The following is a 56,391-nucleotide window of genomic DNA, read 5'->3' as shown; positions in this document are numbered from 1 at the left end:
CGAGTTCGAAGCTCGCCATGGAGGCGCTGGTCTCGACCACGACCACGACCCCGCTCGGCCTGTCCTACATCCGGGAATACCGCTTCATCAGCGACCTGTGCCGCAGCATCCGCTCGATCGCGGAGATATCCGCGCTCCTGGGTGTCCCCCTCGGCGTCACCCGCGTCCTGGTCTCCGACATGGAGTCCGAGGGCCTGGTGCGGATCCACCATCCCCGGGTCACCGCGGCGGGCCCCGGGCCCGACCTGCTCGAACGCGTCCTCAACCACCTCAGGGGCTAGGCTCGGCCAACCCGGTGGGGGTTGGTGGCGCGCTCGTTGACGGGACCTCCGGCCGGACGGGGAACAGGCCGGGGCCGGTCTCCCGGCGGGCGGCGCGGCTTCCCGAGCCCGGATGTGAGGTCAACGGGCTGCCGGAGCCGGAAAGGCCGCCTTCCTCGGTGGCAAGGCCGGTGTCTAGAGACGCACGTGTTCCGCCGATCCGATGGGCAGCCAGTGGAACCGGCTGCCGACCTGCCCCGGCGCCCGCAGCAGATCCTGCTCGATGCCGTCGCGGCCCTGCCGGAAGTGCTGCCAGCCCTCGTAGTGGACCGGCAGGATCGTGTGCGGAGTGATGGCCTCGCACAGCCGTACGGCCTGGCGGGCGGTCATGGTGTAGCGCAGCGGCCCGGTGAGGGGGAAGCCGACGCCGCCCAGGTGGAGCAGGACCGTACCCGGCCGTATCCGGGCGGCGGCCTGGCGGAGCGCACGGTGGTAGACCGTGTCGCCGGTGATCCAGAGCGAGCCGTGGGTCTGGCCGGGCCAGGTCAGGGCGAAGCCGATGACGTCACCGACGATGGGACGGCTGAGCGGCGGCCCGTGCCGGCAGGGAGTGGCGGTGACCTCGATCGGCGGCCGGCCGGGTGCCTCCAGCCGGGTGCTCTGCCCGGGCCTGAGCCCGCGGGCGGTCCCGCCCAGGCGGAGGGCGCCCGAGGAGGTGGTGATCGTGGTTCTGGTGGTGGCCAGCAGAACGCGCCCGGCGTCGTCGAGATTGTCGCCGTGGTGGTCGTGGGTGAGCAGGACGGCGTCCGGCGGCGGCAGCGCGTCCGGCGGGAGGGCGGGGCCGGTGAGCTTGCGGGAGGAGGTCCCCCAGCCGAACGCGTAGGTCCGGCCGGGGGTGTCGAAGGTCGGGTCCGTCAGCAGTCGCCAGCCTTCGAACTCGATGAGGACGGTGGGGCCGCCGATGTGGGTGAACCTGACTTCCGTCATGCGCTGATCCTTCGGAGTGCCCGGGGGGACGGCCGGGTGGTGGTCCCCCCGGGGAGTCGATGTCAGGAGTGGTCGAGGGCCCAGGTGAGGGCGTAGTCGGCGATCTCCTCCCAGCCCTGCTCGGCGGGCATCAGGTGGGAACGGCCGGGATACTCGACCACCTCGGTGACGGTGGCGGACTTGTAGTGCCTGGCGTTGGAACGCTGGATCTTGGGCGGCATCAGGTGGTCGTTCTCGCCCGCGATGAACAGCAGCGGCCTGCGGTCGTCGTTGTGGTAGTCGACGTAGTTGTCGTCCTTGCCGGGGTGGATGTTGGCCAGCGCGCTGCCCCAGAAGATGTTGCCGGAGGCGGGGATGTGGTAGCGCTCGTAGGTCGCCCGCGCCTGGTCCTCGGGGAAGGTGTTGGTGAAGGCGTACTTCCACTGCTCGTAGGTGAACCCGACCGCCTTGTGCCGGTTGGCGGGGTTCTTCAACACCGGGAAGGTGGCGCGGATCTGCGACAGCGGGACCACCTGCACCCCCTCGGTGGGCGCGGAGTTGATCGCCACCCCGGCGGCGCCGTAGCCGTGGTCGAGCAGGATCTGGGTGAACACGCCGCCTGCGGAGTGGCCCATCAGGATGGGCGGCGTCTCCAGGCCTCCGATCAGGGTTTCCAGGCTCTCGATGATCTGCGGGACGGTCACCTTCTCGATCGGGGTGGGGTCGGCGTTGAGCGCCTCCACCTCCACCTCGAAACCCGGATAGGCCGGGGCCAGCACTCGAAATCCCTGAGCCTCGTAGCGGGCGACCCAGTGCTCCCAGCTACGCGGGGTGACCCAGAAGCCGTGGATCAAGACGATCGTGTCGGGTCTCATGTCGGTTCCCCCTGCTATCGGGTGGCGGCGTAGGCGGACAGGACCACCGCGGTGGCGGCGGCGGGGTGGGACGTCATCACGACGTGCGAGGAGTCGATCTCGCGGACCTTGCTGCCGGCGCGTCCGGCCATGAAGCGCTGGGCGGCGGGCGGGATGACGTTGTCCCGGGTGGGGATCAGATACCAGGACGGGATGGTTTTCCAGGCCGGCGCGCCGCTGCCGTCGGACAGGCCGGTGACGCTGCCGGGCCGCTGGGTGGCCGCCATCTGCCGGGTCTTGGCGGCGGGCAGGTCGGCGGCGAAGACCTCACGGAACCTGTCGGCGGTGATGTAGCCGTCGACGCCGTCCATGGTGCCGTCGGGCAGCGGGTAGTGCCGGGGCAGCAGCGCCTCGCCCAGTTTGCTGCCGGGGAACCGGCCGGCGAGCTGCAGGGCGCTCTCCCCCTGGTCGGGCGCGAACGCGCCCAGGTAGACCAGGGCCTTGACGTTGTCGTGGCCGCGGGCGGCGTTGGTGATGACGATGCCGCCGTAGGAGTGGCCGGCGAGGATGATCGGGCCGGGGATGGTGTCCAGGACGCTGGAGATGTACGCGGCGTCACCGGCGACGTCGCGCAGCGGGTTGGCCGGTGCGATCACCGGGAATCCGGCCCGCTGCAGCAGGGTGATCATGTCGTTGAAGCCGGAGGCGTCGGCGAACGCGCCGTGAACGAGTACCACGGTCGGCTTCGCGGTCGCGGTCGCGGTTGCGGTGCCGGTCGCGGTGGCGGGTGCGGCGGGCAGGCCGAGGGCCAGGAGACAACCGGCGACGAGGATGCCCAGCAGGCGACGCGGAGAAGTCATGGGGGTGCTCCTTCAGGCGTTCAGAAAGGCGAGCAGGTCGGCGTTGAATTCGCGCTCGAAGGCACCGGCCAGGCCGTGCGGGGCGCCCTCGTAGATCTTGAGTGTGGAGCCCTTGACCAGCCTGGAGCTCTCCAGCGCCGAGGCGACGACGGGCACGATCTGGTCGTCGTCGCCGTGCGCGATCAGGGTGGGGACGTCGAAGCGCTTGAGGTCCTCGGCGAAGTCGGTCTCGGAGAAGGCCCTGATGCAGTCGAGCGCGCCCTTGAGGCCGACCTGCATGCTCCACAGCCAGAACGCGTCGATGACGCCCTGCGACACCTGGGCGCCGGGCCGGTTGTAGCCGTAGAAGGGCATGGCCAGTTCCTTGTAGAACCGCGAGCGGTCGGCCTCGACGCCACCCCGGATGGTGTCGAACACCTCGATCGGCAACCCGGCGGGGTTGGCCTCGGTCCTGAGCATCAGCGGCGGCACCGCGCCCAGCAACACGGCCTTGCTCACCCGGGAGGTGCCGTGGCGGCCGATGTAGCGGGTCACCTCCCCGCCCCCGGTGGAGTGCCCGACCAGGATCGCGTCGCGCAGGTCGAGCGTGTCCAGGAGGGCGGACAGGTCGTCGGCGTAGGTGTCCATGTCGTTGCCGTTCCAGGGCTGGCCGGAGCGGCCGTGGCCGCGGCGGTCGTGCGCCACGGCGCGGAAGCCGTGGGAGGCGGCCAGGCGGAGCTGGTCGTCCCAGGCGTCGGCGTTCAGCGGCCAGCCGTGGCTGAAGACGACGGGCTGACCACTGCCCCAGTCCTTGTAGAAGATCTGCGTACCGTCGGCGGTGCTCACGTAGGGCATCTCGCGGCCTTTCTGATCGGTGTCGGCGGGCTCGACGCTAGATCCGCGGCCCTCGGCGGCCATCCGTCAGATGACTGCACCTGTGCGGATCGCCGGTTCGCTCACGGCTTCGTTCAGGCTCCGGTGGCGGGTTTCCGGGGCGAACAGGACCGCGGTGAAGGCGAGCGCCGAGCAGGCCACCACCAGCAGGGCGATGGGCCAGGACACGCCACCGGCGCCCGCGACCAGGCCTGCCGCCACGAGCGGAGCGGGGCCGCTGGTCAGCGCGGCCGTCCACTCGCGGGCGATCGCGACGCCGCTGTAGCGATGGCGGGTGTCGAACAGCTCGGTCAGCAGCGAGGCCAGCACGGCGAACATCCCGGCGACGCAGACGCCGTACCCCAGCACGACCGCGAGGATCACCAGCTCGGGGCGGCCGGTGTCGATCAGCCAGAACATCGGGAAGGCGAACACGGCGAGCAGAAGCGCCGTACCGAGGAAGACGGGACGGCGGCCGACGCGGTCGGCCAGCATCCCGAACAGCGGCGTGACCGCGATCGCCACCGCGGCGGAGAGCAGTTTGGCGACCAGGCCCACCGTGGCCGGCAGACCGAGCGTCCTGGTCACGTACGACAACACGAAAACACTGAAGACGTAGGCGATCGCACCGAAGGGGGCGTTGGCCGCGAAGGCGATCAGCAGGATCCGCGGCTGCCTTCTGACGACCTCCAGCGCAGGGAAACGGCTCAGGCCCCGCGCCCGCTCGCGCTCGAAGAGCTCCGACTCCGGCACCCGGAACCTGAGGAACAGCCCCACGCCCACGCCCACGAGGCTGAGCAGGAACGGTAACCGCCACCCCCAGGTCTCGAACGACGGCAGCGCCGTGACCGCGGTGAAGACCAGCGTGGCGGTCAGGATTCCGATCTGGACGCCCGCCCCGGGGAGCGAGGCCCACAGACCCCGCCGGCGGGGGGCACTGGTCTCGGCCACCAGGACCAGGGCGCCCGCGTACTCGGCTCCCGCGCCGAAACCCTGCGCCAGCCGGAGCAGCACGAGCAGGACGGGCGCCGCCAGGCCCACCTGCTCGTAGGTGGGCAGCAGTCCGATGCCGACCGTGGACAGTCCCATGAGCAGCAGCGTCACGACCAGCATGGGCTTACGCCCGACGCGGTCGCCGAAGTGGGCGAACACGACACCGCCGATCGGGCGGGCCAGGAATCCGACCGCGAACGCGGCGAAGGAGCCGAGGGTGCCCGCGAGGGGCATGTCGGCCGGGAAGAACTGTTCGTCGAAGACGATCGCCGCTCCGAGGCCGAAGAGGGCGTGGTCGTAGAATTCGAGAGCGGTGCCGACGACAGCGGCCTTGGTCACCGGTCTACCTGTCATGTCTGCCTCCTGTTGTCAGGGCCGGGCACCCGCGCCGGAAAGCGCCGGGCCCGATCGATCGCCGCCCGGGCGGCATGGGCGCCGCGCGGGGCGTTGAGCGTGAGAGATCCGCGGATGACGTACCGGTGGCGCACCGCGGTCACGGGCACGCCCGCCGCGGGTTCCGGCGGCGCGGGCCTCGCCCTCGTCCCGCGGCGCATCGGCCTCGGCGGTGATGACCGGGTCCGGCGAAAGACCGGCCGGTGCCCCCGTCGAGGCGGGGAGGGTTTTGTTTCCTGTCCGAACGCCTTGTGAGCGGCGCCTTACCGCTTCGTGGAACTGTCCGGCCGGATGTGACCGGTGTCCGGCCCCGTGAGGGCGGACGTCGTCAGGCGGCGGCCTCGCGGATGAGGTCGGCGACCGCGGCGGGCTGGGATATGTGGACGGCATGGCTGCCGACGACCTCGACGACCTTCGCTCCGGCGCGTTCGGCCATCATGCGCTGGGCCGGCGGCGGGATCATCCGGTCCTCGATCGCGACGAGGTACCAGCTGGGCCTGTGCCGCCAGGCCGGTTCGGTGACCGCCCCGCCGAAGGCGTCCACGCCCCACGGGACCTGGGAGTCCGCCATGAACGCGGCCACCCGGCCGGGCAGGTCGGCGGCGAACGAGGCGGCGAACCTGTCGCGGTCGAGAAGGAGGAAGCCCCCCACGGGAGGGAGGACGGGCGGCACCGGCGCGCCGGGCGGCGTGGCGGCGATGAGGGTGTCGACCGATTCGCCGGTGTCGGGAGCGAACGCGGCGATGAGGGTGTCGACCGATTCGCCTGTGTCGGGGGCGAACGCGGCGACGTACACCAGTGAAGCGACGTTGGGGTGGGTACCGGCCTCGCTGATGACGACCCCGCCGTAGGAGTGACCGACCAGGACGGCCGGGCCGTCGAGACCGTCCAGGATCCGGCGGACCATCGCGGCGTCGCCCTCCAGCGACAGCGTCGGGTTCTGCGCGACGCGGACGCGGAGCCCGTCCCCGGTCAGCTCGTCGTAGACGCCCTGCCAGCCGGATCCGTCCACGAAGCCACCGTGCACGAGCACGATGTTCCCGATACTGGTCATGGTCGCTCCTGAGCTGGATCGACAGGCCCGGTGTCTGTCCCGGTGCACTCCATCCAAGTCGTGCGTACGCGGCCCGGCCACGCAGAACAGGACGCAGAAGTAGGGCGGAAACCGTCAGGGCGCGGTGTCCGCCAGGTCGCGGCAGCGGCTGCTCGCCTCGGCGTCGCCGACGGCCTCGTACACCTCTGCCGCCCGCGTATAGGCATGGCGGCTCTCGCCGGCGCGTTCCTCGTCGGCCAGCAAGGCCGCCAGCGTCTCCAGGGAGCGGGCCTGCGGGACGGGCAACCGAGCCTGCTCCATGAGGCTGATCGCCTCGGTGAGCTTGGTGATCGCTTCGGCCCGTTGACCGAGCAGTCCCAGGCATTCGCCGATGCGGGCGAGCGCGATCGGCCGGGTGAACGCCGCGACGCCCGGCGTCATCCCCGACCGGTCGTCGTTCAGCAGGGCCAACAGGTCGAGGTACTGCTCCAGTGCCTCGGTGTGGTGTCCGGCGTCGCGAAGACAGGTGCCGAGGGCGCCGAGGCAATGGGAGTAACGATCGATGTCGCCGTTGGCCTTGAAGATCCTCGCCGCCTGGGTTTCCGACACGATGGCCTCGTCGAGCCGCCCGAGCCGTCGAAGCGCGCCCCCCGCATGGTGGTGGGCCAAGGCGATCTGCGTCGTGGCGCCACTGCGCGTGGCCAGGTCCATCGCCTGGGCCGTGTAGCGCAGTGTGGTCTCCAGGTCCTCTCGCGGCACCAGGTGGACCCAGGCCAGCAGGTTCAGCTGCTCGGCCTGCCGGGCCGGATCGTCCAGGGCGGCGGCGGCCTCGGCTCCGAGGGTGAAGACCTCGTACCAGTGCGGCGCGTGCATCCACCGGTCGGAGAACCAGTGCATCGACTCGGCGCAGTCGAGGACGGCGGCGAACCGGCCGGTGCTCACCATGTGGCGTAACGCGCCCAGCCAGTTGTCCACGTTCACGCGCAGCCAGTGGTCGGCCTCCTCCGGGGAGGACAGGGCGGCGAGGCCGGGGACGGGCCGGTCGGGAGGACCGTACCCGGGCTCGAACCACCGCCCGGCGGCGGTGGCCGTCCGCACCAGCCACGACGTCATCGTCACGGTGAGCGTGTCGCGCTCGTCGGCGGGTTCCTCCTCCCGAAGCCGGTCGCGGGCGAACAGCCGGACCAGGTCGTGGAAGCGGTAGCGTCCCGACGTGCTGTCCTGCAGCAGTCCGAGGTCCACGAGTTCGTCGAGGGCGTCCCACGCCCCCTCGATCGACGTGCCGCCCACCACGGCGGCGAGAGCGGCGTCGAAGCCGCGACCCGGCACCAGGGCGAGCCGGCGGAAGAGCCGTCGCGTCGCGTGGGCCAGCTGCTCGTAGGACAACCCGAACGCGGTGGCGATCTTGAGATCGCCGGCGCTGAGCTGGTCCAGGCGGCGCTCCTCGTTCGCCAGCCGGGCGGCGAGGTCGGCGGCGTTCCAGCCGGGCCGGCTGACCAGCCGGTTCCCGGCGATCCGGAGCGCGAGGGGCAGCCCGCCGCACAGCTGCGCGAGCCGCCCGACGGCCGATCCCTCGTCCGAGGTGCCGCGGTCCTTCAGGATTCCGGTCAGCAGCTCGGTGGCCTCCAGCACGGGCAGGGGCCCGAGGCCGAGTCTGCGCACTCCCTCCAGGCCGGCCAGCAGGCGGCGACTGGTCACCAGGGCCTTGCCCGCGCCGCCGCCGGGCAGCAGCGGCCGGACCTGCTCCTCGGAGGCGGCGTTGTCGAGCACGATCAGCGCGCGCCGTTCACGCAGCAGGGACCGGTACAGGGACGCACGCCCGGCGACGTCGCCCGGCATCCGCTGGTCCGCGACGCCGAGTGCGCGAAGCAGCGTGCCCAGGGCCTCGTCGACGGGCAGCGGCTGCGGAGACATACCGAACAGGTCGAGGAAGAACACCCCGCCGGGGAAGTCCGGCCGCAGGGCGTGGGCGGCGCGGACGGTCAACGTGGTCTTGCCCAGCCCGGCGGAGCCGGTGACGAGCCGCACGCCCGCGGCGCCCGGCGCGTCCCCGGCGTGCGCCAGCTCGCCGGTCCAGGCCAGTTCCGCGGCCCGGCCGGTGAAGTCGTCGACGGAGCGCGGCAGCTCGCACAGCCCGGTCGGGCGGGCCCAGCGGTCGCGCAGGCGGCCCTCGCGCGCCAGCTCGACGAGTTGTTCGCGGTCGGCGTCGGCCAGGCGAAGGGCGTCGGCCAGCGCGGTGACGGTCCGGTGCTGGGGGCCCTTGCTGCGTCCGCGTTCCATGTCCGACAGCGTCCGGTCACTCACCCCCGAAGCCTCGGCGAGCTGCTCCAGCGTCAGGCGGGCCGCGTGCCGATGGCGACGCAGCACCTCCGCGAAGCTGGCTGGAGTGGTGATCGAGCGCTCCTTCTCCGCGATCCGGTGGAGATCACACAAAGCTTACGTGGAAAACCGGCGCTCCCAAGATCCACGAGGTTACGGAAACCGGTGTTCGTGACGGACGGCGCTCGGACGGCACGAGTCGGTACGAGTCGGCGGGGAGGCCCTCCGCACCCGCCGCGGCGCCCCAAGTCCCCTCCGCACCCCCCGCGGCGCCTCCAAGTCAAGGCAGCGGTCATTCGTCATGTGACGTAGTTATGCGACAATTTGATCATCGGATTCCGGGGAAGGTATCGCGTGATCATGCTCTTCGGGCGCGACCGCGAGACGGCCCAGATCGAGGGCCTCGTAGACCTCGTTCACGAGGGCGGTGGCGCCCTGGTCGTATCCGGCGTGCCAGGTATCGGCAAGTCCGCCTTGCTGGCTGTCGCCGTCGCACGGGCCGAGGCGCGCGGTGTGATGGTGTCCAGCGTCTCCGGGGTGCAGAGTGAGACGCACCTGCCGTTCGCCGGGCTCCACCAGTTGCTGCGGCCGATGCTCGGCACCGCCGATCGGCTGTCCGCCCGCCAGCGGGAGGCCCTGCTCGGCGCCTTCGGGATGGCCGAGGTCAGCGATCCCGAACCCTTCCTGGTGGCGCTGGCCGTACTCAACCTGCTGGGTGAGGTGGCGGCCGGTCGGCCGCTGCTGATCGTGGTGGACGACCTCCAGTGGCTGGACCGGCCCACCATCGAGGTGCTGGGGTTCGTGGCCAGGCGCGTGCGCTCGGATCCGATCGTGCTGCTGATGGCCCTTCGCGACGGCTACCCGACCAGCCTGGACGACAGCGACGTGCCCGAGCTGAGGCTGGCCGGCCTGGATCCCGCCGCGGCGGAGGCGCTTCTGAACGCCCGGGCCGCCGACCTCAGCGCCGGCATGCGCCGGCGCGTGCTGAGCGAGGCGGACGGCAACCCGCTCGCCCTGGTCGAGCTGCCACTCGCGCTGGACACCGGGACGGCCACGGCCGAGGCGGGGTTGCTGCCGCTCACGGCGCGCCTGGAGCGGGCCTTCGCCGTGCGGCTGGCCGAACTCCCGCCCCACACCAGAGGGCTGCTGCTCGTGGCCGCCGCCAACGACGGCCACGATCTGGCCGACGTCCTCGCGGGTGGCGGAATGATGACGGGCACCGAGATGACCGCCGAGGCGCTCGCCCCGGCCATGGACGCGGGGCTGGTGGAGCTCCACGGGCAGGCCCTGCGCTTCCGGCACCCCCTGGTGCGCTCGACCATCTACCAGAAGGCCGGCCGCGTCGATCGCCTGGCCGCCCATGCCGCGCTGGCCGGGGTGCACGGCCGCGACCCGGACCGCAGGACCTGGCACCGCGCCGCGGCGATCGCCCATCGGGACGAGTCCGTCGCCGCCGAGCTGGCGGAGGTGGCCGCGCGGGCCCGGCAGCGCGGCGCGATCCCGGTGGCGGTGACCGCCCTGCGCCGTGCGGCGGAGGTCAGCGAGGAGTCCACGGCCGGTGCCCGTCGCCTGCTGGCCGCGGCCGAGCTGGCCTTCGAACTCGGCCGCGGCGACCAAGTTGCCGAACTGCTCGCGCTGGCCGAGCCGTCGGTCCTGGGCGAGCTGCCGCGCGCCAGGGTCGTCTGGCTGACCGAGATGCTGGGAGAAGGGCGCGACGAGGGCCCCGCGCGGATCCGGCGGCTTGTCACGACCGCCGAGGAGGTGGAGGCGGCGGGTGACCGCGAGCTCGCACTCGGCTTCGTCCGGGCGGCGGCCATCCGCTGCTGGTGGAGCGACCCCGGCTGGGAGCAGCGCCGGCGCGTCATCGACCTGGCCGAGCGGCTGGCGGCCGGCGACGAGGATCCGGAACTGCTGGTGACCCTGGCCACGGCGGGGGCGGTGGAACGCGGGGCGGACGTCATCGAGCGCCTGACCAAGATGCGCGACACCCGGCTGGACGGGGCCGCGACCCGGCTCCTGGGCATCGCGGCGAGCACGGTCGGCGCCTTCGACCTGGTCGGCGACTTCATGGACGCCTCGATCGCCGATCTGCGGACCCAGGGCAGGCTGGGGCTGCTCACGCGGGCGCTCAGCACGCAGGTGTGGCGCCACGTCTTCTGCGGCGACTGGGCTGGGGCGCTTCTGGTCGCGGAAGAGGCCCACCGCCTGGCCCGCGAGACCGCGCAGGTGCGACGGCAGGCCTCGTCCCTGGGGATGCTGGCGCTGCTGGCCGGGCTCCGCGGTGAGGAGGAACGTGGCCTGGCGCTGGCCGCCGAGGGCGAGCGCGTGCTCGGCACCGTCGCGATCAGCTCGGCCGTGGCGGTGCTCCAGCACGCCAGGGGCATGATCGCGTTGTGCGCCGGGCGGTACGACGACGCGTTCGGACACCTGTGGCGGTTGTTCGAGCCGGGCGACGCCGCCCACCACCAGATCTGGCGGCAGTGGGTGATCAGCGAGCTGGCCGAGGCCGCGGTGGCGACCGGCCGGCGGGAGACGGCCAGAGGGGCGGTGACGGAGCTGGAGCAGGTGGCCGCCCGGACCCCGTCTCCGCTCCTGCACCTGGGGCTCCGGCACGCGCGTGCGGTGCTGGCCGACGACGCCGACGCCGAGGCGCTCTATCTTGACGCGCTGAGCGCCGATCTGTCGCGCTGGCCCACCGCGCGGGCGCGCCTGCTGCTCGCCCACGGCATGTGGCTGCGCCGCCGGCGGCGGATCCAGGAAGCGCGCGCGCCGCTGCGGGCCGCCCGCGACGCCTTCGACGTGCTCGGGTTGCTCGCCTGGGGGGAGAAGGCCCGCCAGGAGCTGCGGGCCGCGGGAGAGGCCAGCGACCTGCGCGTCCCGCCGACCGCCGAGTTCCTCACCTCGCAGGAGCTGCACATCGCCCGGCTGGCCGCCGACGGCCTGTCCAACCGGGAGATCGCCCAGCAGCTCTATCTGTCGCACCGCACCGTCAGCACCCACCTGTACCGAGCCTTCCCCAAGCTCGGCATCACCTCACGCGCGCAACTGCGCGACGCCTTGATAGATACGTCACGCGACTGACACCGGGCTCCGGGCCGCGGAACGTACCGTCTCCACGTGCCGTCACCTCGCCGGAAACTCCGGCATGGGCTCGTTGCGCCGCTCGAAGTGGGCGAGCGGAGCACCGTGCGGCGCGCCGGGAATCGTCGCAACGTCCGAAGCGGGGAGCGACGCGGTCAGCTGACCGCGTCGTGGCGGCACCCACGCGCCGGTTCCGCGCGAGGGGGCGGGGAGCCCGCGTCAGCTTCCCGCGAGCCACCAGCGGGCGGCGACGAGCTCGGCCACCAGGGTCTCGGTCAGCAGCGCCACGTCGGGGTCGTCGTCGTGACGGTAGCGGACGGAGGCCCTGGCGCCGGGAAGCTCGCCGCCGACGGCCAGGACGGTGGAGCCGCGCTGCCCGATCCAGTCCATGGCCTGCTCGTCGTAGCGGGAGCCGGGGAAGAGGATGGCGCGGTAGTCGAGGGTCTTGGTGAGGTAGACGTCCACGTGGGCCCAGTCGCCGGTCTCGCACGCGTCGGCCGCTCTGCGCGGGCCCTCCCGGAACATCAGCGCCGACTGCTCGGCCGAGGACAGGTGCTCGGCGGGGGCGATCGTGTAGACGCCGTGCGGGCCGTCGAGCAGCGCCGCCGCCTCCTCCAGCCACTCGCCGCGGCGGTCGAGCAGGTCGGCGGTGGCCTCGGCCGTGCGGCGGAGCAGCTCGGGCATGTCCCGGCCGAAACCGCCGGGTTCGTCCCCGGCCGGGACCCGCCCGCCCCAGCCGGGGACGGTCAGATGGCCGCCGAGTGCCAGGAGCAGGGCGAGGGTGTGCTGGAAGGTCCGGCAGGAGACGCCGCCGCGCTCCTCGCCCGCCACCATCGGGACCACCAGGTCGGCGCCCTCGGTGACGGCCGAGTCCGGGTTGTTGGTCAGCGCCAGGACGAAGGACCGGCCCCGGTGGCGGGCCACCGCGTCCAGGGTCTCCCGGCTGCCGCCGGTGGCGGAGATGGCGACCACCAGGGTGTCCGGGCTCGGCGGGTAGGACAGGGCCGCGGAGGCGTACTCGGCCACCGCGTCCACCCCTGCGGCCCGCAGGCGCAGCGCGGCCACCCGGGCGGCGTAGCGGGAGCTGCCCATGCCGAGGAGGAGCACCCGCCGGATCCCCGAGGGGATCCCCGCGAAGGGGTCGCCCGCCTCCAGGGCGTCGGCCAGGGCGGCCAGCGCGGCGGGCTTGGCCTCCAGATCGGCGAGGTACAGCTCGGGGATCACGGTCTCTCCTCCGTCGAGGTCGTCGAGGTCGTCGAGGTCTTCGGGTTCATCGGTGTCGGGTTCGTCGGGTTCATCGGTACCGGGACCGCAGCACGCCCATCGGGGCGTAGCGCCAGCGGGGCAGGTGCCTGGCCGCGTAGACGAGCTCGCGGCACTCCTGCTCGATCTCGAACGGGCGCAGCAGGGAACGGTCCAGGAGCGCGGCGTGGCCCCGTTCGGCCAGCCGCCCGAGGTAGGCCGGCTCCAGGGTGGCGCGGGCCGCGGCGGACCAGCCGGCGATCACCTCGGGGTCCGCGCCGCGGCGCCTGATCGCGACCTGCCCGACGTGTTCGAGGCTCGTGGTGAGCTGGGCGAGGTCGCGGGCCGCGGGCTGGAAGGGGTCGGCGCCCGCGACGGTCGGGTTGCCGTCGAAGTCGATCACCGCGTAGCCGTCCCGCCAGCGGAGGATCTGGCCGACGTGCAGGTCACCGTGGATGCGGATCAGCGGAGTGGCCCCCACGGAGGCGAGGGGGGCCAGCTCGGCGCGGAGCGCGCCGGCGCGCTCCGCGAGCCAGTCGCCGTCCTCTCCGCCGGTCAGCGCCAGCGCCTCCTCCAGAGCCTCGCCCGCCCGCAGCGACCACGGGCTCTCTCCCGTCGGTACGGCGTCCGCGTGCGTCACGGGGTCGGGGAAGGTCGCGGACGGGGTCGCCATCGCCGCGTGCAGGTCGGCGGCGAGGACACCCAGATCGGCGGCGAAGGAGGTGCCGCCGGAGACGGCCTCGTCCACGCACCACTCCCAGCCGTCCGCGGCGCCGGGCAGGTACGCGGTGACGAGGGCGAGCAGCAGCTCGGAGCCGTCGCCGGCGCGCCGGGAGACGGACGCGTACGGCGTGGCGGTCGCGGTGAAGCCGACCGACGTCAGGTGCGCGAACACGTCGGGGGCGGGCGCCGGGAGCGGCGCGGGCGGGGTGAGCCATTTCACGACGACCCGCTCGCCGACGACCACCGAGTGGTTGGTCTGGTCGACCCCGACCCCCCGTTCGGCGCCTCGGACGCCCTCGCCGGTCGATGACAATTGAGTGTCGATTGAGAAAAGAGTAGTGATCGGGGCGGGGAGCGCATGGAATCGGCGGACGTCGAATGGATCCGGGACGTCGCAGGTCAGAGCCGCGATGAGCTCACTGGTCCGCCCGTCGCCGGCCTGGGGAACCGTGTCGAGCCGGTCCCAGATTGAAGCAGGATTTAACAAACGGACCAAACTTTCCAGGGGTGATGTCGGGGGAAGTCTTGCTCAAGTTAATGTTGACTGCAACACTCCTGCTTTGGTCTGCCGTGTCCCTAACGGCCGGTCTACCCCAATTACACTGAATTCTGAAGGAGTAGCGGCCGTGTCCCGCACTCGGTACACCCGTCGTCTTCCGGCCGCCGCCCTGGTCGCCGGTCTCGCGCTCGCAGTCTCGGCCTGTGGCGGTGAGGCCGCGGACACCGCCGCCGCGCCCGCCGCCAGCGCCTCGTCGGCGCAGCTCAACCCGAACGCCGACCTTTCCAAGCAGAGCGTCACGATCTCCGTCTGGGCCGGCTACACGCCCGAGGACCTGCCCCAGCGGGTCAAGGACAACCTCAAGACCACCCTCAAGGTGACGGAGCACGCCACCAACGAGGACATCATGGCGAAGCTCACCGCCGGCAACGACACCGGCCTCGACGTGGCCTTCGTCTCCGGCCAGTACGCCCAGGCCCTCAACGAGGCCGGGCTGCTGGAGCCGCTGCACCCCGAGCTGATCCCCAACCTCGCGAACCTCTACCCCGAGGCCAAGGAGCTGTCCTACGACAAGGGCAACGTCTTCTCGGTCCCCTACACCTGGGGCACCACGGGCATCTGCTACCGCACGGACCTGGTGAAGACGCCGCCGACGAGTTGGAACGATATTCTCAACCCGCCGGCCGAGGCGCTCAAGAAGGTCACCATGATGACCACCGAACGCTGGCTGGCCCTTCCCGCCATCAAGGCGCTCGGCTACTCGGTCAACACCAAGAGCGACGAGGAGATCGCCAAGGTCAAGGAGAAGCTCCTGGAGGCCAAGCCGAAGCTGCTCGGCTACGACGACACCACCTTCGGCGAGAAGCTCAAGACCGGCGAGGCCGTGATGGTCGAGGCGTGGGACGGCTGGTGCCCGACCACCGAGAAGAACATCAAGTTCGTGATCCCGAAGGAGGGCAGCGACCTGTGGGTGGACACCATGGTCGTGCTGAAGTCCTCCAAGAACAAGGAGGCGGGGCACGCCTTCATCAACTACATCCTGGACCCGAAGGTCCACGGCTGGGCCGCGGAGAACATCCTCTACAAGGTCCCGAACAAGGCCGCGATGGACGCGATGGACGCCAAGCTCAAGGCTGCCAACGCCCCGCTGCAGATGACGCCGTCCGACCTGCTCAAGGGTGAGTCGATCATCGACTTGGGCGAGGACTCGGTCAAGTTCACCCAGCTCGCGACCGAGGTCTCGGCGAAGCAGTGACACGTTCCACCACCGTTTCCGGCGCGTCCGCGAGATCGCGGGCGCGCCGGTCGCGTGCCCTGGGAAGGCTCGTCTTCCTGGGGCCCGGCCTGACGTACCTGCTCGTCCTCCTGCTGGTACCGCTGGCCCTGCTCCTCAGCTTCACGATCTTCCGCAGGGGCCGGTTCGGCGGGGTGGTCTACGAGGTCACCGGCAAGAACTTCGCCCGGTTGCTCGACCCGCTCTATCTGGACGTCGTGCTCGGCTCGCTGAAGCTGGCCACGATCGCCACGCTGATCGCCCTGCTGGTCGGCTACCCGACGGCCTATCTGATCGCCCGGCTCCCGCGGAAGTGGAAGACGATCGCCCTGGTGGCGATCGTGCTGCCGTTCTGGACCAACTTCCTGGTCCGCATCTACGCCTGGATCATCCTGCTGAGCGGCCCCGGCCTGGTCAACACCACCCTGCTGGACCTGGGGCTGATCGACAAGCCGCTGGAGCTGCTCTACAACCAGGGCACCATCGTCACCGGCCTGGTCTACTCGTACCTGCCGCTGATGGTCCTGCCGCTGTACGCGGCGATCGAGAAGCTCGACCCGCAGCTGCGCGAGGCCTCGGCCAACCTCGGCGCCTCACCGGTCCGCACGTTCGCGTCGGTGACGCTGCCGCTCACCCTGCCGGGCGTGTTCACCGGCTGCCTGTTCGTCTTCGTGCCGAGCTTCGGCAACTTCATCATCCCCGAACTGCTCGGCGGCGGCCGTTCCATCATGGTCGGCAACCTGATCAGGGACCAGTTCCTCAAGGCGCGCGACTGGCCGTTCGGATCCACCCTCGCGCTGGCGCTGATCGCCGTGCTGATCGTCCTGCTGCTCCTGCAGGCCTGGAGTGCCCGACGTGCGTAGATCACGCCTGCTGTACGTCCCCTTCTGGGCGGCCTACGTCTTCCTCTACACGCCGATCGTCGTGCTCGTCGTGATGTCGTTCAACGCCGGCGAGTCTCCCTACGTCTACGAGGGCTTCAGCCTGGACTGGTACGGCGTCCTCGCCCAGAACGCCAAGATCCGCGAAGGGCTGGTCAACACCCTCGTCGTGGCCGCGGGCTCCACCGTGCTGGCCACGGTGCTCGGCACCCTGCTGGCGGTGGGCCTGGCCCGGCACACCAGGTCGCGGGCGCTGGACGCGCTGGGCGTGATGCCCGCGGTCCTGCCCGACCTGGTGCTCGCCATCGGGCTGCTGGTGTTCTACGCCACCGTCAAGGCGACCCTCGGCCTGCACTCGGTGCTGCTGGCCCACACGGTGTTCGGCATGGCGTTCGTGACCGCGGTGGTCCGCACCCGGCTCGCGGGAGCCGACACCTCCCTGGAGGAGGCGTCCAGGGACCTGGGCGCGACGCCCTTCACCACGTTCCTGCGGGTCACGCTGCCGCAGCTGGCGCCGGGCATCACGGCGGGCGCGCTGCTGGCGTTCACCCTCTCGATCGACGAGTTCGTCATCGCGTACTTCACGGCCGCGCCCACCACGCCGACCCTGCCCATCGTCATCTACTCAATGGTCCGCTTCGGGGTCACCCCCGAGATCAACGCGCTGGCCACGCTGCTGCTGCTGGTGAGCTTCACCGCGGTGATCGTGACCCAGCGGATGACCCGACTGACGGAGTCGCTGTCCTAATGCTGAAGATCACAGGTGTCAGCCGCCGTTTCGGCGACGTCACGGCGCTGTCGGACGTCTCCCTGGAGATCCGGCAGGGCGAGTTCTTCGCGCTGCTCGGCCCCAGCGGCTGCGGCAAGACGACGCTCCTGCGGATCCTGGCGGGTTTCGAGTCCCCCGACGAGGGCTCCGTCACGCTCGACGGCGAGGACCTGCTCGGCCAGGCGGCCCACCGCCGCCCGGTCAACCTGATGTTCCAGTCGTACGCCCTGTTCCCGCACATGACCGTGGCGAAGAACGTCGCGTACGGCCTGGAGCGGGAGAGGCTGGGCCGGGCGGAGGTCCGCCGCCGGGTCGGCGAGGTGCTGGAGAAGGTCGGGCTGGACACCATGGCCGGGCGCAAGCCGCAGCAGCTCTCCGGCGGCCAGCGGCAGCGGGTCGCGCTGGCCCGCGCGATCGTGAAGCGGCCGCGCCTGCTGCTGCTCGACGAGCCGCTGTCCGCGCTGGACAAGAAGGTGCGCGCGGAGATGCAGCTGGAGCTCAAGCGGCTGCAGAACGAGGTCGGCATCACCTTCGTCGTGGTCACCCACGACCAGGAGGAGGCCATGTCGCTCGCCGACAGGATCGCGGTCTTCAACGCGGGCTCGGTCGAGCAGGTCGACGCCCCGGTGGAGCTGTACGAGCGCCCGCGCACCCCGTTCGTCGCCGACTTCGTGGGGGCCAACAACATCTTCCCCGGCAGGGCCTGCTCGGTCGGCCTGGCCGGCGACGGGCTCGGCGTGCTTCCCGGCGTCTCGAACCTGCCCGACGGCACGCCCGCGCTGCTCGCCGTACGGCCGGAGCGGCTCAGGATCGGGACCGAGGGGGTACTGCGCGGCGAGGTCGTCGACGTGAGCTTCTTCGGCGGAGTCTCGCACGTGTCGGTCCAGGTGAGCGGGCGCCCCACGCCCGTCCTGGTGGCCACCCCCGGGGCCACGCAGGTGCGGGCGGGTTCCTCCGTCGCGCTCGGCTGGGCGGACGCCGACGGAGTGCTGATCCCTCAATGAGAAGACTTGAGCGGGTTGTTCGTCGCGGTCCTGGCGTAGTCGAGGATGAGCTCCGCGGCCTCCTGCGCGCCGATCACCGGGTGGCGGGCCGTTATGCGGTAGCCGTACGCGTCCTCGAGCGCGACGAGGTTGCGGGCGATGGGCAGCGAGTCGCCGGACAGCTTGAAGGTCTCCAGGGCGGCCCCGGTGTCGAGGATGCTCTGGTAGAGCGCGACCTGGCGGTCGTAGAGCGTGGTCAGCAGGAGCGCGTACATCCTGTTGCGGGCCGCGGCGCCGCCGAGCTCGTTGAGCAGCCGGACGTCCGGGTCGTCCGGGCCGTGCGGCAGTCCCGAGCGGATGGTCACGACGAGCTTCTCCGCGGGGTCGCGCATGCCGCTGATCCGCTTGAGCCTCTGCTCGTAGAAGCGCTCCATCCCGGCGTGGTGGGCGTCGACCAGCAACTCGCTGAGGCGCGGGTAGTGGTAGAGGACCGCCCCGGAGGTGAGACCGGCCTCCTCGGCGACGTGGTTGAGATGCACCCCCTCGGTGCCGTGCCGGACGATCGCCCGGTGTGCGGCCGCGATGAGATCCAGGCGCCGGTCCGCCCGTCCCTTGCGCGTCATATTCCCCCGCTCGTTGAAAACCACGCTCTGTGCCGGGGTCCATAGTGACCGTTTCCCGGCGTTTTTACCAGCCGAGAATTGAATCATTCTTCAAAAGCCGCAACCCCCTAGACGCAAGGAGGCGTGATGTCTCTCACGATCCTGTTCATGCCGGAGAGTGCCTACGGGCCGACGAACAACTGCATCGGCATCGGTGACATTCTTCGTAAGCGCGGACATCGAGTCGTTTTCGCAGCTGAGGCCTCCTGGAAGGGGAAATTGGAGGCTCTCGGATTCGAGGAGGACCTGGTCGATCTCGCGCCGCCGTCCGAGGAGGAGCAGGACGCCGGGCAGTTCTGGAAGGACTTCATCAGGGACACCGCCCCCGAATACCGGAAGTCGACCCTGGAGCAGCTGGAGACGGTGACCAAGCCGATCTGGGACGCGCTTATCGACGGCGCCAAGTACTGCGAGCCTCAGCTGAAGGCGATTATCGAGCGCGTCCAGCCGGACGTCATCGTCGAGGACAACGTCATCACCTTCCCGGCGCTGCTGACGGCGGGCAAGCCGTTCGTGCGGATCGTGTCCTGCAACCCGCTGGAGGTGCGCGGCGAGGGCGTCGCGCCGGTCTTCTCCGGGCTGCCCGCCGACGACCGCTCCGAGTGGGGCGCCTTCGAGGCCGAGTACGACCGCACCCACCGCGAGATCTGGACCGCCTTCAACGAGTGGGTCGTCGAGCAGGGCGCCCGCCCGCTGCCGGACCTGGACTTCATCCACGAGGGCGACCTCAACCTGTACGTCTTCCCGGAGATCGCCGACTACACCGACGCCCGGCCGCTGGGCGACTCCTGGCACCGCCTGGACTCCTCGGTGCGCGAGACGGAGGGCGGCTTCGAGCTCCCCGCGTCGCTGGCCGGGCAGGAGGGGCCGCTGGTCTACTTCTCGCTGGGCTCGCTCGGCTCGGCGGACGTCGCCCTCATGCAGCGGGTCATCGACGTGCTGGCCACGACCCCGTACCGCTTCATCGTCTCCATGGGGCCGCTGCACGAGGAGATCAAGCTGGCCGGCAACATGTGGGGCGCCGAGTTCGTGCCGCAGACCAAGATCATCCCGATGGTCGACCTGGTCATCACGCACGGCGGCAACAACACCACCACCGAGGCGCTGCACTTCGGCAAGCCGATGATCCTGCTGCCCCTGTTCTGGGACCAGTACGACAACGCGCAGCGCGTCCACGAGCTCGGCTACGGCGTGCGCCTGGCCACCTACACCTTCTCCGACGAGGAGCTGACCGGCGCGCTGGAGCGGCTCCTGGGCGACACCGCGCTCCGCGAGCGCCTGGCCGCCGCGGGCGAGGAGATCCGCGGCCGGGACGGCCTGCGCAGGGCGGCCGACCTGATCGAGCGGGCCGGCGCCTGACGGCTCCCCGCATCACCACGACGAGGGAAGTTCCATGGGCAAGTTGATCAATCCGGCGACCGGCGACCTGCTGCGGGAGGTGGCCGACACCCCGGTCGAGGAGGTGGCCGCCGCCGTGCGGCGGGCCCGCGCGGCGTTCGAGGAGTGGAGCACGGCGACCCCGGCCGAACGGTCCAGGGTGCTGCTGCGCTTCGCCGACCTCGTCGAGGGCGACGCCGAGGAGCTCACCCGGCTGGAGGTCATCGAGACCGGCAAGCCCGCCGCGGTCTTCCGCGACGGCGAGCTGCCGTTCGCGGCCGACAACCTCCGCTTCTTCGCCGGCGCGGCCCGCTCGCTGGACGGCACCGGCGCGGGAGTGCTCAGCTCCGGCTACACCTCGGTGCTGGTGCGCCGCCCGGTCGGGGTCGTGGGATCGATCGCCCCCTGGAACTTCCCCCTGGTCATGGCGGTGTGGAAGATCGGCCCCGCGCTGGCGGCGGGGAACGCGGTGGTCATCAAGCCCGCCCCGCAGACGCCGGGCACCACGCTCAGGATGGCGCAGCTGTTCTCCCGCGCCGGCGCGCCCGACGGCCTGCTCCAGGTCGTCCTGGGCGACGCCGAGGTGGGGGAGGCCCTCGTCGCCGACCCGGGCGTCGACATGGTGAGCGTCACGGGCTCCACCGCGACGGGCCGCGCCGTCATGCGCGGGGCCACCGGCTCCCTGAAGCGGGTCCACCTGGAACTCGGCGGCAAGGCCCCGGCGCTGGTCTTCGGCGACGCGGACCTGTCGGAGATGGCGAGGGGCGTCGCGATGGGCGCCACCTACAACACCGGTCAGGACTGCACGGCCGCGACCCGCGTCTACATCTCCCGCGACGTGTACGACGAGGCCGTCGAGGCGCTCCACGCGACGCTGGCCCAGATCACGGTGGGCGACCCCTGGGACCCGGCCACCGACATCGGCCCGCTGATCTCCGCCGGGCACCGCGACCGCGTGCACGGCTTCGTCGAGCGCTCCGTCGCCGCGGGCGCCTCCGTGCTGCACGGCGGCGTCCCCCTCGAGGGGCCCGGGTTCTACTATCCGCCGACCCTGGTTTCCGGCGCCGCGCAGAACAGTGAGATCGTTCAGGGTGAGCTTTTCGGTCCGGTCCTTGTGGCACTGCCCTTCGACGGTGAGGACGAGGCGGTACGGCTGGCCAACGACACCCCCTACGGGCTGGCCTCCTCGGTCTGGTCCAGGGACGTGGCGCGGGCACTGCGCGTCTCGCACCGGCTCGACGTGGGCGTGACCTGGGTGAACGACCATCTGCCCATCGCGTCCGAGGCGCCGCACGGCGGGGTCAAGGGAAGTGGCTTCGGCAAGGACATGAGTCAGGAGGCGGTTCAGGAATACTCTGTGACCCGCCATCTGATGATCAAGCACCAGGCTCCGGAGGTGAAGGATTCCTTCCGGCCCGCCTGAAAACTTTGATGCCGCATGTCCCTTTTGAGGGGATATGTCGGTACTTACTCCATTCGAAGTGACATAAAGGATGTGCTCAAATTGCTTCCGCCGCTTCCAAATCCGGCGAGGGGTTACGTAGGCCAGTGATGACACAAGACCGCCGGAGCCACCGCGCGTCAGGGGTGGGCAGTCGACTCCTGCCGGCGAACTGGCGCGTGCGTCCCCGTCTGGTCGCGCTGATCCTGCTCCCGACCGCCGCGGCCGTGCTCCTGACCGGCCTCCAGCTCACCACGGCCCTGTCCACGGCCGACGAGTACCGCCGGATGAGCGAGGTCGCCTCACTGGTCGAGTCGCTCGGCACCCTCTCCCACGAGATGGCCGAGGAACGCGACCTCACCGCCTGGTCCATCGCCGCCAAGACCCGCACCAACCTGGGCAGGGTCAAGGAACAGCGCGAGGTGGTCGACCGGAGCAGGACCCAGACGCTGGCCGCCATGGACGCCCTCGACGCGTCGCAGGCCGCCCGCGTCCGGACCGAGGTGGCCCAGATCCGCCGCTGGCTCAACGGACTCCCGGGCCTGCGCAGGCTGATGACCGACGGAAGCGTGCTCCCCCGGGCGGCCCTCGGCATGTACACGCGGATGATCACCGACTTCATCACCCTCCACGACGACCTGGGCCGCAGCGGCGGCGACGAGCGCCTCATCGGAGACGCGCTCGCGCTGGGCGCGCTGACCCGGGCCAAGGAGCAGGTCGCCAGGCAGCGCGGCACCCTCATGGTCAGCTTCCTGGACCGCAAGTTCGACTTCGACGACCCCGCCGACCTCCTCGGCGCGTACCGGAGCCAGCAGAGCGAGGAGAACGCCTTCAGGGCGACCGCCTCCGCCACCGACATCAAGGGCTTCCGCGACGCGGTCACCGGTCCCAAGGTCGACCAGGCCGACTCCGTGCGCGCTCTCGTCATGTCCCTCATGCGCGAGAACAAGCCGCTGGAGCGGATGGCCGGCCGCACCTGGTCCGCGAGTGCCAACACCTGGTACGGAGCCTCCACCTCGATCGTGGAGGGCATGCGGGCCCTCGAGCGCCGCCTGGCGTCCGCGGTCGTCGCCCGCAGTCAGGAGATGGAGAGCGCCGAGCAGCGCAGCGCCGTGATCTCCGGCGCCTCGATCCTGGTCCTGCTGGTGCTGATCCTGCTCATCACCGCCTGGGTGGCCGGCACGCTCGTCCGGCCGCTGCGCAGGCTGCGCAGCGAGGCGCTCGAAGTGGCCGACACCCGGCTGCCCGAGACCGTCCGGGTGCTGCGGGAGTCCGGCGACCACGCCCCGAACGTCGAGGTGCCCTCCATCGGAGTGGCCTCCCGCGACGAGATCGGGGAAGTGGCCCGGGCCTTCGACGAGGTCCACCGCGAGGCCATCCGGCTCGCCGGCGACGAGGCCCGCCTGCGCAGCAACATCAACGCGATGTTCGTCAACCTCTCCCGCCGCACCCAGTCGCTGGTGGAACGGCAGATCGACCTCATCGACGACCTGGAGCAGGGCGAGCAGGACGAGGGCCGGCTGGGCAGCCTCTTCAAGCTGGACCACCTGGCCACCCGCATGCGCCGCAACTCCGAGAACCTCCTGGTCCTCGCCGGCCAGGAGCAGAGCCGCCGGTGGAGCGAGCCGGTCCCGCTCAGCGACGTGGTCCGCGCCTCGCTGTCGGAGGTCGAGAACTACGAGCGGGTCAACCTCCGGATCGAGTCGGGTATCTCGATCATCGGCCAGGCCGTCAACGACATCGTCCACCTGGTCGCGGAGCTCGTCGAGAACGCGATCTTCTTCTCGCCGCAGGACACCAAGATCACGGTGACCAGCAACGGCAACGAGATGGGCGCCGTCATCCTGGCGGTCACCGACTCCGGCATCGGCATGAGCGACGAGGAACTGGCCGAGGCCAACCGCCGCCTGGCCGAGCCCCCCGCGGTGGACCTGTCGGTCTCCCGCCGGATGGGCCTGTTCGTGGTCGGCCGCCTGGCCATGCGCCACGGCATCAGGGTCCAGCTCAGGCGTCCGGACACCGGCGGCCTCAGTGCCGTCGTGCTCCTGCCGGTGCAGGTGGTGGCCCAGTCCACGATGATGCCCGAGATGGCGATGTCGGCACAGGGCATGCCGTCCGGCTCCTTCGGGGGGCCGGCGGGCTCGTTCGGCTCCATGTCCAGCATGTCCAACATGTCCAACCAGGACTCGTTCGGCACGGTGAACCCCGACCCGTTCGGCTCCGTCCCGAACCCGGACCCGTTCGGGACCGGGATCGGGGCCGGGCGCGGTACCCGGCCGCAGGCCGGTCCCGGGACGCCGCCCGCCCAGGCGCCTCCCCAGGTGCCGGCGCCGACGTCCGCGGACCTGTGGTCCGGGCCCGTGGTGCCCGCCTCCGCGGTGGAGGACCTGTGGTCGTCCCCGCTGGCGTCGACCGCGCCGCCGTCGTTCCCCTCGGCCTGGCCCGACCCGCCCGCGATCGACCCCTGGACGCCGCAGCGGCTGGAACCGATGGAGAACACCCAGGCCCTTCCCGTGGTCGAGGTGCCGCCGACGGAACCGGAGCCCGAGGAGTTCCTGCCGATCTTCGCGGCGGTGGGCTCCGACTGGTTCCGCAGCAGCGCGTCCGTCGCTCCCGAGCCGGAGCCGGAGGCCGCTCCCGAGCCCGTGGCCGAGGTCAGGCCACGGCCGCTGGAGCAGCGGGTCAGGCGGGGTCCGCAGGGGCTGGAGACCCAGAACATCCCGCAGATCACGCATTCCTCGTCACCGCCGCAGCAGTCCCAGCCGCTGCCGCAGCGCACGCCCCAGCAGCAGGCGCAGCCGTTGCCGCAGCGCACGCCCCAGCCGGCGCAGCAGCCCAGGCCGGCCGAGCCGGCGGCCGAGAGGCAGCCGTGGAGCACTCCCTCCGACCAGGGCTGGGCGGCCGCCGAGGTCGCCAAGAAGCCCGTGGAGGGCGGCGTGACAGGCGCGGGCCTTCCCAAGCGGGTGCCCAAGGCGAACCTCGTTCCCGGGGCCGCCTCGGCGGCTCCGGCGGCTCCGGCCCCCCCGATGCCGCCGATCTCGGCGGAACGGGTGCGCAGCCGTCTATCCAGTTTCCAGCAAGGCGTACGGCAGGGACGTGCTGAGATGAGCGAGCGCGCCAACGCCGTCGAGGGAGAGAACCAGCAGTGAACAACCAACTCAGCCAGGCCGCTCGCGGCTTCAACTGGCTGATCACCGAGTTCGTCAAGGAGATGCCCGGAGTGGCGCACGCGGTGATCGTCTCCGCGGACGGGCTCCCGCTGGCCTACTCCCAGGGTTTCCCCAAGGACAGGGCGGACCAGCTCGCCGCGATCACGGCCGGTCTGATCAGTCTCACCCAGGGGGCCTCGCGGGTCTTCGAGGGCGGTCCCGTGGCACAGACGGTGATCGAGATGCAGCGGGGTCTCCTGCTGACCATGTCGATCAGCGATGGTTCCGCGCTGGCCGTGCTGGCCTCGCCGGACTGCGACATGGGCCTCGTGGCCTACCAGATGACATTGCTCGCAGAGCGTGCCGGCCAGGCCCTTACGCCTGCGCTCCGGGCCGAGCTGCAGTCGGTTCAGCGATAGGGGGGTGATATGGACGCACCAGGTTGGCGTGGCCCGGAGGAATCTCTGGGTACGTCCCAGGCCAAGAGCGGGCGAGATCGTTTGATCCGTCCGTATGCTGTGACCGGGGGCAGGACCGCTCCTCGGATGCAGCTGGCTCTCGAGGCGCTGGTCTCCTCGGCGACGTTCGCGGGCGTGGATCCCACCACGCTCTCCACGGAATATCAGGCGATCATCTCGCTGTCCCGGCAGGTGCGCTCGGTTGCCGAGCTCTCCGCCCTGTTGCGCATGCCTCTCGGCGTGACCCGGGTGTTGATCGCGGACATGGCGGCCGAGGGCTTGGTGCAGATCCACCAGCCGTCGCTGGATGCGGGTAAGCCGGATCTCAATTTGCTTGAAAGGGTGCTCAGTGGGCTTCGCAGGCTCTGACGCCGGAATGACGTCGACGAAGATCGTCGTTGCCGGCGGGTTCGGTGTCGGCAAGACGACCTTCGTCGGCGCGGTCTCCGAGATCATGCCGCTGACCACGGAAGCGGTGATGACGGAGGCGAGTGCGGACGTCGACGACCTCTCGCACATTCCGACAAAGCGGACCACCACGGTCGCCATGGACTTCGGCCGGGTCTCGCTGGACCGTGACCTGATCCTGTACCTGTTCGGTACGCCGGGTCAGCACCGGTTCTGGTTCATGTGGGACGACCTCGTGAAGGGCGCGATCGGCGCGATCGTGCTCGTCGACACCCGGCGGCTGGCCGACAGCTTCCCGGCGATCGACTACTTCGAAGAGGCCGGCCTGCCGTTCGTCGTGGCCCTCAACGGGTTCGGCGGATCGCACGTCCACGGTGAGGAGGAGGTGCGGGAGGCTCTGACGATCGCCCCGCACATCCCCATCGTCCGGACCGACGCCCGGTCCCGCGACGCCGTGAAGTCGACCTTGATCACCTTGGTCGAGCACGTTCTCACCCTCCGGGTCTGACGTTCCGGCGCGGGCCTCGTCCTCATCGGGACGAGGCCCGCGCTTTTGACGTTTTCGATGAGACCGGCTTCCGGGGAGACCCTCACTTCTATGCCCGCGCTGCCGACCGGCCTTCCGCGCCGGCATCGAAATCGCCGCATGGGGCGAGCGCGGGGGCGACGACAAGGCCGATGAAGCTCGGCTTGGGGGACGAGCTCGCGGAGGTCGGCGTGCCGACGGGTTCCATGAACTTCACGGACAGGTTCGGCGGAACGATCCTGTCGCTGCCGCGCGGAAGGTTCGCGGGATACAACTGGCCCCAGTACTCCGTGCACCGCGGTGAGCTGCAGATGCTGCTTCTTTCCGCGGTCCGTGGACGGCTCGGCGCCGGTGCCGTCAGGACCGGGCTGCGGCTGGAGGACTTCGAGCAGTACGAGGCCGGGCCCGCGGGACCCGCCGGCGTCACGGTGTCGCTGCGCGACGTGCGGACCGGTGGGCACCTGAAGGAGACGGCCGGTGTCCTCGTGGGCGCGGACGGCATCCACTCGGCCGTGCGTGCCCGGCTGCATCCCGGCGACGGGCCGCTGCTGTGGAACGGGATCCGGATGTGGCGGGGGACGGCCGAGGGGGACCCTTTTCTCGACGGCACCACAATGATCGTCGCGAGACGGGCGAAACGGCGACGGCCGGCGACGCGAGGTTCACGTCACCGGCCGCCGGCCGTCACCACACGGTCTCACGCAGTCCCGTCACCGCGCAGTCCCGTCACACGGGCAGGGCCTCCACGACGGAGGCTCCCTGGGGCAGTTCCACCTGCCGGCTGAGCCGGAAGCCGGAGGCCTCCAGCAGCGCGGCGTACTGGGAGGCGCTGCGCTCCATGCCGTCCCCGAACAGGGCGAGCATGCGCATGTCGATGTCCTTGCTGATGTGCGGCCGGTCGTCGTCGGGCACCACGGCCTCCACCAGTAGCACCCGGCCGTCATCGGAAATGGCCTTACGGACATTGCGCAGAATCTGCACCGAGTCCTCATCGGACCAGTTGTGGATGACGCTGCTCAGCAGATAGGTGTCGCCGCCCTCGGGCACCGAGGCGAAGAAATCGCCGGAGACGAATTTGCACCGGTCTTCAAGAGCGGCCTCGGTGAAGAATCGCCTGGCGTCGTCCACCACCTGTTCCTGGTCGAAAAGAATGCCCGCGACATTTGAATACCTGTTCAAAACGGAGGCCAGGATGTGACCCTTGCCGCCGGCCACGTCCACCAGCGTGCGCACGCCGGAGAAGTCGTAGCGCTCGGCCACCGCGTCCGCGAAAGGCTTGGCCCGGACCACCATGTAGTCGTTGAACAGGGCTCCGGCCTGGGGGTTGGCCTTGAGGTAGCCGTACAGCGGGCCGTACCGCTCGGCGAACCCCGACCTGCCGGTGCGGGCGGTCTGCGGGACCTTGCCCATGCCGTACCAGAAGCCCTCCTCGGAGATCATCCGTACCGCCGGGCGCAGCGAGCCCGGCACGTCGTCGCGGAGGGTTGCTCCGGCCTCGGTCAGCTCGTACACGCCGGGCCGTACCGTCGCGACGATGCCCATGGAGGCGAGTTCGCGCAGCACCCTGCCGAGCGCGGGCGCGTCGGCGCCGCAGCGCCGCGCGAGCTCGTCGACGTCCAGGGGCCCGTCGCGCAGGTGGTCGGCGCAGCCGAGCTCGGCCATCGTCGCGAGGGCGGCGAAGCGGGAGACGCCGCCGATCGCGTCCCAGACCGGTGCCTGTGGGTTGCTCATGGAGATCCTCTCTGTGTGGCGTGCGGATCCGTGAGGGGGACCGGCACGCCAGGGTCGGGCGTCCACGCCGGAGCGCCGGCGCGCCCGGGCGGGGGGCGCGCCGGTTCCGGCGGGTGTTCTTCACGGCACCGTGAGCCGGGCCCGTCAGGGGTCCGCGGGCGTTCCCGCCGCGGTCCGGGACCGTGAGCCGGGGCGGGGGCCGGTGCCGGGGACGGGGCGGGCCGGGCTCAGCGGGCCGGGCTCAGCGGGTCGGGGTGGACGGGCTGGGGATGCCGCGCACCAGGCGGCCGACCTCGGCGCGCAGGTGCACGAAGTCGGGGTGCTCGCGGGTGGTGATCTGGTCGCGCGGTCCCGGCAGGTCCACGCGCAGGTCGCCCACGATTCCGGCGGGGGCCTTGGACAGGACCACGACACGGTCACCGACGTAGACGCTCTCGTCGATGTCGTGGGTGATCAGCACGATGGTCATGTTGTGCAGGCCGCGGACCCGCAGGGTCAGGTCCTCCAGGTCCTCGCGGGTCTGGGCGTCGACGGAACCGAACGGCTCGTCCATCAGCAGCAGCGCCGGACGGTAGGCCAGCGCGCGGGCGATGGACACCCGCTGCTGCATGCCGCCGGACAGCTGCCACGGGTACTTGGCCGCGGCGCCCTGCAGCCCGACCTCCTCCAGCGCCTCCAGCGCGGACTCCCTGCGCCGCTGCTTGTCCAGACCCCTGCGGCGCAGCGGGAGCGAGACGTTGTCGGCCACCGACATCCAGGGGAACAGGGAGCGGCTGTAGTCCTGGAACACCACGGCCAGGTTGTCGGGTGTCTGCTCGACCCGGGTGCCGTTGAGCGTGACCTGGCCGCCGCTGGGCCGGATCAGCCCCGCGATGGAGCGCAGCAGGGTGGACTTGCCGCACCCGGAGGGGCCGACGACGCACACCAGCTCGCCCTGGGCGACCTTCAGGTCGATGCCGCCCAGCGCGTTGTGCGCGGTCGGCCCGCTGCCGTAGGTATGGGACAGGTTCGTGATTTCGAGCACAGCAGGTCCTCAGGTCGTCTGCTTGGCGGATCGGTGCCAGGACAGGACACGTCGCTCGGCCGCCAGGAACGCCGAGTTGAACGCGTATCCCAGGACGCCGAGCACCACGATGGTCGCCCACACACCGGGGAAGTCGTACGACCTCTGGGCGTCCAGGAGCTGGTAGCCGATCCCGTCGGTGCTGCCGATCAGCTCGGAGAGCACCATGAGGATCAGCGCCAGCGACAGGCTGACCCGGAGCCCGGCGAAGATCTTCGGCATGGCCGAGGGCAGGATGATCCGGAACAGCCGCTCGCGGCCCGTCAGCCCGAAGACGCTCGCGGTGTCCAGGTGCTGGCGGTCGACGTGCCTGGCGCCGTCGCACGCGTTGATCAGGACCGGCCAGACGATGCCGAACGCGATGAAGTTGATCTGCATCCGCGGGCCGATGGCGAACAGTGCCAGGAACAACGCCAGCAGCATGGGCGGGGGAATGGCGCGGGCGAACTGCACCAGGGGGTCGACGAGGCGGAAGAGCAGCGGGGAGCGGCCCAGGGCGACCCCGAGCGCGATCCCGACGACCCCGGCCAGCACCCACCCGGCCAGCAGCCGTCCGACGCTCGCGGGGATGTTCTCCAGCGCCGCGTCGGTGAGCCAGAGCCGCTCCGCGGGGCCGGTCAGCCACAGCGTGTACGCGCTGGCCGCGATCTGCGACGGGGGCGGGAAGCCCAGCGCCTCCAGGTGGCGGGTGAGCAACTCCCACAGCGCCACGACGGCCGCGACCGGCCACAGCCGGCCGATGACGCGCATCGCGCCGCGCATCACACCACCTCCGTACGGGCGGTGTGCCAGCGGAAGAGCCGCCGCTCCGCGGACACGAACAGGCCGTTGGTGACCAGGCCGATGACGCCGGCCCATATGGCGGCGGCGATGACGTACTCCGTCGCGTCCACGCCGCCCGCGCTCTCCAGGACGTAGCTGCCGATGCCGTCGGCGCCGCCGCCGAGCAGCTCCGCGCTGATCGCCACGATGAGCGCGATCGCCGACGCCAGCCGGACGCCGGTGGCGATGAAGGGCGCGGTGCTCGGCAGGGAGACCCGCCACAGCACGGCCGGCCTGCCGAACCCGAAGCTGCGGAGCGTCTCCTTGGCCAGGGGGTCGACGTCCTTGAGGCCGTACATCGTGTTGATCAGGATGGGCCAGGTCGCCGCGTAGACGACCAGGGTGACCTTCATGTCGAACCTGTCGGAGAACACGACGAGGGCCAGCGGGATCAGCGCGATCGACGGGATCGGGCGCAGGAACTCCACGATCGGCCGCAGCGCGCTCTCCACGCGGGGCAGGGTGCCGAGCAGGAACCCCAGGGGCACCGCGATCACGACCGTGATCAGCAGCCCGGTCGCCCACACGCCGAGGGTCGAGACGACGTCGGAGAGGAACTCCCCGTCCACCACGAGAGCGGCCGCCCGGCCGAGCACCGTGGAGATCAGCGGGAACGCGAGCGGGTCGATCAGCCCGGTCCGGCCCGCGGCCTCCAGGACGCAGAACAGCCCCGCGACGCCGAGGGCGCCGCAGAGCAGTCTGCTGTCGAGCGGGTTGCGTCTTGTCACCCGAGGTTTCCGGGGAGGATGGTCTTGGCCTCGATCGGGCTCGTGAGGTAACCCTGCTCCAGCATGAGGTCGGCGACCCGCTGCAGGCGGGTCTCGTCAAGGCTGGTGGGGAAGGCGCCGAGCGTGATGACGGCCGCGGTCGCCGCGTCGATCTGGGTGTAGTCCGGCAGGATCTCCTCGACGGCCTTGCGGTCGGTCGCGGCGATCTGCTGGGCCTTGGCGATCGCGCGCTGGAAGGCGGCGACCGTCTTGGGGTTCTCGGTGGCGAACTTCTCGGTGACGGCCACGCCCGCGATGGGGAAGTCGGCGGTGGAGTCGACCATCGTGTCGGCGAGCTTCTGGGCGCCGATCTTCTTCTGCGCCGCGGTCAGGGCCGGCTCCGTCATCCAGGCGGCGTCGACGGTCTTGTTGGCCAGCTGGGCCCCCATCTCGGGGAAGGAGAACTCGACGAACTCCACGTCCTTCTCGGTGAGGCCGTGCGTCTTGAGCACCGTCGTCACCGCCAGGGTGCCGATGTTCTGCTTGCTGTTGACCGCGATCTTCTTGCCCTTGAGGTTCGCGGGCGTCTTGATCCCGGAGTCCTTCGGCACCATGAGGTTGAACGAGTTCGGGGCGGCCTGGTAGAGGTCAGAGATGATCTTCATCTTCTGGCCCCTGGAGACCGCCAGGAAGGCCGAGACGTAGTTCGTCTGCGTGGCGTCGAAGGTGCCGCCCATGAGACCCAGCTGGGCCTGGGCGCCGCCGGCCACCGGCTCGATCTCGACGGTGAGCCCCTCATCCTTGAAGAAGCCCCGCTTCTTGGCGATGTAGAGCGCCGCGGAGTCGGGGATCGGCAGGGCCCCCATCTTGATGGTGGCCTTCTCCAGGCCACCCGCGTTCGCGGCGGTGGTGGGGCCGGCGGGGGTCTCAGAGCTTCCGCAGGCGCTCAGCGCGAGGGCGGCGGCCACTCCCGCGATGACGGCCCGGCTCGCAAGTTTGAACCTCATGGGTCTCCTTAGCTGCGTTTGACCGCCCCTGCCGGAACTCGCGGTGACTCATCGGGCGACATGGAGGGGGTCCCGGGAGGCATGTTGGTCAAGGGGGGTATGCCGACCGCCGATCAGAGTAGCGGAGGAGATCAGTCAAATTACAAATATTGCCTCTTCCGCCCCTAAGCCACAAAACGGTCACAGGGCTCCCGCTTGCCCCACTCGTATCAATCGCCGATGGGCGGATCTAGCGGGCGCCGTGAAAGAAGTCAATAAATCTGTTTCGCAACTTTGTGGAAGTTTGCGGTTACAGGACGGAGAGTCATCGCCCGGTTGCGGATGCTGTGTGCCTGTTAAGTGAAGAATGCGAGTTATGTGCTGTTGGCCGAACTCATCCGGCTGTGCTCCAATAACCCCTACCCCATGGATGCGTCGGCGTCACTCGCACATCATTGCGTGACGCGATCCCCTCCAAGCAGACGATCCGAGGAGAGGCAGCGGAGGCCAGTGAGGACAGCGTCAATCCCCAGCGAACGCGAATCCGGGCTGGCACCTGCCCTGGGATTCGACAACCAGGGGGGGCAGCCGCGGAGCGGCGCGGGTCAGGACCTCGACGGTCGTGACTCCGAGAAGTCCGAGAAGAACGGCAGCAGGCTCGCGCTCAAGAACTGGCGAGTGAGATCGCGGCTGATCGCGCTCATCGTCATCCCCACCGTTGCCGCGATCGTGCTGGGCGGCCTGCGGGTCACCACCTCGATCAGCAGCGCCGCCGAGTACGAACGCGTGCGCGCCACCGCCGAACTCACCGCCGGCCTCAGTGACCTGGTCAACGAGCTGCAGCTCGAACGTGACCTGTCGGCCCGGCACGTGGCGGGAGGCAGGCAGGTCAGCAGCAGGGCGAGCGTGCGCAAGCAGTACGAGTCCGTCGACCGGGTCGTCGGGGAGGTGAGCCCCCTCGTCAACAGGGCCATGGCCGACAGCGGCCTCCTGGAGTCCCTCGGTGCCCGGGGCCAGACCGAGCTCACCCAGATCCGCCGCCGCATCGACGAGCTCAAGAGCTTGCGCGAACTGGCCGCGGGCACGGCCACCCAGGTGCCGGCCCAGCCCACGATCGCCATGTACTCCCGTACCATCGCCGACCTGCTGGCCCTGCACGACGAGATCATCCAGGGTGTCTCCGACCAGGACCTCACCGGCAGCGCGGCCGCGTTCGCCGCGCTGACCAAGGCCAAGGAGCAGGCGTCCAGGGAGCGGGCGAACCTCACCGCCGCCCTCGTCGTCAGGGAGTTCAGCGCCGAGGGCCTCAGCGCCATGCTGGCCGCCCGGGCGCAGTTCGACAGCGAGCTCGCCACCTTCCGCTCCGAGGCGTCGATCCAGCAGCGCCAGCTCTACGACGACACGGTCAGCAGCCAGAAGAAGGACCGCGCGGCGGCGACGCGCGCCCGTGCCATCTTCCTGGCCCTCAACGGCCGGCCGCTGGTGAACGTCGACGTCTCCAAGAGCGGGCTCAACGACCTGCCCTCCTGGTTCGACTCCTCCACCCACATCATCGAGCGCATGCGCGTGGTGGAGAAACAGGTCGCCAGGACCCTCATCACGCAGAGCTCGGACCTGCAGGCGTCCGAGCAGCGCGGCGCGCTGATCGCCGCCGGCCTGAGCGGACTGCTGCTGCTCCTCGTCCTGATCGTCACCGCCGTCATGGCGAGGTCGCTGGTCAGGCCGCTGCGCAAGCTCCGTACCGAGGCGCTGTCCATCGCCGGCCAGCGTCTCCCCGAGACCGTCCAGACGATGCGCGAGAGCGGCGAGGTCTCGGCCGCCGACATCACCCCGATCGGTGTCGCCTCCGACGACGAGATCGGTGAGGTGGCCCGGGCCTTCGACGAGGTCCACCGTGAGGCCGTGCGGCTGGCGGGCCAGGAGGCCACGCTGCGGAGCAACGTCAACTCGATGTTCGTCAACCTCTCCCGGCGCAGCCAGACCCTGGTCGAACGCCAGCTCTCCCTCATCGAGAGCCTGGAGCAGGGCGAGCAGGACGAGGGCCGGCTCGGCAGCCTCTTCCGGCTCGACCACCTGGCCACCCGCATGCGCCGCAACTCCGAGAACCTCCTGGTCCTCGCGGGTCAGGAGCCCGCTCGCCGGTGGAGCCAGCCGGTCCCGCTCATCGACGTGGTCCGCGCCTCGCTGTCGGAGGTCGAGAACTACGAACGGGTCGACCTGCAGCTGTCCGCCGGCGTGTCCGTGGTGGGCACCTCCGTCAACGACGTCGTCCACCTGGTCGCGGAGCTCGTGGAGAACGCGATCTCCTTCTCCCCCCGCGAGACCAAGGTCATCGTCTCCAGCAACCGCATCGACGGCGGCGGAGTGATGGTCTCGGTGACCGACATCGGCATCGGCATGACCGCCGAGGAGCTCTCCCAGGCCAACTGGCGGCTGGCCAACCCGCCGGTGGTGGACGTCTCCGTCTCCCGCCGGATGGGCCTGTTCGTGGTCGGCCGCCTCGCCCTGCGGCACGGCATCCGCGTCCAGCTCAGGCAGCAGGACAGCGGCGGCCTGACCGCGATGGTCCTGCTCCCGGAGAACCTGCTCGCCGTCACCAACCGCCCGGGCGGGACCTCCCCCAGCATGCAGAGCGGCGACTGGGCCGGATCCATGGCCTCCATGGACCGCCCGCCCGTGCTGGCCAGCCCCACCGCCCCCCCGATACCGTCCTTCGCCTCGTTCGAGGCCGCCCACCAGAACTCGTTCGCCTCCTTCGACATGGGGCAGCAGTTCAACTCCTTCGAGGCCTCGCAGTCCCCCTTCGGAGGCGGCGGCCAGTTCGGGCAGGCACCCGTCGACACCCCCTGGCCGGGACAGGTGCCGCAGCCCGGCACCGACCCCGGCCACGGCTGGCCGAACGCCTCCCAGCCCGACCCCTCGGGGTGGCGGCAGGGACAGGGCGGGCCCCGCGGCGACGCGGGGACGTGGTCCACGGGCCCGAACACGGCCCCGCGCAGCGACGCCCCCGTCTGGCCCGGCGGTCAGCAGAGCAGGGACACCGGCTCCGACGTCTGGTCCACCTCCTCGCGCGGCGACTCCGGAGGCTGGCCGTCCACCGGCGACCCCGGGCCGTTCGGGCGGCGCGTCCTCGACCCGGCGGACAACACCGGCCCGCTGCCGGTGATCCCCGACGCCTCGCCCATGGAAGAGGCGAAGGAGGAGTTCCTGCCGATCTTCGCGGCCGTCGAGTCCGACTGGTTCAAGAAGGTCGAGCCGGCCCCGGCCGTCCAGGAGCGGGTCGAAGAGACCCCCCAGGTTCAGGCCCAGGCCGTTCAGGAGACCGTCCAGCTCTCACAACCGGCCACCCCCGCACCGGGCGGCTGGTCGTCGCCCGCCGACGTGGGCTGGCAGGCCGCCAAGGCCGCCAGCGAGCCCTCGCTCGGCGGGCTCACCGGTTCGGGGCTGCCCAAGCGGGTGCCCAAGGCGAACCTGGTACCCGGTACGGCCGCGCCCGACCTGAGCGCGGCCCCCCAGACTCCCGTGCACCGGCCGACGGTCTCCCCCGAGGCGGTGCGCAGCAGGCTGGCGAGCTTCCAGCAGGGAGTACGGCAGGGTCGCGCGGCCGCCAGGGGCGGCGCCGGAGACGGGCGGCCGTATCCCGACTTCGGCCGGGATGTTGAAGGAAACAAGGAGGACCGGTGAGCGAGCTCATCATGGTCGCCAAGGAGGATGACACGTGCGCGAAATGAGCCAGGCCGCCCGGGGGGTCAATTGGCTGATCACCGACTTTGTGAACAACGTCCCAGGTGTGGCGCACACGGTCGTCGTGTCAGCCGACGGTCTGCCGTTGGCGTACTCGGACGGATTTCCCAGGGACAGGGCGGACCAGCTGGCCGCGGTCGCGGCCGGCCTGATCAGCCTGACCCAGGGTGCCTCGCGGGTTTTCGAGGGCGGTGCGGTCACCCAGACCGTGGTGGAGATGCAGCGAGGGCTGCTCCTCATCATGTCCATCAGTGACGGTTCCTGTCTGGCGGTGCTGGCCGCCGCCGACTGTGACATGGGGCTGGTGGCCTACCAGATGACGATGCTCGTCGAGCGGGCAGGTCAGGTGCTGACCCCGGCAGTCCGCGCCGAACTGCAGTCTTCCCACTCACGGTGACGGCGATGACGCTAGGAGGCTGTCGTGGCAGGCCGCGGCTGGACCGGTGAGGGCGACCCGCACGGCGGGTATCCCTATCAATCAATGGACGACCCCCACCGGCATCAGGGCGGTCCTTCCCATCTCATGCACCCGGCGCCGTCGGAGCAGAGCTCCCTCGTCCGTCCGTATGCCGTGACCGGGGGGCGCACCGCCCCCCGGACCCAACTCGCTCTGGAGGCCCTGGTCTCCTCGGCGACCTCCATACATCATGATTTATCCACCCGCACCCCGGAGTATCAGGCGATCAGCGCCCTGTGCCGGCAAGTGCGTTCGGTTGCTGAGATCTCCGCGATGCTCCGCATCCCGCTCGGCGTGACCAGGATCCTGGTGGCCGACATGGCCGCCGAGGCCCTGGTGCAGATCCACCAGCCGCAGCTGGACGCGGGCAAGCCGGATCTCAACCTGCTGGAAAGGGTGCTCAGTGGACTTCGCAGGCTCTAGCCGCGGCGGCGGCCTGACATCGACGAAAATCGTCGTCGCCGGGGGATTCGGTGTTGGCAAGACCACCTTCGTGGGGGCGGTGTCGGAGATTCTGCCGCTGACCACGGAGGCGGTGATGACCGACGCCAGCGCCGGGATCGACGATCTCGGCCTCACACCGAACAAGACCACGACCACGGTCGCGATGGACTTCGGCCGGGTCTCGCTGGACCGTGACCTGATCCTGTACCTGTTCGGTACGCCGGGTCAGCACCGGTTCTGGTTCATGTGGGACGACCTGGTCCGCGGCGCGATCGGCGCGATCGTGCTCGTCGACACCCGGCGGCTGGCCGACAGCTTCCCGGCGATCGACTACTTCGAGGAGGCCAAGCTCCCCTTCGTCGTCGCGGTCAACGGCTGGGACGGCACCTATCTCCACGGTGAGGAGGAGGTGCGCGAGGCGCTGACACTGGCGCCGCACATCCCCATCTCCCGGACCGACGCCCGCTCGCGCGACGCGGTGAAGGCCACACTCATCACGCTCGTGGAGCACGCGCTCACCATGCGGATGGCCGTCCCCGGCTGGGGTCGCTGACCGCTGGAGGGCGTCAGTCGCACCTCCCAGCGGATAGGCTGGGAGGTCGAGTCGCAGACCTGTAGCGCAGAGGCTGGCCAATCACGTGTTCGAGACGCTTTCCGACCGGCTGACATCGGTCTTCTCCTCCCTTCGATCCAAGGGTCGGCTGTCCGAAGCCGACATCGACGCGACCTGCCGCGAGATCCGCATCGCGCTGCTCGAGGCCGACGTCGCGCTGCCCGTGGTCAAGGCGTTCGTCGCCCAGGTCAAGGAACGCGCCCGCGGCGTCGAGGTCTCCCAGGCGCTGAACCCGGCCCAGCAGGTCGTGAAGATCGTCAATGACGAGCTCATCGAGATCCTCGGCGGGGAGACCCGGCGGCTTCGCTACGCGAAGAACCCGCCGACCGTCATCATGCTCGCGGGTCTGCAGGGCGCGGGCAAGACGACCCTGGCCGGCAAGCTGGCCCGCTGGCTGCGCGAGCAGAACCACACGCCGCTGCTGGTCGCCGCCGACCTCCAGCGACCCAACGCCGTCCAGCAGCTCTCGGTCGTGGCCGAGCGCGCGGGCGTCGCGGTCTACGCGCCCGAGCCGGGCAACGGCGTCGGCGACCCGGTCGCCGTGGCCCGCCAGTCGATCGACCACGCCAAGCGGCAGCAGCACGACATCGTCATCATCGACACCGCGGGCCGCCTCGGCATCGACCAGGAGCTGATGAGGCAGGCGGCCGACATCCGCGACGCGGTCTCGCCCGACGAGGTCCTGTTCGTCGTCGACGCCATGATCGGCCAGGACGCCGTCTCCACGGCCCAGGCCTTCATGGAGGGCGTGGGTTTCGACGGCGTCGTGCTGACCAAGCTCGACGGCGACGCCCGCGGTGGCGCCGCCCTCTCGGTCCGCCACATCACCGGCAGGCCGATCATGTTCGCGTCGACCGGTGAGAAGCTCGAGGACTTCGACGCCTTCCACCCCGACCGGATGGCGTCCCGCATCCTCGACATGGGTGACATCCTCACCCTGATCGAGCAGGCCCAGAAGACCTTCGACGAGGCCGAGGCCGCCAAGATGGCGAGCAAGCTCACCTCGGGCGAGGGCTTCACCCTGGAGGACTTCCTCGAGCAGATGATGATGGTCCAGAAGATGGGCCCCATCAAGAACCTGCTCGGGATGATGCCCGGCATGGGGCAGATGCGCGAGCAGCTCAACCAGGTCGACGACCGCGATCTCGACCGCATCGCCGCCATCATCCGCTCGATGACCCCCGCCGAGCGCCACAACCCGAAGATGATCGACGGCTCCCGCCGGGCCCGTATCGCCAGGGGTTCCGGCGTGACGGTGACCGAGGTGAGCGGGCTGGTCACCCGTTTCTTCGACGCCCAGAAGATGATGAAGCGGATGGCCGGCGGCATGGGCATCCCCGGTATGCCGGGCGGTCGCAAGGGCGGCAAGGCCGCGCAGAAGAAGGCGGCCAAGGGGCGCAGGGTCAGCGGTGACCCGCGCAAGGCGGCGCTCGGCAAGGCCGTCCCCGACAAGACCGACGAGCCCGCGACCCCCGCGGGGAGCGGCCTCCTCGGCAAGCTGGGCTCCCGGCAGCAGCTGCCGCCGGGCCTGGAGCTGCCGCCGGGCTTCGACCCCTCGAAGTTCAAGCTCCCGGGACAGAAATGAGCGATGACGGCTTCCACTCACGAGCCAGGTGGATCTGGGTGATCATCGTCGCGGGTTTCATCCTCGTCGCCGTGCTCGAACTCCTCGGGGTGCGCCCCAAGTAGTGCCCGCGCCGTTCCTCGATCCGATCGACGCGATCCGATCGACGCGGCGTCCGGCCGTGTCCAGCCGCCCGCAGGGGCCTGGATCACGGTTGACCGGGCGGCCGCCACGAAAGCCGCGGTTCTCGCGGCCGGCCGCCCGGCCGGTCCTAGTACGGCGGAAGCGGGACCACCGGTGAGACGGGTGTTCCCGGCAGGACCACGGTTCCCCGCGGAAGCGGTGCCTCGGGCACGGCCTCCGGCGCGACCTCGGGCACGGCCTCCGGCGCGGCGGGATCTCCCCACCGCGCGGGGGCCCCGGGCGATTCGGGTGCTCCCCACGGGGCCTGAGAGTGCCCGGGGACGCGGTCCCCGCCGGTCATGAGGTCGGTCACGCGGCCGGTTCCGAGGACACCGAAGACTCCCGAGGCCCCGGTGGTCCCGGTGGTTGCCCCGGGGCGCCCGAGGGCTCCGTCGAGGGTCCTGTCAAGGGTTCCGGCGGGGGAGGAGATGGGCGCCGGGGACACGTCGGCCTGGCCCGCCGGGGTCGTCGCCCTGATGGCCAGGACCGCGCCCAGCACGGTGACGGATCCGGTCGCGGTCAGCAGCAGAGATCTGAGGGTGGTTGCCACGGCGGCCATTTAGCGCACCAGGCCGGCCCGCCACGGGCTCCGGACACACGGGGATTACCGAGATTTGCCTTCCGGCCGCCGTACCGGATGGCCTCGGGTTGGCCGGGCACCCCCGCACGTCTGGCACAATGACATGTTGGAACATCGTGACACGTGGTTGCCCTCTCACTCCCGCGTGCCACGCCTGTCCCTCGAACGGTCCTCTCCTCGTGCCCCACTCGATGAGACGCCGCTCACCCACGCCCTAATGCAGGAGAGACCACACCAGTGGCAGTCAAGATCAAGCTCAAGCGGCTCGGCATGATCCGCAACCCGCAGTACCGCATCGTCATCGCCGACAGCCGCACCAAGCGTGACGGCCGGGCGATCGAGGAGATCGGCCTGTACCACCCGAAGGAGAACCCCTCGCGCATCGAGGTCGACTCCGACAGGGCGGCCTACTGGCTGGGTGTCGGCGCGCAGCCGACCGAGCCCGTGCTCAAGCTCCTCAAGCTCACCGGCGACTGGCAGAAGTTCAAGGGCGAGCCGGCTCCGGCTCCGCTCCTGGTCGCCGAGCCCAAGGCCGACCGCCACGCCGTCTACGAGGCCGCGGCCAAGGAGGCGCTCTCCCTGGAGGCCGCCACCACGCCGAAGAAGTCGACCCGCAAGGCGGCTCCCAAGGCTGAAGAGGCCAAGGCCGAAGAGGCCCCCAAGGCTGAAGAGGCCCCCAAGGCCGAAGAGGCCGCCGCCGAGACCCCGGCTGAGCCCACCGCGGCCGCCGAGGAGAAGCCGGAAGGCGAGGCCTGAGGTGCTCGAGGAGGCCCTCGAGCACCTGGTGAAGGGCATCGTCGAGCATCCTGACGACGTCCAGGTTCACGCCCGCCGCATCCGCAGCGGGCGTGTGCTTGAGGTCCGGGTCCACCCCGAGGACCTCGGTAAGGTCATCGGCCGCGGCGGCCGTACGGCCAAGGCGCTTCGCACGGTCGTGAACGCCCTCGGCGACGGCAAGTACATCCGGGTCGATCTTCTCGACCTGAACGAGGCCCGCTAGCCGGCGAGACGCGTCCATCGAGCGAACGGGCCACCCGCCCAGCGTGGGTGGCCCGTCTGCTTTCCCTAGACACCACTACGTGAGGAGGCGGGCGTGCAGCTCGTCGTAGGCCGGATCGGCCGCCCGCACGGGCTCCGCGGGGACGTGTCCGTGGAGGTGCGTACCGACGAGCCGGACCGGCGCTTCGCCCCGGGCACGGCCCTGGCCACCGACCCCGCGTCGGCCGGCCCGCTGGTCGTCGAGTCCCGCCGCTGGCACTCCGGGATCCTGCTGGTCAGGTTCGAGGGCGTGACCGGCCGTGACCAGGCCGAGGATCTCCGCGGCACCATGCTCGTCATCGACTCGGACGACATCCCGCCCTCCGACGACCCCGACGAGTTCTACGACCACCAGCTCATCGGCCTCACCGTGGTCAAACCCGACGGGGAGGCGGTGGGGGAGGTGTCCGACGTGCTCCACCACGGCCAGGACCTGCTCGTCGTACGGCGCGGCAAGGCCGGGGGCGGCGAGGTCTACGTGCCGTTCGTCAAGGCGCTGGTCCCCGAGGTCGATCTCGTCAAGGGCGTCCTCGTCGTGGACGGCCCCGCAGGGCTGCTCGACCCGGACGAGATCGTCTGACATGCGCGTCGACGTCATCTCCATCTTCCCCGAGTACTTCGCCCCCCTCGACGTCTCCCTCATCGGCAAGGCCCGCGAGCGCGGCATCCTCGACGTCCACCTCCACCAGCTCCGCGACCACGCCCACGACGTGCACCGCACCGTGGACGACACCCCCTACGGGGGCGGTCCCGGCATGGTCATGAAGCCGGGCCCCTGGGGGGAGGCCATCGACGCGGTCCTCGCCTCGGGCCCTGCCGGACCGCCGAGGATGATCGTGCCGACCCCCAGCGGCGTGCCCTTCACCCAGAGGCTGGCGATGGAGTACGCCGCCGAGCCGTGGCTGCTGTTCACCCCGGCCCGCTACGAGGGCATCGACTCCCGGGTGATGGCCGAGTACGGCGCCCGCATGCGCGTGGACGAGGTCAGCGTCGGTGACTACGTGCTCGCCGGGGGCGAGGTGGCGGTGCTGGTGATGATCGAGGCCGTCGGGCGGCTGCTGCCGGGCGTGCTCGGCAACGTCAACTCGGCCGTGGACGACTCCTTCGCGCCGGGCGCGATGGAGAACCTCCTCGAGGGTCCCGTCTACACCAAGCCGCCCGAGTGGCGGGGGCACGAGGTGCCGGAGATCCTGCTCTCCGGGCACCACGGGAAGGTCGCCCGGTGGCGGCGGGACCAGGCGCTGCGCCGTACCGCGAGGAACCGGCCCGAGCTGCTGGCCGCGCTCGACCCGGAGAGCCTGGACAAGCACGACAGGCGAACCCTGGCGGAGCTGGACCTCCCCCGGGCGGGGCCGGCGGATCCCGCGGGCCCGGCCGTCCTGACCGGTTGATTTCCGGTCGGTCGGGAAAATATGGCAGACTGAAGCGTTGCCGCCGACTGCCCATCCGGTCCCCAGACCGGTCTCATCGCGGCCGGCCGGCCAGCTAGCTCCGAGACATAGTCCACTCCAGCACGCGTGTCCATCGCGACGCCGCCCCGTCGCGGCCGGATGGACCTCCGTGTGCGCTCGTTAATGAGGTACCACTGCCATGCACACGCTGATCAGCGAGCTCGAGAAGTCCGCGCTCCGCACCGACGTCCCGGACTTCCGGCCCGGTGACACGCTTGAGGTCCACGTCAGGGTCATCGAGGGCAGCCGGTCCCGTGTCCAGGTCTTCAAGGGTTTCGTCCTGCGTCGCCAGGGCGGCGGCTCCCGCGAGACCTTCACCGTCCGCAAGGTCAGCTACAGCGTCGGTGTCGAGCGGACCTTCCCGGTGCACAGCCCGGTCATCGAGAAGATCACTCTCGTGACCCGTGGCGACGTGCGCCGCGCCAAGCTCTACTACATGCGTGACCTGCGCGGCAAGGCCGCTCGCATCCGCGAGAAGCGCGAAGCCCGCTAGGCGCGTCAGCGTCCGCCGACCTGGCCCGTGCCCCCGTCATCGGGGAGCGGGCCAGTCGCATGTAAGGAGGTTTGACCTCCTATGGCAATACGCATGGCTATGCGGTACCCCGTCACTCGAGCACTTGGTACCGCCCATCATCTAGGCTCGTCAGCGATGACTAGCGAAGACCGGGAGTACGGCGCAGTCTCGCGTCGACCTGTCGAGGACGAGGTGGACGTGGTCGCCGAAGACACTCAGAAGAGCGCCGGGGACGGCAAGGACAAGAAGAAGGGCTCCTTCTGGAAGGAGCTGCCTGTCCTGGTCGTCGTGGCGTTGGTGCTCGCCCTCATAATCAAGACCTTCGTGATCCAGGCCTTCTACATCCCGTCGGAGTCGATGGAGAACACCCTCCTCACGAACGACCGGGTCCTGGTCAACAAGCTCGTCTACCGCGTCCGCGACATCGAGCGCGGCGACGTGGTGGTCTTCTCCGGGGTCGACTCCTGGGACCCCGAGATCGACCTCGAGGAGCCGCCCAACCCGGTCGCGGGATTCTTCCGCTGGGTCGGCACCGCCTTCGGCGTGGTCCCCGGCGAGAAGGACTACATCAAGCGGGTCATCGGTGTCCCCGGCGACACCGTGAAGTGCTGCGACGCCCAGGGCCGGGTGACGGTCAACGGGGTCCCCCTCGACGAGGAGTATCTCTACCCCGGCGACGTGCCGTCCGATAAGTTCTTCGAGGCCAAGGTCGGTGAGGGGCGCCTGTGGGTGATGGGCGACCACCGGCTGGTCTCCCTCGACTCCCGCTCCCACCTGGGCGATCCCGGTGGCGGGACGATCCCGGTGGACAAGGTGATCGGCCGGGCCTTCGTGATCGTGTGGCCGTTCTCCAGGGCCACGACCCTTCCCATTCCCGACACCTTCGGCCAGCCGGCCCTCAAGGCCGCCGCGGCCCTGGGAGGGGCCACCCCGCTCCTCGCGGGTTTCGCGGGCGCCGTGCCGCTGGTGCTGTGGCGTCGTCGCTGGCTCTCAAGGCGGTAACCCCATCTCATGACCGTTGAACCCGAGGCTGAGAAGAAGAAAGACAAGCGCGGCAAGGGCGGTGGCCTGCGCGAGTCGCTGTTCCTGCTGGTGTGCGGGGTGGTGGCGGCGCTGCTGTTGCAGGTGTTCGTCTTCCAGTCGTTCTACATCCCGTCGGAGTCGATGGAGCGGACCCTCGTCGAAGGCGACCGGGTGGTCGTCAACAAGCTGCACGGCGACTCCGAGCGCGGTGACATCGTGGTCTTCGAGGGCTGGAACGACGAGCACACCATCAAGCGGGTGATCGCGGTCGGCGGTGACACGGTGAAGTGCTGTGACGCCAAGAAGCGGATCACGGTCAACGGGGTGCCGCTCGAAGAGAGCTCCTACCTCTTCTCCGGCGACTTCCCCTCGGGGGAGCCGTTCGAGAAGGTCGTTCCCAAGGGGCGGCTGTGGGTCATGGGCGATCACCGCACCGCCTCCGCCGACTCGCGTGCCCACGAGGAGAGGCTGGGAGAGGGGTCGATCCCGGAGAGCGACGTCATCGGCCGTGCCGTCGCGATCTACTGGCCGTTCTCCAGGGCGGCGGTGCTTTCGAGGCCGGAGAGCTTCCTGAAGGTGAGATAGCGGTACCGAATGCACCGGAGGGGGCGTACTCTCTGGTCATGGTCGCTCTGTCACCCGTGGTGCCATGACGGTTGCGTTTCGCCCCAGACCCAGCGTGGTCCGGCGGGATTCGGGACTGTACGGCTACGAGCGGGCTCTCAGCCGGCGCGGGCTCGGTCCCGTGGCGGGAGTCGACGAGGCGGGCCGGGGCGCCTGCGCCGGGCCGCTGGTGATCGCCGCCGTGGTGCTGGGCGGCCCGATCGACGGTCTGGGCGACTCCAAGCTGCTGACGGCCTCCCGGCGCGAGTCGCTGTTCGAGCGGATCACGGTGACCGCGGAGGCGGTGAGCGTGGTGGTGATCCCGCCGGGTGAGATCGACGCCCGGGGCCTGCACAGATCCAACATCGGAGGAATGCGCAGGGCTGTGGCGCGGTTACCCTGTCACCCCGGCTACGTTCTGACCGACGGGTTCCCCGTTCCAGGCCTGCCCGCGCCGTCGCTGGGCGTGTGGAAGGGAGATCAGGTCGCGGCCTGCATCGCAGCGGCCTCGATCGTGGCCAAGGTGACGCGGGACGAGATGATGGTGGCGCTGCACGAACGCCATCCCCGGTACGGATTCGCCGTGCACAAGGGGTATGGCACCGCCGACCATCGCAGGGCTCTCAGAACCTACGGTCCGTGTCCGGATCACCGCTTTTCGTTCTCGACGGTGGCGCGGTCAGGAGCGGGCGAGGTGATGGGTGAGAATGAAGTGGGGGCCGGCGCCGTCTGATCGGGCGGGCCGGGGTGGGCGTTTAACAGGAGGACCGGTATGAGCGCAGAGGATCTCGAAAAGTACGAAACCGAGATGGAGCTGCAGCTTTACCGTGAGTACCGCGACGTTGTCGGCCTTTTCACCTATGTCGTGGAGACCGAGCGGCGCTTCTATCTCACCAATTCCGTCGATCTCGACGTGCGCACCGCTGAGAACGGTGACGTGTTCTTCGACGTGAAGATGCAGGACGCCTGGGTCTGGGACATGTACCGCCCGGCGAGGTTCGTCAAGAACGTCCGCGTGGTGACCTTCAAGGATGTGAACGTCGAGGAGCTCGCCAAGCCCGATCTGGAGATGCCCAAGGAGGGCTTCTCCTCCTGAGCGGCTTTTCCGGGCCCTTGTCCCGGAGGCTTCGCGGAGCGGCTTCGAAGGCGTTCCCGAGAGGCTGGGGGGCCGGAGGGCCCATTGGGCGGGGCCGAGCGCTCCGGGGCCTCGTGATGCGGCTGAGTGGCCGCGAGAGGTTGTCCACAGCCACGCCCCGTGCCCGGCCGGATTTCCACAGAATCGCGTTCGGCTTCTTGGCGGTGCGGTGAGCTGAGCGAAGGTCTGGAACCGGAGGTGGTTCCATGGCCGCGAAAGATGAGCTCGGCAAGCACGGTGAGCAGATCGCCGTCGATTATCTGCTGGCACACGACCTGCAGATCCTGGATCGCAACTGGCGGTGCCCCGACGGGGAGATCGACATCGTCGCCCGGGAGAGGCGCACGCTCGTCGCGGTGGAGGTGAAAACCCGTTCGGGGCGCAGTCACGGCACCGCCTTCGAAGCGGTCACCAACGCGAAGATCGCTCGTCTGCGCAGGCTCGCGGCCACCTGGCTCGCCGAGCGCCCGGACCGATTCGACGCGATCCGCGTCGACGTCGTCGCCCTGGAGCGGTTCGCCGGGGATTTCGCCATCCGCCACGAGCGGGGGGTGTGCTGATGTTTCCCGGTGTGTCGAGGTTCCCCGGTGTGCCGACGTCTCCCGGCCTGTCGTGGATCGTTCGCTCTCCGCGGGGGGTGGGGTGAGTGGCCGTCGCACGCACGCGCTGCGTCGCCCTGGTCGGGGTGACCGGCCGTCTCGTCGAGGTCGAGGCCGATGTAGGCAGCGGCGTGGCGGGCCTTCACCTCATCGGCATGCTCGACACCGCGCTGAGCGAGGCCCGGGACCGGGTCCGTTCCGCCCTGGTCAACAGCCGCTACGCCTGGCCCGACGCCCGGATCACGGTCAGCCTGTTTCCCGCCAGCCTGCCCAAGCGCGGCAGCCTGTTCGACGTCGCGATCGCCATGGCCCTGCTCGCGGCGGCCGGGTTCGTGCCCGCCGCCAGGGTCGCCGAGCCGATCTTCCTGGGAGAGCTGGGCCTGGACGGCTCGGTGAGGCCGGTGCGGGGCGTGCTCCCCGCCGTCCTGGCGGCCGTCGCCGCCGGTGCCCACACCGTCGTCGTCCCCGCCCGTAACGCCGCCGAGGCCGGTCTCGTGCCGGGGGTGAGCGTGGTGCCCGCGACCACGCTGGGCGCCCTGGTGCGCTGGTTGCGGAGCGACGACCCGGCGGAAGGCCTTCCGCCGGGTTCCGGAGGGCCCGGTCCTGGAGGGGCCGGTTCCGGAGGGCCCGGTTTAGGAGGAGGTGGTTTAGGAGGGGGCGAGGAAGCCGGTGGGGGAGAGCCGGGTGCCGGTGCCGGCGATCGCGGCATGGGGGGCGCGTGCCCCCTTCCACCGGGATTTCCCGGGGAGGCCGGCCCCGGAGGCGCTCACGATGCCGGGGACGGCCCGGACGACGCTCCCGATCTGGGAGACGTCGCGGGACAGCCGCTCGCCCGTCGCGCGCTGGAGATCTGCGCCGCGGGAGGACACAACCTCTGGATGCTCGGTCCCCCCGGCACCGGGAAGACCATGCTCGCCGAGCGGCTGCCGACCCTGCTCCCCGCCCTGGAGAGGGACCAGGCCCTGGAGGTGACCGCCATCCACTCGGTCGCCGGTGTGCTGCCCAGGGACCGCCCCCTGCTGGTCCGCCCGCCGTTCGTGGCGCCCCACCACACCGCGACCGTCGCGTCCGTCATCGGCGGGGGCAGCGGGATGATCCGTCCGGGGGCGGTCTCACTGGCCCACCGGGGAGTGCTCTTCCTGGACGAGGCGCCCGAGTTCTCGACGACCGTCCTCGACGCGCTCAGGCAGCCGCTCGAATCGGGGCGGGTGACGATCTCCAGGGCGTTGGCGTCGGTGACCTTCCCCGCCAGGTTCATGCTGGTGCTGGCGGCCAACAGATGCCCCTGCGCGCGGCCCTCCACCCCGGAGGACCCGTGCACGTGCGCTCCCGCGGCCCGCCGCCGCTATCTCGCGAGGCTCTCCGGCCCGCTGCTCGACCGGGTGGACGTCAAGGTCGGCCTGTTCCGTTCGACCCGGCGCGAGCTCCTCGCCGACCGCCGGTTCATCGAGTCGAGCGGGGTGGTGGCCGAGCGGGTGCTGCTCGCGCGTGAGCGGGCCGCCAAAAGGTTCGCGAACACGCCGTGGCGGTGCAACGCGGAGGTGCCCGCCCGAGCCCTCCACACCGAATACCGGCCGCCGCCCGCGGCGATGTCGCCGCTGCTCGGGCATCTCGACAGCGGCCGGTTGAGCGCCCGGGGCCTCGACCGGATCATCAAGGTGGCCTGGACGCTGGCCGACCTCGCGGGCAAGGACCGGCCGGAGCTCCACGAGACCAACTCCGCGCTGGGGCTGTGGCTGGGGGAGGAACGATGAGCGACAGGCTCGCACGGCTCACCCTGATGCGCCTGGCCGAGCCGGGCGACACCGTGATGGGGGCTCTCGTCGCCCTGCGCGGTCCCGAGGCCGCCGTCGCCCTGGCCCGGAGGGGTTCCGCGGACGCGGATCTCACCCGATGGTTCGCCGAAACGCACGGCCGCCCGGCCGGAAATCCCGGCCGGGCTGGAGCGGACAACGGTTCGGAGGCCGCGAGGGACGGGCGGCTCGCGGCCAGGCTGGACCGGATGGTCACCTCCTGGGCGGCCCGGTCGAAGACGGCCGACCCCGTGCGTGACCTGGCCGAGGGCGAGCGGATAGGGGCGAGGCTGGTGGTTCCCGGCGATCCGGAATGGCCGACCCAGCTGGACGACCTGGGAGACTCCCGACCCCATGCTCTCTGGCTCCACGGCGACGCCGACCTGCGGTTCTCCTGTCTCAGATCCGTCGCGGTCGTCGGTTCCCGAGCCGCCACGCCGTACGGCACGCACGTGGCGGCGGAGCTCGGGGCAGGGCTGAGCGAGAGGGGGTGGGGTATCGTCTCCGGTGGCGCTTACGGCATCGACGGCGCCGCTCACCGGGGCGCCCTCGCCTGCGAGGGGCCGACCGTCGCCGTGCTGGCCTGTGGCGCCGATGTCGCCTATCCCAGCGCGCACCAGCAGTTGTTCGCCGCCATCCGGGAGCGGGGGGTGCTGGTCAGTGAGTGCCCCATGGGCGCGCACCCGACCCGGCCGAGGTTCCTGATCAGAAACCGTGTCATCGCGGCTTTGTCCAGGGGCACCGTGGTCGTCGAGGCGGCCGTGCGGAGCGGAGCGCTCAACACAGCCGGGCACGCGATCGCGCTCAACCGCCACCTGGCCGCGATGCCGGGCCCGGTGACCTCGGAGTTCTCGGCGGGGTGCCATCGGCTGATCCGCCAGGGCAGAGCCATCTGCGTCACCGGTCCCGAGGAGGTGATCGAACTCGCCGGGACGATGGGCACCGACCTGGCCCCCGAGCCGCGCGGTCCGATGCTTCCTCGCGACCGGCTCGATCCGGAGACCCGGAAGGTCGTCGAGGCCATGCCCACCCGGATCGGCGTGGGCCCCGCGACGATAGCCGTCGCCGCGGGGGTCGACCTGGAGACCGTGCTCGCCTGCCTCGGCGGCCTGGCGGCCGCGGGCTACGTCGAACGTGTCTCCCGGGGCTGGCGCCTCCGCCCCGACCGCCCTCCAGGCGGATAGCCCGTTCTCGGGCCGCGAGGGACGGTCGTCGGTCGATCTCAAGGAGTCGAGACGGCCCAGGCCGAAGATTCGAAACAGCCCGGCCGAAGATTCGAGACGGCCCGAGCCGAAGATTCGAGACGGCCCGAGCCGAAGACTCGGACCAGGGGTCCAGAGCAGCCTACGAAGCGGGCCGCGAGGCCGGAGCGGGCCACAGGGGAAGAAGGCGGACCTGGCCATGACCGAGGAGGAGCAGAGGGTCGAGGTAGGCACGGTCGCGGAGCAGGCCCCAGTGCAGGCAGGCGACGGGACAGTGCCCAGGGACGTCCTGGAGGGTGCCGATCACCTCGCCGGTGGCCACCGCCTGCCCGCGCCGCACCGAGGGCTGGACGGGAAGGTAGGTCGTCCGCAGGCCACCGGGGTGGAGCACGGTCACCACGCCCCGGTCCGCGAGCGGCCCGGCGTAGCCGACTGTTCCCGCTCCCGCGGCCCGCACCTCGGCTCCGGGGGACGCGGAGAGGTCGGTGCCCCGGTGACCGGCCAGCCACGGCTGCGCCGGTGGTGCGAAGCCCCTGAGCACCCGCGGCCGTCCGGCGAGCGGCCATTCCCAGTGGGGTCGTTCCCCGTGGAGCGGTTCCCTGGGGGGTCGTTCCCCGTGGGGCGGTTCCCTGTGAAAGGAGGGGGCGGGTGCCCCGGCCGGACGCGCCGTCATCGCCGGGCCGCGCGCACCCGTGCGGGCGGACGCGGGGGTGGTCGTGGAAACCGTCACGCCGTACGCGCGGCCGGTCACGCCGGTGGGGTGGGCGAGGGCGGCCGCGTGACGGGTGCCCGCCGCCGGTGTGGCCAGGATCAGTGAGCACAACAGGGCTCGCAGCCCCACGGTGTGGACGGACTTCATGCCCGTGAGCATGAAGTCCCGCGATGGACCGGGTATGGGCCGAACGGGATTCTGTGGATAGGTGATCGAGGATGTGGCTGAGGACGGGGACGGGGACGAAGAGGGTCCCAGAGCGTCATGCGAGCGATGAGAGTCCTGGCATGTCGTGTGGGATGGGCTGGCCCGGAAAGACCGGCTGGGCAGGGAGAGCCGGGAAACGTCGTATGAGCGGGGCGAGCCGGGAAACATCGGGCGAGCGAGGGCGAGCCGGGAAACGTCGGGCGAGCGAGGGCGAGCTTGGGAACGCCGTATGAGCGAGGGTGAGTTTGGGAACGTCGGACGAGCGGGGAGAGCCCGGAACGTCGTGTACGAGTGAGGATCGCGTGGTCGAAGAGCTTATCCGCGGGCTGGCGGCCGAGGCGGGCGTCGAGCTGCCGCCGGTCAGGGTGAGCGGGGACGATCCGGTGCTGCCCTCCGTCTTCCGGGTGGGCACCGCGGCCGCCGTCGCCGTCGGGGCCGCCACCGCGGCGGCCGCGGCGATCAAAGGAAGCGGGAGCCGGGCCGCGGTGGACGTGCGGGAGGCGGCGATCGCCTTCCTGGACGAGCGCCACTTCAGGATCGACGGAATCGCCGTGGATCTCTGGGCTCCCCTCTCCGGTGACTACCGCACCGCCGACGGCTGGGTGCGGCTGCACTGCAATTTCGACCACCACCGTGACGCGGTCCTCACGGCGCTGGGACTGCCCGCCGGTACGGGCGGGGACGCCGTCGAACGCGCCTGCGCGGGGCGTACCGCCATCGAGGTCGAGGAGGCGGTGACGGCCGCGGGAGGATGCGCGGCGGCCATGCGCGACCGCGCCGGATGGCGTGAGCACCCTCAGTCGCGGGCGGTCGCCGCGTCGCCGCTCGTTCATCTGACCCGGATCGGCGAGTCCGGTGCTCCGAGGACCGGTGCTCCGAGAGGCGAGGGAGGGCGGGTGCTCGACGGGGTACGGGTACTCGACCTGACCAGGGTGATCGCCGGGCCGGTGGCGACCCGCACGCTGGCCGCCCACGGGGCCCAGGTGCTCAGGGTGGGATCCCGGCACCTTCCCGAGGTTCCGGGGCCGGTGATCGGCACCGCGTTCGGCAAGCGGTCCTGCCACCTCGATCTGAGGACTCCGGCCGGGAGTGCCGCGCTGCGCGACCTGGTGGCGCAGGTCGATGTGCTCGTGCAGTCCTACCGGCCGGGCGCCCTCGAAGCGCTGGGGTTCGGTCCCCGGGAGCTGGCCGGGATCAGGCCGGGAATCGTGTGCGTCGATGTCTCGGCGTACGGCGAGCGGGGGCCGTGGGCGGGCAGGCGTGGGTTCGACAGCCTGGTGCAGATGGTGTCCGGTATCGCCCATGAGGGCGGCGACGGGTCGCGGCCCCGCCCGCTGCCCGCCCAGGTCCTCGACCACGCCACCGGCCATCTGGCCGCCTTCGGAGCCATGGCCGCCCTGCTCCGCCGATCCACCGAGGGGGGATCCTGGAGAGTGGAGCTCTCCCTGGCCGGGACCGCGCGGTGGCTGGACGGTCTCGGCCGGGTCGGCGGAGCGGCCACGCCGGAGCCTGACGTCACCGGCATGATCGAGGAGATGGACAGCGCCTTCGGCCGCCTGACCTACCTCAGGCCGCCCGGCACCGTCGACGGCGTGTCACCGTACTGGTCGAGCCCGCCCCCGCGGCGGGGCGAGCACCCGCCCGCCTGGTGGTGAATCCCTTCCACGGCCGTTCCCGAAGGGCCTCTCCCGATCCCGGATCCCGGTCCCTCTCTTGACCGCTCGCTCCCGGCCGCCCTCTCCCGAGCGCCCCTTCCCGGGTGCCCTCTCCCGGCGACCCTTTCTTGACTGCCTTCTTCCGGTGACCATCTCCCGGCGGTCCTCTCCCGAGCGCCCTTTCCCGAACGTCCCGAACGGTCTCCCGCGAACGGTCTCTCCCGAACGGTCTCCCGCGAACGCCCTCTCGCGGGAGACCCCCGCGAACAGCCTGGCCGCGGACGTACCCGCGGCGTGAGCCCACCCGTGGCCGACGTGTCCGTACGGGCAGGAGCCGCTCGTCGCGAGGTCATCGGGTTCGGGTGAGGTCATCATCAGGGGCGGGGGCGTCGGGGCCGGGCGGAGTCATCGGGTTCGGGGTGGCGGGGATGGGGAGTGGCGGGGATGGGGAGTGGCGCAGGGGAGAGAGCCAGATCCACGCGATCGTGGTCAGGACTCCGGCCGCGGAGATCCAGAACACCGGGCGCAACCCGAGCAGCTCGCCGGCCAGGCCGCCCGCGAGACCACCGAGGGTGACGACACCCTGGATCATGAACGACTGCGTGGCGCTGACCCGGCCGCGCAGCTCGGCGGGGGTCTCGCGCAGGGTGATGGCGCCCATGCAGACGGAGAAGGCCACGACGGCCGTGCCGGAGATCGCCGCGCTGGCGGCCAGGGACAGGAAGCTGCGCCACACCGGCCCCGAGGCGAGCGCGGCGACCACGAAGTCGACGGGGAAGAGCAGCACGGAACAGGCCAGTATCCGGTTCTCGCCGAACCGCCGGGTCAGGCGCGGGACGAGGGCCGCGCCGAGCAGGCCGCCGACGCCGAAGAAGGCGGTGATCGCGCCGACCAGCCCCGCGGGCAGGCCGACGACGGTGAGCGCGTAGATCACGAACAGCGCCATGTACACGCTGCCGAAGAAATTGATCGTGACCCCGGCGGCGCAGAGCGCGCGGAGCACCGGGTGCCCGGCCACAGTGCCCAGCCCCTCGCGGATCTCGGTCCACATGCCGCGCGGAGGAGCGGGCGTGTGGTTCTCCGGCGCCTTGATCGACCTGATCAGGAACGCCGAGGCCAGGAAAGACACCGCGTCGACCAGGATCGCGAACGGTGCCGTGATCAGGTGGACGAGCAGCCCGGCCAGACCCGGTCCCGCGACGGTCGCCACGGCGAAGGCCGACTGGAAGCCCGCGAGCGCCTCGGTCCGCTGGTTCTCGTGGATCACCGTGACCAGGTGCGGGAAGTTGACCGCGCGGAAGATCACCGAGCAGGTGCCGACGACGAACGCCACCGCGATCAGCCACGGCACGCTGAGCAGCCCGGTGATCCAGGCGGCCGGGATCGTGACCATGGCGAGGGCCGAGACCGTGTCGCAGGCGACCATGACCGGCCGGTGCCGCCTCAGCCTGTCGGCGAGGGCACCCGCCTGGAGCCCGATCAGCAGATAGGGCAGCGAGGTCGCGGCGGTGAGCATGCCCATCTGGGTCGGGGAGGCGCCGAGCAGGACGGCGGCGGTCAGCGGCACCGCCAGCCGGGAGACCTCGGTGCCGGTCTCGGTGACGGCACGGGCGGAGAGCAGGAAACGGTAGTCGCGCTGCTTCCTGAGGGGCACCGGCCCGGTCGCGGAGGACCCGGAAGTCGCGGAGGTCATGGGGATCCGTCTCCTGTCGGCTTCAGAAAACTTTGAAGGGAATGCTTCATAACTGTGAAGATAACCCTTCATAGTTATGAAGGCAACGCTTCACACATGGAGTGGGTACGGTCTGCACATGACCGAGGCACCGAGGCGGAAGTCCCTCACCGATCCCACGGCGATGCGCGCGCTGGCGCACCCCGCGCGGCTCGCGATCCTGAACCGGCTCCAGGCCGAGGGGCCCTGCACCGCGACCGAGGCCGCCGAGGTCGTCGGGGTCACGCCCAGCGCGGCCAGCTACCACCTGCGCATGCTCGCCAAGTACGGCTTCGTCGAGGACGCGCCCGCGCGCGGTGACGGCAGGGAGCGGCTCTGGCGCTCCAGCGCCGTGGGCCTCAGCGTCAGTCCCGATCCGGACGACGGCCCGGACGTGCGCGGCGCCAAGGAGTTCCTGATCAAGGCGTTGCTGGAGCAGGCTGCGGACGAGGTGAACAGGGCGATGGAGAACCTCGAGCGGGAGTCACGCGAGTGGCGCGAGGCCGCGCTGTTCAGCCGCGCCGTCCTGCTGGTCGACGCCGAGGAGCTGAGGGTGCTGAGCGAGCGGATCGACGAACTGCTCGCCCCCTACAAGACCGCCGTCAGGGGCAGGGAGGACGCCCCGCCCGGTGCCCGGATCTCCGAGGCGCAGGTCAGCCTCTTCCCCCGCGCCCAGCGCCGGCCGCACGGCCTTCCACGCGACGGGTAAGGATCACCTGACGCCCGAAGGTCGGGAAGAGGCGCGGTTGCGGGTACACTTTTGGAGGCCTGTGAGTCATGGGCCGACTTCGCATGCCCCGTCAAGAACCGGGGTCCCTCGGTCCGGGCGAGAGCCCGGCTGGATCCTGTTCGGGGCATCAGGGCGACAGCCGCAGGCTGTCGCGTCCAACCGAGAACAGCGCCCAGAGATGGGCGCCCCGATCTGGAGGACAATCAATGTCCACCCCCGTCGTCACCATGCGACAGCTGCTGGAAAGCGGCGTGCACTTCGGCCACCAGACCCGTCGCTGGAACCCGAAGATGAAGCGCTTCATCTTCACCGAGCGCAACGGCATCTACATCATCGACCTTCAGAAGTCGCTGGCCTTCATCGACAGGGCCTACGACTTCGTCAAGGAGACCGTCGCGCACGGCGGCACGATCATGTTCATCGGCACGAAGAAGCAGGCCCAGGAGGCCATCGCCGAGCAGGCCGCCCGCGTCGGCATGCCGTACGTCAACCAGCGCTGGCTGGGTGGCATGCTCACCAACTTCTCCACCGTGCACAAGAGGCTCCAGCGCCTGAAGGAGCTGGAGGAGCTCGACTTCGACAACGTGGCCGCCTCGGGGCTCACGAAGAAGGAGCTCCTCATGCGCCGCCGCGAGAAGGAGAAGCTCGAGCGCACCCTCGGCGGTATCCGCGACATGTCCCGGATCCCCAGCGCCGTGTGGGTCGTCGACACCAAGAAGGAGCACATCGGGATCAGCGAGGCCCGCAAGCTTCACATCCCGGTGGTGGCCATCCTCGACACCAACTGCGACCCCGACGAGGTCGACTACCCGATCCCGGGTAACGACGACGCCATCCGCGCCGTCGGCCTGCTGACCCGCGTCGTCGCCGACGCCGTCGCCGCCGGTCTCATGGCCCGCGCCGGCGCCAACCGCGGCGACGACAAGCCGGCCGTCGCCGGTGGCGCCGAGCCGCTGGCCGAGTGGGAGCAGGAGCTGCTCGCGGGCAGCGCCGACAGCGCTCCGGCCGCCGAGGCCGAGACCGCCGAGGCCCCCGCCGAGGCCGAGGTCACGGAGACCGAGACCGCCGAGGCCCCCGCCGAGGCGACGGACGCTCCCGCCGCCGAGGACGAGTCCGCCGAGAAGACCGAGAAGCAGGCCTAGGTCACTTTCGTACGGCCCCGGCCGTGCGACCCGCAAGACCCTTCCGGGTGGGTGCCGCTCAGTCGGGGGCACCCACCCGATCCACGACGATTCCCACGAGGAAAAGACAATGGCTTCCGTGAACATGGCCGACGTCAAGCGGCTTCGTGAGCTGACCGCCGCCGGCATGATGGACTGCAAGAAGGCTCTCGAGTCCTCCGAGGGTGACTTCGACCGCGCGGTCGAGATCCTCCGCCTCAAGGGCGCCAAGGACGTCGGCAAGCGTGAGGCCCGTACCGCCTCCAACGGCCTGGTCGCCCTGAAGCAGGAGGGCGAGTCCGCCGCCGCGCTGCTGGAGCTCAACTGCGAGACCGACTTCGTCGCCAAGGGCGAGCGTTTCCAGGAGCTCGCGGGCCAGGTGGTCGACCACATCCTGGCCACCAAGCCGTCCGACGTGCCCTCGCTGCTCGACTCCGAGCTCGCCGGCAAGAGCGTCAAGACGCACCTGGACGAGGCCAACGCCGCGCTCGGTGAGAAGATCGAGATCCGCAGGTTCGCGGTGCTCGAGGGCGGCTTCATCGGCGCCTACATGCACAAGACCGACCCCCAGCTTCCCCCGGCGGTCGGCGTGCTCGTGCAGCTCGACTCCCCGAACGCCGACGTCGCCAAGGACATCGCGCAGCACGCCGCCGCGATGGCCCCGAAGTACCTCAGCCCCGCCGAGGTCCCGGCCGACGTCGTCGAGAAGGAGCGCGCGCTCTTCGAGGAGATGACCCGCGAGGAGGGCAAGCCCGAGGCCGCCATCGGCAAGATCGTTGATGGCCGGATCAACGGCTGGTACAAGGACTTCACCCTCCTTGAGCAGTCCTTCGTCAAGGACAACAAGAAGTCGGTCGCGAAGTTCGCGGACGAGAATGGTGTCAAGGTCCAGGCCTTCGTCCGCTTCAAGGTCGGCCAGGCCTAATCCCTGACATCCGCTCTTCAAGCAGAGCACCAAACGAGGAGGCCGCCGCCGTGCAGGAGAACCCAGGACCCGCTACGCCGGCGGTTTCTTCGTACTCGGACCCGCTTCGCTGGAAGCGGGTGATGTTGAAGCTGTCCGGTGAGGCGTTCGCCGGCGGCGAGCCGCTGGGCATCGACCCAGGTGTCGTGGGCCACCTCGCCGACTCGATCGCCGAGGCCGTCCGCGGTGGCGTCCAGGTCTCGGTCGTGGTGGGCGGCGGAAACATGTTCCGCGGCGCCGCCCTGTCCGAGCGCGGCATGGACCGCGCGAGGGCCGACTACATGGGCATGCTCGGCACGGTCATCAACTGCCTCGCCCTCCAGGACTTCCTGGAGAAGCGGGGCATCGACACCCGGGTCCAGACGGCGATCACCATGCAGCAGGTCGCCGAGCCGTTCCTGCCCCGCCGTGCCATCCGCCACCTGGAGAAGGGGCGCGTGGTCATCTTCGGGGCGGGGCTCGGCTCGCCGTTCTTCTCCACCGACACCTGCGCCGCGCAGCGAGCGCTGGAGATCGGCGCCGAGGCGCTGCTCAAGGGCACCCAGGTGGACGGTGTCTACGACGCCGACCCCCGCAAGAACCCCGACGCCGTCCGGTTCGACCATCTCGAATATGGTGAGGTGCTGACCCGGGGCCTCGGAGTCATGGACGCCACCGCCATCAGCCTGTGCATGGACAACAGCCTGCCCATCGTGGTCTTCGACCTCATGGGCGAGGGCAACATCCTGCGGGCGGTGCGCGGTGAGAAGATCGGCACGCTGGTGAGCCCGGCACGGTGACGAAGCCGGAACGGCGACGGGGCCGGTACGGCAACGGGAGCGAGCCCGACGTAGCGAGCGGAGTGGTACGCGAGGTAGGAGCGTCCCGCGAAGCGCGTGAGGAGCGGTGAGCGACCACAGGACAGGGAGCGAGCCCGACGTAGCGAGCGGAGTGGTACGCGAGGTAGGAGCGTCCCGCGAAGCGCGTGAGGAGCGGTGAGCGACCACAGGACAGGGAGC

General features: G+C 70.6%; 53 protein-coding genes (1 of these 53 cut by a window edge). 35 read left to right on the top strand and 18 right to left on the bottom strand.

Annotation, left to right across the window (positions count from 1 at the left end):
- A protein-coding gene (locus AB0G15_RS18205) for a DUF742 domain-containing protein (protein ID WP_362840786.1) crosses the window boundary here: on the top strand, positions 1 to 281 show its end. 319 nt of this gene lie to the left of the window's left edge; the window shows 281 of its 600 coding nt (coding positions 320-600); its start codon lies beyond the left edge, outside the window; its stop codon occupies positions 279 to 281.
- A gap of 174 nt (positions 282 to 455) precedes the next feature.
- On the opposite strand, the gene AB0G15_RS18200 is transcribed toward AB0G15_RS18205, so the two are convergent.
- The 7 genes from AB0G15_RS18200 to AB0G15_RS18170 all read right to left on the bottom strand — a co-directional run bounded on the left by AB0G15_RS18200 (position 456) and on the right by AB0G15_RS18170 (position 8,644).
- Complete coding sequence (locus AB0G15_RS18200) at positions 456 to 1,247, bottom strand: MBL fold metallo-hydrolase (protein ID WP_362840784.1); 792 nt, start codon at positions 1,245 to 1,247, stop codon at positions 456 to 458.
- Between the two features lie 62 nt (positions 1,248 to 1,309).
- Positions 1,310 to 2,101 carry an alpha/beta hydrolase gene (locus AB0G15_RS18195; RefSeq protein WP_362840781.1) on the bottom strand — a complete coding sequence of 264 codons (792 nt, stop codon included), beginning with the start codon at positions 2,099 to 2,101 and terminating at the stop codon, positions 1,310 to 1,312.
- Positions 2,102 to 2,115: 14 nt separating this feature from the next.
- Complete coding sequence (locus AB0G15_RS18190; RefSeq protein WP_362840778.1) at positions 2,116 to 2,940, bottom strand: alpha/beta hydrolase; 825 nt, start codon at positions 2,938 to 2,940, stop codon at positions 2,116 to 2,118.
- A 12-nt stretch (positions 2,941 to 2,952) separates the two neighbouring features.
- On the bottom strand, positions 2,953 to 3,774 hold the full coding sequence (locus tag AB0G15_RS18185; protein WP_362840776.1) for an alpha/beta hydrolase: 822 nt from the start codon (positions 3,772 to 3,774) through the stop codon (positions 2,953 to 2,955).
- 66 nt (positions 3,775 to 3,840) lie between these two features.
- Positions 3,841 to 5,139, bottom strand: coding sequence for an MFS transporter (locus AB0G15_RS18180; RefSeq protein WP_362840773.1), 1,299 nt, complete (start codon positions 5,137 to 5,139; stop codon positions 3,841 to 3,843).
- A gap of 367 nt (positions 5,140 to 5,506) precedes the next feature.
- On the bottom strand, positions 5,507 to 6,232 hold the full coding sequence (locus AB0G15_RS18175; RefSeq protein ID WP_362840770.1) for an alpha/beta hydrolase: 726 nt from the start codon (positions 6,230 to 6,232) through the stop codon (positions 5,507 to 5,509).
- Between the two features lie 114 nt (positions 6,233 to 6,346).
- Positions 6,347 to 8,644: a helix-turn-helix domain-containing protein gene (locus AB0G15_RS18170; RefSeq protein WP_362840768.1), complete on the bottom strand. Its 2,298-nt coding sequence runs from the start codon at positions 8,642 to 8,644 to the stop codon at positions 6,347 to 6,349.
- A 246-nt stretch (positions 8,645 to 8,890) separates the two neighbouring features.
- Between AB0G15_RS18170 and AB0G15_RS18165 the strand changes: the two genes are divergently transcribed.
- Positions 8,891 to 11,611: an AAA family ATPase gene (locus tag AB0G15_RS18165; protein WP_362840942.1), complete on the top strand. Its 2,721-nt coding sequence runs from the start codon at positions 8,891 to 8,893 to the stop codon at positions 11,609 to 11,611.
- A gap of 219 nt (positions 11,612 to 11,830) precedes the next feature.
- On the opposite strand, the gene AB0G15_RS18160 is transcribed toward AB0G15_RS18165, so the two are convergent.
- Both AB0G15_RS18160 and AB0G15_RS18155 read right to left on the bottom strand, forming a co-directional pair.
- A complete protein-coding gene (locus AB0G15_RS18160; protein WP_362840765.1) occupies positions 11,831 to 12,835 on the bottom strand; it encodes an SIS domain-containing protein in 1,005 nt (334 codons plus the stop codon).
- A gap of 70 nt (positions 12,836 to 12,905) precedes the next feature.
- Positions 12,906 to 13,889, bottom strand: a complete 984-nt coding sequence (locus tag AB0G15_RS18155; RefSeq protein ID WP_362840762.1) for a hypothetical protein — start codon at positions 13,887 to 13,889, stop codon at positions 12,906 to 12,908.
- Positions 13,890 to 14,202: 313 nt separating this feature from the next.
- Between AB0G15_RS18155 and AB0G15_RS18150 the strand changes: the two genes are divergently transcribed.
- From AB0G15_RS18150 to AB0G15_RS18135, 4 genes are read left to right on the top strand one after another with little or no spacing between them, the layout of a single operon-like run.
- Positions 14,203 to 15,330: a spermidine/putrescine ABC transporter substrate-binding protein gene (locus tag AB0G15_RS18150; protein ID WP_362840759.1), complete on the top strand. Its 1,128-nt coding sequence runs from the start codon at positions 14,203 to 14,205 to the stop codon at positions 15,328 to 15,330.
- Positions 15,327 to 16,211 (top strand): ABC transporter permease, encoded by an 885-nt coding sequence (locus tag AB0G15_RS18145; RefSeq protein WP_362840757.1) that lies wholly within the window; start codon positions 15,327 to 15,329, stop codon positions 16,209 to 16,211. The genes AB0G15_RS18150 and AB0G15_RS18145 overlap by 4 nt, the downstream gene beginning before the upstream one ends.
- Complete coding sequence (locus AB0G15_RS18140; protein ID WP_362840754.1) at positions 16,204 to 16,977, top strand: ABC transporter permease; 774 nt, start codon at positions 16,204 to 16,206, stop codon at positions 16,975 to 16,977. Before AB0G15_RS18145 ends, AB0G15_RS18140 begins: the two co-directional genes overlap by 8 nt.
- A complete protein-coding gene (locus AB0G15_RS18135) occupies positions 16,977 to 18,002 on the top strand; it encodes an ABC transporter ATP-binding protein (RefSeq protein ID WP_362840752.1) in 1,026 nt (341 codons plus the stop codon). The genes AB0G15_RS18140 and AB0G15_RS18135 overlap by 1 nt, the downstream gene beginning before the upstream one ends.
- Here the strand turns inward: AB0G15_RS18135 and AB0G15_RS18130 are convergent.
- Positions 17,996 to 18,604: a TetR family transcriptional regulator gene (locus AB0G15_RS18130; RefSeq protein ID WP_362840749.1), complete on the bottom strand. Its 609-nt coding sequence runs from the start codon at positions 18,602 to 18,604 to the stop codon at positions 17,996 to 17,998. The two genes, AB0G15_RS18135 and AB0G15_RS18130, sit on opposite strands and share 7 nt — an antisense overlap.
- A 126-nt stretch (positions 18,605 to 18,730) precedes the next feature.
- Between AB0G15_RS18130 and AB0G15_RS18125 the strand changes: the two genes are divergently transcribed.
- The 7 genes from AB0G15_RS18125 (at position 18,731) to AB0G15_RS18095 (ending at position 26,787) form a co-directional block, all read left to right on the top strand.
- Complete coding sequence (locus AB0G15_RS18125) at positions 18,731 to 20,002, top strand: glycosyltransferase (RefSeq protein WP_362840747.1); 1,272 nt, start codon at positions 18,731 to 18,733, stop codon at positions 20,000 to 20,002.
- 34 nt (positions 20,003 to 20,036) lie between these two features.
- Positions 20,037 to 21,443, top strand: coding sequence for an aminobutyraldehyde dehydrogenase (locus AB0G15_RS18120; RefSeq protein ID WP_362840745.1), 1,407 nt, complete (start codon positions 20,037 to 20,039; stop codon positions 21,441 to 21,443).
- 197 nt (positions 21,444 to 21,640) lie between these two features.
- The gene (locus tag AB0G15_RS18115) at positions 21,641 to 24,610 is read left to right on the top strand and encodes a nitrate- and nitrite sensing domain-containing protein (RefSeq protein ID WP_362840743.1); all 2,970 of its coding nucleotides are present in this window, start codon (positions 21,641 to 21,643) and stop codon (positions 24,608 to 24,610) included.
- Positions 24,607 to 25,029 carry a roadblock/LC7 domain-containing protein gene (locus AB0G15_RS18110; protein WP_030906232.1) on the top strand — a complete coding sequence of 141 codons (423 nt, stop codon included), beginning with the start codon at positions 24,607 to 24,609 and terminating at the stop codon, positions 25,027 to 25,029. Before AB0G15_RS18115 ends, AB0G15_RS18110 begins: the two co-directional genes overlap by 4 nt.
- A 9-nt stretch (positions 25,030 to 25,038) precedes the next feature.
- Positions 25,039 to 25,437 carry a DUF742 domain-containing protein gene (locus AB0G15_RS18105; protein ID WP_362680287.1) on the top strand — a complete coding sequence of 133 codons (399 nt, stop codon included), beginning with the start codon at positions 25,039 to 25,041 and terminating at the stop codon, positions 25,435 to 25,437.
- 7 nt (positions 25,438 to 25,444) lie between these two features.
- Positions 25,445 to 25,984 (top strand): ATP/GTP-binding protein, encoded by a 540-nt coding sequence (locus AB0G15_RS18100; protein WP_362840741.1) that lies wholly within the window; start codon positions 25,445 to 25,447, stop codon positions 25,982 to 25,984.
- A gap of 170 nt (positions 25,985 to 26,154) precedes the next feature.
- Positions 26,155 to 26,787 (top strand): FAD-dependent monooxygenase, encoded by a 633-nt coding sequence (locus AB0G15_RS18095; protein ID WP_362840738.1) that lies wholly within the window; start codon positions 26,155 to 26,157, stop codon positions 26,785 to 26,787.
- Here AB0G15_RS18095 and AB0G15_RS18090 read toward each other — a convergent pair.
- The 5 genes from AB0G15_RS18090 to AB0G15_RS18070 form a co-directional block, all read right to left on the bottom strand.
- Entirely contained in the window at positions 26,729 to 27,733 is a 1,005-nt protein-coding gene (locus AB0G15_RS18090) for a methyltransferase (protein ID WP_362840735.1), read from the bottom strand. The genes AB0G15_RS18095 and AB0G15_RS18090 overlap by 59 nt on opposite strands.
- Before the next feature lie 241 nt (positions 27,734 to 27,974).
- A complete protein-coding gene (locus tag AB0G15_RS18085; RefSeq protein WP_362840732.1) occupies positions 27,975 to 28,757 on the bottom strand; it encodes an ABC transporter ATP-binding protein in 783 nt (260 codons plus the stop codon).
- Positions 28,758 to 28,766: 9 nt separating this feature from the next.
- Positions 28,767 to 29,558, bottom strand: a complete 792-nt coding sequence (locus AB0G15_RS18080) for an ABC transporter permease (RefSeq protein ID WP_362840729.1) — start codon at positions 29,556 to 29,558, stop codon at positions 28,767 to 28,769.
- Complete coding sequence (locus AB0G15_RS18075; RefSeq protein WP_362840726.1) at positions 29,558 to 30,346, bottom strand: ABC transporter permease; 789 nt, start codon at positions 30,344 to 30,346, stop codon at positions 29,558 to 29,560. Before AB0G15_RS18075 ends, AB0G15_RS18080 begins: the two co-directional genes overlap by 1 nt.
- A complete protein-coding gene (locus AB0G15_RS18070; RefSeq protein WP_362840723.1) occupies positions 30,343 to 31,332 on the bottom strand; it encodes an ABC transporter substrate-binding protein in 990 nt (329 codons plus the stop codon). Before AB0G15_RS18070 ends, AB0G15_RS18075 begins: the two co-directional genes overlap by 4 nt.
- Before the next feature lie 489 nt (positions 31,333 to 31,821).
- Between AB0G15_RS18070 and AB0G15_RS18065 the strand changes: the two genes are divergently transcribed.
- The 5 genes from AB0G15_RS18065 (at position 31,822) to ffh (ending at position 38,154) form a co-directional block, all read left to right on the top strand.
- On the top strand, positions 31,822 to 34,995 hold the full coding sequence (locus AB0G15_RS18065) for a nitrate- and nitrite sensing domain-containing protein (RefSeq protein ID WP_362840720.1): 3,174 nt from the start codon (positions 31,822 to 31,824) through the stop codon (positions 34,993 to 34,995).
- A gap of 43 nt (positions 34,996 to 35,038) precedes the next feature.
- The gene (locus AB0G15_RS18060; RefSeq protein WP_326646986.1) at positions 35,039 to 35,452 is read left to right on the top strand and encodes a roadblock/LC7 domain-containing protein; all 414 of its coding nucleotides are present in this window, start codon (positions 35,039 to 35,041) and stop codon (positions 35,450 to 35,452) included.
- An 84-nt stretch (positions 35,453 to 35,536) separates the two neighbouring features.
- Positions 35,537 to 35,935 (top strand): DUF742 domain-containing protein, encoded by a 399-nt coding sequence (locus tag AB0G15_RS18055; protein ID WP_362680633.1) that lies wholly within the window; start codon positions 35,537 to 35,539, stop codon positions 35,933 to 35,935.
- A gap of 13 nt (positions 35,936 to 35,948) precedes the next feature.
- Positions 35,949 to 36,509 carry an ATP/GTP-binding protein gene (locus AB0G15_RS18050; protein ID WP_031158879.1) on the top strand — a complete coding sequence of 187 codons (561 nt, stop codon included), beginning with the start codon at positions 35,949 to 35,951 and terminating at the stop codon, positions 36,507 to 36,509.
- Positions 36,510 to 36,594: 85 nt separating this feature from the next.
- Positions 36,595 to 38,154: a signal recognition particle protein gene (ffh, locus tag AB0G15_RS18045; protein WP_362680322.1), complete on the top strand. Its 1,560-nt coding sequence runs from the start codon at positions 36,595 to 36,597 to the stop codon at positions 38,152 to 38,154.
- A 250-nt stretch (positions 38,155 to 38,404) separates the two neighbouring features.
- Here ffh and AB0G15_RS18040 read toward each other — a convergent pair whose 3' ends face one another.
- Positions 38,405 to 38,875, bottom strand: coding sequence for a hypothetical protein (locus AB0G15_RS18040; RefSeq protein WP_362840717.1), 471 nt, complete (start codon positions 38,873 to 38,875; stop codon positions 38,405 to 38,407).
- 258 nt (positions 38,876 to 39,133) lie between these two features.
- On the opposite strand from AB0G15_RS18040, the gene rpsP reads away from it, so the two are divergent.
- From rpsP to dprA, 12 genes are all read left to right on the top strand, one after another.
- Positions 39,134 to 39,652, top strand: coding sequence for a 30S ribosomal protein S16 (rpsP, locus tag AB0G15_RS18035; RefSeq protein ID WP_362840714.1), 519 nt, complete (start codon positions 39,134 to 39,136; stop codon positions 39,650 to 39,652).
- A 1-nt stretch (position 39,653) separates the two neighbouring features.
- Positions 39,654 to 39,896, top strand: a complete 243-nt coding sequence (locus AB0G15_RS18030) for an RNA-binding protein (RefSeq protein ID WP_362680331.1) — start codon at positions 39,654 to 39,656, stop codon at positions 39,894 to 39,896.
- 93 nt (positions 39,897 to 39,989) lie between these two features.
- Entirely contained in the window at positions 39,990 to 40,514 is a 525-nt protein-coding gene (rimM, locus tag AB0G15_RS18025) for a ribosome maturation factor RimM (RefSeq protein WP_362840711.1), read from the top strand.
- Between the two features lies 1 nt (position 40,515).
- Complete coding sequence (trmD, locus tag AB0G15_RS18020; protein WP_362840708.1) at positions 40,516 to 41,325, top strand: tRNA (guanosine(37)-N1)-methyltransferase TrmD; 810 nt, start codon at positions 40,516 to 40,518, stop codon at positions 41,323 to 41,325.
- Positions 41,326 to 41,524: 199 nt separating this feature from the next.
- The gene (gene rplS / locus AB0G15_RS18015) at positions 41,525 to 41,878 is read left to right on the top strand and encodes a 50S ribosomal protein L19 (protein ID WP_362680339.1); all 354 of its coding nucleotides are present in this window, start codon (positions 41,525 to 41,527) and stop codon (positions 41,876 to 41,878) included.
- 156 nt (positions 41,879 to 42,034) lie between these two features.
- Positions 42,035 to 42,901 carry a signal peptidase I gene (lepB, locus tag AB0G15_RS18010; RefSeq protein ID WP_362840705.1) on the top strand — a complete coding sequence of 289 codons (867 nt, stop codon included), beginning with the start codon at positions 42,035 to 42,037 and terminating at the stop codon, positions 42,899 to 42,901.
- Between the two features lie 9 nt (positions 42,902 to 42,910).
- Positions 42,911 to 43,507 (top strand): signal peptidase I, encoded by a 597-nt coding sequence (gene lepB, locus AB0G15_RS18005; RefSeq protein ID WP_362840702.1) that lies wholly within the window; start codon positions 42,911 to 42,913, stop codon positions 43,505 to 43,507.
- 64 nt (positions 43,508 to 43,571) lie between these two features.
- Positions 43,572 to 44,258 carry a ribonuclease HII gene (locus tag AB0G15_RS18000; RefSeq protein ID WP_362840700.1) on the top strand — a complete coding sequence of 229 codons (687 nt, stop codon included), beginning with the start codon at positions 43,572 to 43,574 and terminating at the stop codon, positions 44,256 to 44,258.
- A 39-nt stretch (positions 44,259 to 44,297) separates the two neighbouring features.
- Entirely contained in the window at positions 44,298 to 44,621 is a 324-nt protein-coding gene (locus AB0G15_RS17995) for a DUF2469 domain-containing protein (RefSeq protein ID WP_030511723.1), read from the top strand.
- A gap of 245 nt (positions 44,622 to 44,866) precedes the next feature.
- On the top strand, positions 44,867 to 45,220 hold the full coding sequence (locus tag AB0G15_RS17990; RefSeq protein ID WP_362840697.1) for a YraN family protein: 354 nt from the start codon (positions 44,867 to 44,869) through the stop codon (positions 45,218 to 45,220).
- An 86-nt stretch (positions 45,221 to 45,306) separates the two neighbouring features.
- Entirely contained in the window at positions 45,307 to 47,013 is a 1,707-nt protein-coding gene (locus AB0G15_RS17985; protein WP_362840695.1) for a YifB family Mg chelatase-like AAA ATPase, read from the top strand.
- The gene (gene dprA / locus AB0G15_RS17980) at positions 47,010 to 48,236 is read left to right on the top strand and encodes a DNA-processing protein DprA (RefSeq protein ID WP_362840692.1); all 1,227 of its coding nucleotides are present in this window, start codon (positions 47,010 to 47,012) and stop codon (positions 48,234 to 48,236) included. The genes AB0G15_RS17985 and dprA overlap by 4 nt, the downstream gene beginning before the upstream one ends.
- 160 nt (positions 48,237 to 48,396) lie before the next feature.
- On the opposite strand, the gene AB0G15_RS17975 is transcribed toward dprA, so the two are convergent.
- Positions 48,397 to 49,113: a M23 family metallopeptidase gene (locus AB0G15_RS17975; protein ID WP_362840689.1), complete on the bottom strand. Its 717-nt coding sequence runs from the start codon at positions 49,111 to 49,113 to the stop codon at positions 48,397 to 48,399.
- Positions 49,114 to 49,475: 362 nt separating this feature from the next.
- On the opposite strand from AB0G15_RS17975, the gene AB0G15_RS17970 reads away from it, so the two are divergent.
- Positions 49,476 to 50,828 (top strand): CoA transferase, encoded by a 1,353-nt coding sequence (locus tag AB0G15_RS17970; RefSeq protein ID WP_362840686.1) that lies wholly within the window; start codon positions 49,476 to 49,478, stop codon positions 50,826 to 50,828.
- 349 nt (positions 50,829 to 51,177) lie between these two features.
- Here the strand turns inward: AB0G15_RS17970 and AB0G15_RS17965 are convergent, their stop codons facing one another.
- Positions 51,178 to 52,521: an MFS transporter gene (locus tag AB0G15_RS17965; RefSeq protein ID WP_362840683.1), complete on the bottom strand. Its 1,344-nt coding sequence runs from the start codon at positions 52,519 to 52,521 to the stop codon at positions 51,178 to 51,180.
- Between the two features lie 118 nt (positions 52,522 to 52,639).
- On the opposite strand from AB0G15_RS17965, the gene AB0G15_RS17960 reads away from it, so the two are divergent.
- From AB0G15_RS17960 to pyrH, 4 genes are all read left to right on the top strand, one after another.
- Positions 52,640 to 53,248, top strand: coding sequence for a helix-turn-helix domain-containing protein (locus tag AB0G15_RS17960; protein ID WP_362840680.1), 609 nt, complete (start codon positions 52,640 to 52,642; stop codon positions 53,246 to 53,248).
- Positions 53,249 to 53,475: 227 nt separating this feature from the next.
- Positions 53,476 to 54,411: a 30S ribosomal protein S2 gene (gene rpsB, locus AB0G15_RS17955; protein ID WP_362680439.1), complete on the top strand. Its 936-nt coding sequence runs from the start codon at positions 53,476 to 53,478 to the stop codon at positions 54,409 to 54,411.
- Between the two features lie 109 nt (positions 54,412 to 54,520).
- Positions 54,521 to 55,354, top strand: coding sequence for a translation elongation factor Ts (tsf, locus tag AB0G15_RS17950; RefSeq protein WP_362840677.1), 834 nt, complete (start codon positions 54,521 to 54,523; stop codon positions 55,352 to 55,354).
- A gap of 122 nt (positions 55,355 to 55,476) precedes the next feature.
- On the top strand, positions 55,477 to 56,172 hold the full coding sequence (gene pyrH, locus AB0G15_RS17945) for a UMP kinase (RefSeq protein WP_329091288.1): 696 nt from the start codon (positions 55,477 to 55,479) through the stop codon (positions 56,170 to 56,172).
- Positions 56,173 to 56,391 lie beyond the last annotated feature (219 nt).

The organism is Streptosporangium sp. NPDC023825 (assembly GCF_040639575.1).
Taxonomy (GTDB): domain Bacteria; phylum Actinomycetota; class Actinomycetes; order Streptosporangiales; family Streptosporangiaceae; genus Streptosporangium.
Note: the sequence above shows the minus strand (reverse complement) of the source record. Positions and strands in the feature narration are given on the sequence as shown.

Bases quoted from the DNA above. Each gene is read 5' to 3' on its own strand.
- AB0G15_RS18195 (WP_362840781.1), bottom strand. From the start codon at position 2,101: ATGAGACCCGACACGATCGTCTTGATCCACGGCTTCTGGGTCACCCCG.
- AB0G15_RS18100 (WP_362840741.1), top strand. From the start codon at position 25,445: ATGACGTCGACGAAGATCGTCGTTGCCGGCGGGTTCGGTGTCGGCAAG.
- AB0G15_RS18055 (WP_362680633.1), top strand. From the start codon at position 35,537: ATGGACGACCCCCACCGGCATCAGGGCGGTCCTTCCCATCTCATGCAC.
- AB0G15_RS18175 (WP_362840770.1), bottom strand. From the start codon at position 6,232: ATGACCAGTATCGGGAACATCGTGCTCGTGCACGGTGGCTTCGTGGAC.
- AB0G15_RS17960 (WP_362840680.1), top strand. From the start codon at position 52,640: ATGACCGAGGCACCGAGGCGGAAGTCCCTCACCGATCCCACGGCGATG.
- AB0G15_RS18200 (WP_362840784.1), bottom strand. From the start codon at position 1,247: ATGACGGAAGTCAGGTTCACCCACATCGGCGGCCCCACCGTCCTCATC.
- pyrH (WP_329091288.1), top strand. From the start codon at position 55,477: ATGTTGAAGCTGTCCGGTGAGGCGTTCGCCGGCGGCGAGCCGCTGGGC.
- AB0G15_RS18185 (WP_362840776.1), bottom strand. From the start codon at position 3,774: ATGCCCTACGTGAGCACCGCCGACGGTACGCAGATCTTCTACAAGGAC.
- AB0G15_RS18040 (WP_362840717.1), bottom strand. From the start codon at position 38,875: ATGGCCGCCGTGGCAACCACCCTCAGATCTCTGCTGCTGACCGCGACC.
- AB0G15_RS18190 (WP_362840778.1), bottom strand. From the start codon at position 2,940: ATGACTTCTCCGCGTCGCCTGCTGGGCATCCTCGTCGCCGGTTGTCTC.
- rpsB (WP_362680439.1), top strand. From the start codon at position 53,476: ATGTCCACCCCCGTCGTCACCATGCGACAGCTGCTGGAAAGCGGCGTG.
- AB0G15_RS17965 (WP_362840683.1), bottom strand. From the start codon at position 52,521: ATGACCTCCGCGACTTCCGGGTCCTCCGCGACCGGGCCGGTGCCCCTC.
- AB0G15_RS18135 (WP_362840752.1), top strand. From the start codon at position 16,977: ATGCTGAAGATCACAGGTGTCAGCCGCCGTTTCGGCGACGTCACGGCG.
- AB0G15_RS18105 (WP_362680287.1), top strand. From the start codon at position 25,039: ATGGACGCACCAGGTTGGCGTGGCCCGGAGGAATCTCTGGGTACGTCC.
- AB0G15_RS18090 (WP_362840735.1), bottom strand. From the start codon at position 27,733: ATGAGCAACCCACAGGCACCGGTCTGGGACGCGATCGGCGGCGTCTCC.
- AB0G15_RS18125 (WP_362840747.1), top strand. From the start codon at position 18,731: ATGTCTCTCACGATCCTGTTCATGCCGGAGAGTGCCTACGGGCCGACG.
- rplS (WP_362680339.1), top strand. From the start codon at position 41,525: ATGCACACGCTGATCAGCGAGCTCGAGAAGTCCGCGCTCCGCACCGAC.
- AB0G15_RS18165 (WP_362840942.1), top strand. From the start codon at position 8,891: ATGCTCTTCGGGCGCGACCGCGAGACGGCCCAGATCGAGGGCCTCGTA.
- lepB (WP_362840705.1), top strand. From the start codon at position 42,035: ATGACTAGCGAAGACCGGGAGTACGGCGCAGTCTCGCGTCGACCTGTC.
- AB0G15_RS18080 (WP_362840729.1), bottom strand. From the start codon at position 29,558: ATGCGCGGCGCGATGCGCGTCATCGGCCGGCTGTGGCCGGTCGCGGCC.
- AB0G15_RS18070 (WP_362840723.1), bottom strand. From the start codon at position 31,332: ATGAGGTTCAAACTTGCGAGCCGGGCCGTCATCGCGGGAGTGGCCGCC.
- AB0G15_RS17975 (WP_362840689.1), bottom strand. From the start codon at position 49,113: ATGAAGTCCGTCCACACCGTGGGGCTGCGAGCCCTGTTGTGCTCACTG.
- tsf (WP_362840677.1), top strand. From the start codon at position 54,521: ATGGCTTCCGTGAACATGGCCGACGTCAAGCGGCTTCGTGAGCTGACC.
- AB0G15_RS17990 (WP_362840697.1), top strand. From the start codon at position 44,867: ATGGCCGCGAAAGATGAGCTCGGCAAGCACGGTGAGCAGATCGCCGTC.
- dprA (WP_362840692.1), top strand. From the start codon at position 47,010: ATGAGCGACAGGCTCGCACGGCTCACCCTGATGCGCCTGGCCGAGCCG.
- AB0G15_RS17995 (WP_030511723.1), top strand. From the start codon at position 44,298: ATGAGCGCAGAGGATCTCGAAAAGTACGAAACCGAGATGGAGCTGCAG.
- AB0G15_RS18095 (WP_362840738.1), top strand. From the start codon at position 26,155: ATGAAGCTCGGCTTGGGGGACGAGCTCGCGGAGGTCGGCGTGCCGACG.
- AB0G15_RS18130 (WP_362840749.1), bottom strand. From the start codon at position 18,604: ATGACGCGCAAGGGACGGGCGGACCGGCGCCTGGATCTCATCGCGGCC.
- AB0G15_RS18120 (WP_362840745.1), top strand. From the start codon at position 20,037: ATGGGCAAGTTGATCAATCCGGCGACCGGCGACCTGCTGCGGGAGGTG.
- trmD (WP_362840708.1), top strand. From the start codon at position 40,516: ATGCGCGTCGACGTCATCTCCATCTTCCCCGAGTACTTCGCCCCCCTC.
- AB0G15_RS18060 (WP_326646986.1), top strand. From the start codon at position 35,039: ATGAGCCAGGCCGCCCGGGGGGTCAATTGGCTGATCACCGACTTTGTG.
- AB0G15_RS18000 (WP_362840700.1), top strand. From the start codon at position 43,572: ATGACGGTTGCGTTTCGCCCCAGACCCAGCGTGGTCCGGCGGGATTCG.
- AB0G15_RS18180 (WP_362840773.1), bottom strand. From the start codon at position 5,139: ATGACAGGTAGACCGGTGACCAAGGCCGCTGTCGTCGGCACCGCTCTC.
- lepB (WP_362840702.1), top strand. From the start codon at position 42,911: ATGACCGTTGAACCCGAGGCTGAGAAGAAGAAAGACAAGCGCGGCAAG.